40 protein-coding genes and 1 riboswitch are annotated in these 50429 nt (G+C 45.6%); of the genes, 10 read left to right on the forward strand and 30 right to left on the reverse strand.

The window, feature by feature from the left end; translation table 11 throughout:
* Window positions 1-740: 740 nt before the first annotated feature.
* From SIN01_RS00725 to SIN01_RS15505, 17 genes are all read right to left on the reverse strand, one after another.
* Complete coding sequence (locus tag SIN01_RS00725) at window positions 741-1031, reverse strand: sporulation YhaL family protein (RefSeq protein ID WP_010025629.1); 291 nt, start codon at window positions 1029-1031, stop codon at window positions 741-743.
* A gap of 92 nt (window positions 1032-1123) precedes the next feature.
* Window positions 1124-2104, reverse strand: coding sequence for a 3'-5' exoribonuclease YhaM (yhaM, locus tag SIN01_RS00730; RefSeq protein WP_029548214.1), 981 nt, complete (start codon window positions 2102-2104; stop codon window positions 1124-1126).
* A 93-nt stretch (window positions 2105-2197) separates the two neighbouring features.
* Window positions 2198-3568, reverse strand: coding sequence for a sensor histidine kinase (locus tag SIN01_RS00735; RefSeq protein ID WP_010025627.1), 1371 nt, complete (start codon window positions 3566-3568; stop codon window positions 2198-2200).
* Entirely contained in the window at window positions 3565-4242 is a 678-nt protein-coding gene (locus tag SIN01_RS00740; protein WP_010025626.1) for a response regulator transcription factor, read from the reverse strand. The genes SIN01_RS00735 and SIN01_RS00740 overlap by 4 nt, the downstream gene beginning before the upstream one ends.
* 117 nt (window positions 4243-4359) lie before the next feature.
* On the reverse strand, window positions 4360-7137 hold the full coding sequence (locus SIN01_RS00745; RefSeq protein WP_047035161.1) for an AAA family ATPase: 2778 nt from the start codon (window positions 7135-7137) through the stop codon (window positions 4360-4362).
* A 42-nt stretch (window positions 7138-7179) separates the two neighbouring features.
* The gene (locus SIN01_RS00750; protein WP_010026574.1) at window positions 7180-8433 is read right to left on the reverse strand and encodes a metallophosphoesterase family protein; all 1254 of its coding nucleotides are present in this window, start codon (window positions 8431-8433) and stop codon (window positions 7180-7182) included.
* A gap of 209 nt (window positions 8434-8642) precedes the next feature.
* Window positions 8643-9479, reverse strand: coding sequence for a Cof-type HAD-IIB family hydrolase (locus SIN01_RS00755; protein WP_010026576.1), 837 nt, complete (start codon window positions 9477-9479; stop codon window positions 8643-8645).
* A gap of 176 nt (window positions 9480-9655) precedes the next feature.
* Window positions 9656-9850, reverse strand: coding sequence for an alpha/beta-type small acid-soluble spore protein (locus tag SIN01_RS00760; RefSeq protein WP_010026577.1), 195 nt, complete (start codon window positions 9848-9850; stop codon window positions 9656-9658).
* A gap of 105 nt (window positions 9851-9955) precedes the next feature.
* The gene (locus SIN01_RS00765) at window positions 9956-10492 is read right to left on the reverse strand and encodes a beta-class carbonic anhydrase (protein ID WP_010026578.1); all 537 of its coding nucleotides are present in this window, start codon (window positions 10490-10492) and stop codon (window positions 9956-9958) included.
* A 151-nt stretch (window positions 10493-10643) separates the two neighbouring features.
* Complete coding sequence (locus tag SIN01_RS00770) at window positions 10644-10844, reverse strand: cold-shock protein (protein ID WP_010026579.1); 201 nt, start codon at window positions 10842-10844, stop codon at window positions 10644-10646.
* A 1399-nt stretch (window positions 10845-12243) separates the two neighbouring features.
* A complete protein-coding gene (locus tag SIN01_RS00775; RefSeq protein WP_010025755.1) occupies window positions 12244-12627 on the reverse strand; it encodes a DUF956 family protein in 384 nt (127 codons plus the stop codon).
* A 56-nt stretch (window positions 12628-12683) separates the two neighbouring features.
* On the reverse strand, window positions 12684-13595 hold the full coding sequence (locus tag SIN01_RS00780; RefSeq protein WP_010025754.1) for a PTS system mannose/fructose/sorbose family transporter subunit IID: 912 nt from the start codon (window positions 13593-13595) through the stop codon (window positions 12684-12686).
* A gap of 19 nt (window positions 13596-13614) precedes the next feature.
* On the reverse strand, window positions 13615-14424 hold the full coding sequence (locus SIN01_RS00785; protein WP_029548222.1) for a PTS mannose/fructose/sorbose transporter subunit IIC: 810 nt from the start codon (window positions 14422-14424) through the stop codon (window positions 13615-13617).
* A 30-nt stretch (window positions 14425-14454) separates the two neighbouring features.
* A complete protein-coding gene (locus tag SIN01_RS00790) occupies window positions 14455-15432 on the reverse strand; it encodes a mannose/fructose/sorbose PTS transporter subunit IIA (RefSeq protein WP_010025752.1) in 978 nt (325 codons plus the stop codon).
* 179 nt (window positions 15433-15611) lie between these two features.
* A complete protein-coding gene (locus tag SIN01_RS00795; RefSeq protein ID WP_010025751.1) occupies window positions 15612-16103 on the reverse strand; it encodes a PTS sugar transporter subunit IIB in 492 nt (163 codons plus the stop codon).
* Window positions 16104-16325: 222 nt separating this feature from the next.
* A complete protein-coding gene (locus tag SIN01_RS00800; RefSeq protein ID WP_174842564.1) occupies window positions 16326-18299 on the reverse strand; it encodes a PRD domain-containing protein in 1974 nt (657 codons plus the stop codon).
* A gap of 4 nt (window positions 18300-18303) precedes the next feature.
* Complete coding sequence (locus tag SIN01_RS15505) at window positions 18304-19176, reverse strand: sigma 54-interacting transcriptional regulator (protein ID WP_272947204.1); 873 nt, start codon at window positions 19174-19176, stop codon at window positions 18304-18306.
* A 382-nt stretch (window positions 19177-19558) separates the two neighbouring features.
* On the opposite strand from SIN01_RS15505, the gene SIN01_RS00805 reads away from it, so the two are divergent.
* Together SIN01_RS00805 and SIN01_RS00810 are read left to right on the forward strand one after the other, a co-directional pair.
* Window positions 19559-20296 (forward strand): DeoR/GlpR family DNA-binding transcription regulator, encoded by a 738-nt coding sequence (locus SIN01_RS00805; protein ID WP_272947205.1) that lies wholly within the window; start codon window positions 19559-19561, stop codon window positions 20294-20296.
* Window positions 20297-20325: 29 nt separating this feature from the next.
* A complete protein-coding gene (locus SIN01_RS00810) occupies window positions 20326-21153 on the forward strand; it encodes a Cof-type HAD-IIB family hydrolase (RefSeq protein ID WP_010025749.1) in 828 nt (275 codons plus the stop codon).
* Between the two features lie 205 nt (window positions 21154-21358).
* Here SIN01_RS00810 and SIN01_RS00815 read toward each other — a convergent pair whose 3' ends face one another.
* On the reverse strand, window positions 21359-21655 hold the full coding sequence (locus SIN01_RS00815) for a TFIIB-type zinc ribbon-containing protein (protein ID WP_373864391.1): 297 nt from the start codon (window positions 21653-21655) through the stop codon (window positions 21359-21361).
* Window positions 21656-21913: 258 nt separating this feature from the next.
* On the opposite strand from SIN01_RS00815, the gene pflB reads away from it, so the two are divergent.
* Window positions 21914-24169 carry a formate C-acetyltransferase gene (gene pflB, locus SIN01_RS00820; protein WP_010027252.1) on the forward strand — a complete coding sequence of 752 codons (2256 nt, stop codon included), beginning with the start codon at window positions 21914-21916 and terminating at the stop codon, window positions 24167-24169.
* Window positions 24170-24213: 44 nt separating this feature from the next.
* Window positions 24214-24975: a pyruvate formate-lyase-activating protein gene (pflA, locus tag SIN01_RS00825; RefSeq protein ID WP_010027251.1), complete on the forward strand. Its 762-nt coding sequence runs from the start codon at window positions 24214-24216 to the stop codon at window positions 24973-24975.
* 229 nt (window positions 24976-25204) lie between these two features.
* Here pflA and SIN01_RS00830 read toward each other — a convergent pair whose 3' ends face one another.
* A complete protein-coding gene (locus SIN01_RS00830) occupies window positions 25205-25774 on the reverse strand; it encodes an LOG family protein (protein ID WP_010027250.1) in 570 nt (189 codons plus the stop codon).
* Between the two features lie 180 nt (window positions 25775-25954).
* Between SIN01_RS00830 and SIN01_RS00835 the strand changes: the two genes are divergently transcribed.
* The 4 genes from SIN01_RS00835 to SIN01_RS00850 all read left to right on the forward strand — a co-directional run bounded on the left by SIN01_RS00835 (window position 25955) and on the right by SIN01_RS00850 (window position 30391).
* On the forward strand, window positions 25955-26803 hold the full coding sequence (locus SIN01_RS00835) for a MurR/RpiR family transcriptional regulator (protein WP_010027249.1): 849 nt from the start codon (window positions 25955-25957) through the stop codon (window positions 26801-26803).
* 135 nt (window positions 26804-26938) lie between these two features.
* On the forward strand, window positions 26939-27832 hold the full coding sequence (gene murQ / locus SIN01_RS00840) for an N-acetylmuramic acid 6-phosphate etherase (RefSeq protein ID WP_010027247.1): 894 nt from the start codon (window positions 26939-26941) through the stop codon (window positions 27830-27832).
* Between the two features lie 4 nt (window positions 27833-27836).
* The gene (locus tag SIN01_RS00845; protein ID WP_047035154.1) at window positions 27837-29216 is read left to right on the forward strand and encodes a PTS transporter subunit EIIC; all 1380 of its coding nucleotides are present in this window, start codon (window positions 27837-27839) and stop codon (window positions 29214-29216) included.
* Window positions 29217-29311: 95 nt separating this feature from the next.
* Entirely contained in the window at window positions 29312-30391 is a 1080-nt protein-coding gene (locus SIN01_RS00850; RefSeq protein WP_010026032.1) for a DUF871 domain-containing protein, read from the forward strand.
* Window positions 30392-30656: 265 nt separating this feature from the next.
* Here SIN01_RS00850 and SIN01_RS00855 read toward each other — a convergent pair whose 3' ends face one another.
* The 6 genes from SIN01_RS00855 to SIN01_RS00880 all read right to left on the reverse strand — a co-directional run bounded on the left by SIN01_RS00855 (window position 30657) and on the right by SIN01_RS00880 (window position 40323).
* Complete coding sequence (locus tag SIN01_RS00855) at window positions 30657-32075, reverse strand: SpoVR family protein (protein WP_010026033.1); 1419 nt, start codon at window positions 32073-32075, stop codon at window positions 30657-30659.
* A gap of 309 nt (window positions 32076-32384) precedes the next feature.
* Entirely contained in the window at window positions 32385-34739 is a 2355-nt protein-coding gene (locus tag SIN01_RS00860) for a transglutaminase TgpA family protein (protein ID WP_052766838.1), read from the reverse strand.
* Window positions 34723-35919, reverse strand: a complete 1197-nt coding sequence (locus SIN01_RS00865) for a DUF58 domain-containing protein (RefSeq protein WP_047035151.1) — start codon at window positions 35917-35919, stop codon at window positions 34723-34725. Before SIN01_RS00865 ends, SIN01_RS00860 begins: the two co-directional genes overlap by 17 nt.
* The gene (locus tag SIN01_RS00870; RefSeq protein ID WP_010024764.1) at window positions 35916-36881 is read right to left on the reverse strand and encodes an AAA family ATPase; all 966 of its coding nucleotides are present in this window, start codon (window positions 36879-36881) and stop codon (window positions 35916-35918) included. The genes SIN01_RS00865 and SIN01_RS00870 overlap by 4 nt, the downstream gene beginning before the upstream one ends.
* A 159-nt stretch (window positions 36882-37040) precedes the next feature.
* Window positions 37041-38330 carry a globin-coupled sensor protein gene (locus tag SIN01_RS00875; RefSeq protein WP_010024766.1) on the reverse strand — a complete coding sequence of 430 codons (1290 nt, stop codon included), beginning with the start codon at window positions 38328-38330 and terminating at the stop codon, window positions 37041-37043.
* Window positions 38331-38472: 142 nt separating this feature from the next.
* Window positions 38473-40323: a putative bifunctional diguanylate cyclase/phosphodiesterase gene (locus tag SIN01_RS00880; RefSeq protein WP_010024767.1), complete on the reverse strand. Its 1851-nt coding sequence runs from the start codon at window positions 40321-40323 to the stop codon at window positions 38473-38475.
* A gap of 312 nt (window positions 40324-40635) precedes the next feature.
* A riboswitch (SAM riboswitch) is annotated at window positions 40636-40750 on the forward strand.
* Between the two features lie 87 nt (window positions 40751-40837).
* On the opposite strand from SIN01_RS00880, the gene metE reads away from it, so the two are divergent.
* A complete protein-coding gene (metE, locus tag SIN01_RS00885; RefSeq protein WP_010025207.1) occupies window positions 40838-43144 on the forward strand; it encodes a 5-methyltetrahydropteroyltriglutamate--homocysteine S-methyltransferase in 2307 nt (768 codons plus the stop codon).
* 230 nt (window positions 43145-43374) lie between these two features.
* On the opposite strand, the gene SIN01_RS00890 is transcribed toward metE, so the two are convergent.
* The 3 genes from SIN01_RS00890 to SIN01_RS00900 form a co-directional block, all read right to left on the reverse strand.
* The gene (locus tag SIN01_RS00890) at window positions 43375-44952 is read right to left on the reverse strand and encodes a peptide chain release factor 3 (protein ID WP_047035148.1); all 1578 of its coding nucleotides are present in this window, start codon (window positions 44950-44952) and stop codon (window positions 43375-43377) included.
* Window positions 44953-45118: 166 nt separating this feature from the next.
* Complete coding sequence (locus SIN01_RS00895) at window positions 45119-46861, reverse strand: phospho-sugar mutase (RefSeq protein WP_010025842.1); 1743 nt, start codon at window positions 46859-46861, stop codon at window positions 45119-45121.
* Window positions 46862-47137: 276 nt separating this feature from the next.
* The gene (locus SIN01_RS00900; protein WP_010024410.1) at window positions 47138-47812 is read right to left on the reverse strand and encodes an HAD family hydrolase; all 675 of its coding nucleotides are present in this window, start codon (window positions 47810-47812) and stop codon (window positions 47138-47140) included.
* Between the two features lie 274 nt (window positions 47813-48086).
* On the opposite strand from SIN01_RS00900, the gene yhbH reads away from it, so the two are divergent.
* A complete protein-coding gene (gene yhbH, locus SIN01_RS00905) occupies window positions 48087-49247 on the forward strand; it encodes a sporulation protein YhbH (RefSeq protein ID WP_010024409.1) in 1161 nt (386 codons plus the stop codon).
* 250 nt (window positions 49248-49497) lie between these two features.
* On the opposite strand, the gene lepB is transcribed toward yhbH, so the two are convergent.
* Both lepB and SIN01_RS00915 read right to left on the reverse strand, forming a co-directional pair.
* Complete coding sequence (gene lepB, locus SIN01_RS00910; protein WP_244935246.1) at window positions 49498-50073, reverse strand: signal peptidase I; 576 nt, start codon at window positions 50071-50073, stop codon at window positions 49498-49500.
* A gap of 121 nt (window positions 50074-50194) precedes the next feature.
* Window positions 50195-50410: a hypothetical protein gene (locus tag SIN01_RS00915; RefSeq protein ID WP_047035145.1), complete on the reverse strand. Its 216-nt coding sequence runs from the start codon at window positions 50408-50410 to the stop codon at window positions 50195-50197.
* Window positions 50411-50429: the final 19 nt, after the last annotated feature.

Below are 50429 nucleotides of genomic sequence, written 5' to 3' on the forward strand. Positions count from 1 at the left end.
CCAAGACACTGGGCTATTGGTTTGAAGACGGGGCAAATTTGTCGAGTAGGACAGTGATTCACATCCTCTGCACCCTCGCAGAACCGTGCGTGCGCTATTTACGCACACGGCTCATCTTGTTCATGGTTCACAGAATAATAAATAATAACTCAGATCTGTTCGAAGCTCATAGATTCCACTAAGTGTACCTATAACGTGACTATCAATTCTCTTCGAATTTTCTTCGCTAATTCCGCTATTCTTATCCGTTTTTTGTTCATCTTTACTGCACCCCTGTGTGTGCCGATGTGTCCCGGATAAGATTCATGAACAAGAGAAACACCTTTCCTCGACTGGCATTACCCAGCGTCATTAGTACTATGTGCTTCCTCCGACTTTCCAGTAGACATTTAGCGTCCTCACATTTGATTGCTTGGTTCGCTATACTTTCATTCGAAAGATCCAATGGGATCTCCCGAGTTGCCGTCCCTTATCAATGCTCAGCGTGCCATGGCCCTCTGACCCCGGGGAACCACCAGTCCTCTTGCCTTAACGATGACTGGTGTGTTGCCTTCTGGAAGTATAACGCCATCAGCATTCCCATTTTCATAAGTTTTCGAGGCTCAATCCCTTCAACAAGACTCGCTACGGATGAGTGGCTAATGCTTTCCGACGGGATTCCCACCCTCTATAAGGCAAGACCTTGCTCGGTCGCTCTATACTTTCTTGTTCTGAAAACAAAAAAATCCGGAAACCATTGGTTACATGGCTTTCGGATTCTTCCGATTGCGGCGTCGTTCTTTTTCAGCATTCATCCGCTTAATATAGACATTGCCTTGCTCCTGAACCCATTCTTCATCGACCTCTTTTTCCTGCCTTGACAAGCTGAACGCTTGATAGCCGCTGAAAATGATTCCGGCAAGCACTAAGTAAACCCACCAAGCAATATTTTCCAGCTTTTCAATCATCGGATCAATCAAGCCGAATTGTTGCAGCAAAAACAGAATAAAAAGACTGCCAACGACAATCAGTGAACGTTTGGTCTGTTTCAAATTACCGCCTCCCAATATAGAGCGTGTCCCATATTTTGTTTGCATTGTAATCTATGCAAGAAAGCGATGGAATAGACCTTCAGTCCAAAACATTAGGTAAACGACTCGGGACCTTCTTCCGATTGGTGTTCATCAAAGGACGGTCGGTATAAGGTGCGGTTGTTCATCGCAAAGATTCGCTCGGAAAATTCTCCTGGACGCGTTTTGCGAATTGCCCGTGTCATCACATTAATTTTTGCATCCATGTCATCCAGGATATGCAGAATCTCCGCTTCTTTGAACATTGGCGGTTTCGGGCTGCCCCATTCCGGATTTTCATGATGACTAAGCACCATGTGCTTCAGCAAGAGCACTTCTTCTTTATCAGCGATTCCCAGTTCCTCAGCGATCTTACCGATGTTGGTCACCATGATCGAGATATGGCCAATCAAATTACCCGAAAGTGTGTAGCTGGTTGCGGTTACCCCGGACAATTCTTCAAGTTTCCCCATATCATGAATGATAATGCCCGCATAGAGCAGATCCTTGTCAATCTCGGGATACAAATCAACCACAGACTTTGCCATGTCGAGCATGCAGCAAACGTGGTAGGCGAGTCCCGAGAGAAAATTGTGATGAATGCTCACTGCTGCCGGATACTCGAAGAACGCGCGATGATTTTTCTTTAATAAAGCCCGCGTAATACGCTGAATAACCGGATTCTTGATTTCAAAAAGGTAGCGTGTAATCTTCTCATTCAATTCATCGACGGACAGCGGCGCAGCCATGACCAAATCGGCTTTATTGACTGCATCACGTTCCGTTGCTGGGCGAATCGTGCGAATTTTAAATTGATTCCGCCCTCGGAACGTTGTAATATCGCCTTCTGCAAGGACAACCGCCCCGGGAACATAATTCGCCTCATCATCGGTCGTGCATCCCCACAGTTTCGACTCAATATCACCCGTCTTATCCTGTAAATAAATGGTCAGAAAGGGTTTGCCATTACTAGCCAGTCCCTTCGTCACACTCTTTATTAACAGGTATTCATGTACATGTTCGCCTTCTTTATAAAATGCGATTCCTTTCACCATGAATCCCTTCCCTTCATTAAAATCCGGAAGACGGTTATGCTTCATTCCGTGTCTGCTCGTTTTCCGTCTTGTTAAGCACTCATGCTGCACCGCTTATTTACCCTTGTCTTCCAAGGGTAAAGCAGGCAGGGTCATCTCAAAAGCAACGCCGTCTTCACGATTCGTCGCATGAATCACTCCATGATGATTATGAACGATTCGCTTCACAATTGCCAGACCTAAGCCAAATTGGCCCTTTTCTCCCTTTTCAAACGGTTTGAACATTGCGTTACGTTCATGGTCAGGAATCTGAGGGCCATCGTTTCGTACCGTCACAACCGTCCGAACGTTGCTCTTGCCGGCTGCTTCAAGCCAGATTCCGCTTTTTGCGTAGCGCAATCCATTTTCAACTAAATTCTCCAAGACCGTCAGCATTTGTTCCTTATCAACATAAAGTTCCGTTTCCTCACCGGAAATATGAATGTCCAGATCCGTTCTCTGCGTCATAAACCGCTCACGAATTGGCTCAGCAAGTTCGCCAAACCGCAGCTTCGAGAAACGCATTTGTTTATCGCCAATCGAGTCAAACCGCGTAAAGTAAAGTAATTTACGCACGCGCTTTTCCATTTGCTGCGCTTCCTCAATGATAATATCCATGGAATCATCGAGGCCGCCTTTGGGATAGATCCCATCCTTTACGGACTGCGCATAGCTCTGTACGATCATGATCGGCGTTTTTAACTCATGTGAAGCTTGCTGGAGAAATACTTTCTGAGACTGATCGTATTTGATCAGGTTCAAACGCATCTCTTCAAACTGGGCGGAAAGCCGTTCATATTCCATATCGCCTTTCCATTCAAAAGGCTTCTCCCAATTCAAACGCGAAATTTCCTTAAAGCGCCGTCCCAGAAGATCCAATGGCCGTTTCAAGTAGCGCGCCAACCAAAAAGCGAGAAAAAGGCTGAGGATACTGACCATCACAAAAATAAAAATCAAGCGATTCCACAAATTGTTTTTTAATTCATTATCATAAGTATCCCACATATAGGAAATGAGGTAACCATTATCCACCACATTGATTTTAACGCGTCTGGCTACAAAATAGAGGGTTGAACCGTTTTGTTTCAGCTCATAGCGCGCCAAAATCGAATACTGGTGTTTGATTTGATTTCTCATCTGATTAAATACATCGTTCGTTAAATCGGTTTGGCTGGTTATCGGTTTGAGGTGCTGATCAACAATAATCGTTCTTGTCAAACCACCGCTTTTATTGTCGATTCCAGGATTATCAATTGCAAAACTCTCATCATGGCGCTGAAAACTGAGCAGCTGTTGCGCTTCGATGGTTCGAAATGTATTTTCTTTCAGCGTGTTCTGAATGGAATAGGGGTAAACGATGATAATGATCAAACCAATAAAACATTCAAGGAGAACAAAACATAACCAAATCCGCTTTGTCAATGTCATTTGAAACGGCTTGTTCATGAGACAATCCTGTACCCGGATCCGTAGACGGTCTCCAATGAGAGACGCTCCATCTTCCTGCGTATCCGTCGAACGACATCGTCAACAGCGCGATCGGAACCGACATAATCTTCGCCCCAAACCTCATTCAAAATATCCTGACGCGATTTTGCTATATTTACATTTTCCACCAAATAGAGCAAGACATCAAATTCTTTTGTGGTCAGCTCAATCAATTGATTCTCTTCATCAAATACCTTTCGGCGTACAACGTCAAGCTGGTATTTAGAAATCACTAATCGATTTTCATGAATTCCTGCACCATACACGCGATGCAGCAATTTCTTAACACGAATCACAAGTTCTTTGGGTAAAAAAGGTTTCGCTAAGTAATCATCACTGCCGAGTTCAAGACCAAGAATCTTATCCAAATCTTGATCGCGTGCCGAGATGAAAATAACCGGCTGCTCGGAGTGATTTTCTTTGATCTTCTTTATTAAGTCGTATCCGGACATGCCGGGAAGCATGATATCCAAAATCCAGAGATGAACGCCGTTATGCAGATAGTGCATGGCCTCTTCCCCGGTAGAAAAGACAGATACTGACCAGCCTTCCTTCTCCAAATATGCTTTAAGAATGGACGCTAAACTTTCTTCATCTTCGACAAGATTAATTTTATAGCTTGTTTTATTCATTGGAATTCATCCTTATTCGGTTCGTAGTCATTGTGCATCTCTTAAATTATAGCATGCACGCTCAGCTATTTAGCGATATGAAACAAATTTGACACGTACCGTTTAATTCGATACCGTTTAGTTGCGTTGCTTCGACAGATTCAAAACGGTTTCCGCATGCTCCTTGAGGTAAGCGGTCTTGTGGCAAGTAAAAATAATGACTTGTCGCTGCGCCGCAATTTTCTCAAGCAGTGCATAGACTTTTTTCGTACGCAAAGCATCAAAGTTGACAAAACTGTCATCAACGATCATCGGCATGGTTTCATAACCGTGAAAGGCGTCCATTAATGCCAGGCGAAGACATAGATAAAGCTGTTCGGCAGTTCCTCTGCTTAGGTTTGCCGCAGGAACGTGCACCCCATCCGCCTGTTCAGCCATAAAACCGGAATCATTCAACGTCAGGCGCACGTAGCGATGATCGGTGACACAGCTAAAGTATTCCGCCGCTTTCGTCAACACGTGAGGAAGCCGCTGTTCGCGATAGTTTTCCTTAGCCTTTCTAATCGCCCAGAGTGCTGTTTGCAAGACCGCCCAATCCTTTGCTTTAATCCCAGCATCAGTCACTAAGGTGTGATAGCGGTCCAGTGTGTCGCGATAGGAATCATTCGCTTCCATCGCCCGACTGCTCGCTCGATCTGCAGCAAGTTGATCGCGAACGGATTTCAGCTCTGACTCGCAGGCGGACAATTGTACTTGATAGGTCTGTTCCGACTCTGCTTCCCAGTTCCCGTTTTTGAGATAATCTTCATAAGCTCTGATCCGTTCCTCTGAACCGGTCAGATCAAGCAGCTGATTTCTTGCGGTTTCGGACTTGTTTTCTAACTCGCAACGGCGCGCATCGCGTTCGGCAAGCGCATAAAAGTGCGCTTCACTGTCTGCATCAGCTTCCTTCAGCAGTTGTGCTTGTTGCTGCGTTAATGCGTGAATCGCGTGAAGCTGACGTTCCTTATGTGTTTCATAATAGGCACACTGTTTTTCGAGGTCTTCCAGATTTCGAAGCTGCGCTAATTCCCTTTGACTGCGTTCCTTGAGGTAGTCTGCATCCCCGCCGGGAACACCCAGCTGCTCTGCCAACGTCCTTGTTTCGTCTAGAAACGCTTGATGCATTGCTGAAAGCTGCTTCCGCTGATCCTTCAATTGATCCATCTTACGGCATATTTCTTGACCGTTCTCAACCAACCGAACCTTTTCCTCAGCATCATGTAAACGTTCAATCGCGTAGCCCTGTCTGCTGAGCCAAGATTTAATCTCTTGTTCAAGCGTTTGTATCATCTGCTGGTTTTCACTGACGCGTTGATTCAGTCTGGCTAATTCGTCGCGCGCCTCAACCAACTGCTGATGAATCATCATCCGTTGACTGTCCAGACGCTCTTCCTCATCGCTGGCAGCGTATGTGCGGTTTCCGGGGGACGAGAAAAAATACAAACCAACGAGAATGCCTGCACCTAAAAAGAGTACGGGTACGGCTGCCAGCGGGGTAATGAGAAGCGCGGAACTCAGTGCCAAAAGCGCAGTTGCGCCAATAAGAACCCCCATTGGTGCTTGATTATGGCGAAAGCGCGTCTTTTCCGACCGGCGTTGCGCAATCTGCTCCTGTGCAGCTTTTTTCGTCTCGGTGTTCTTCAGCTGGGCATTCAATTTATCGCTATGTTCGGACGCTGCCGACTGGTCATGCATGAGATCGCGCTGTTCATTCTGTTTCTCGTTCCAATTGCCAATTTTAACCTTCAGCTGTTTCGGAAGGGATAAATCTGAGGATGCTTGACGAATAGCGGTCTCCGACCAATGGCCGCCTAAATAATCACAGATCCTTTGACAGGCGGTTTTTTGCTCGCGAATCTCGGCTTCAACGCGCCGCAGCTCGTTTTCATTTTGTTCATCCTCGATTGCTGATTTGAACAGATGTTGGAGCGCTGCTTCATACCGCTGCCAGCGAAGATCGACCTTAATTTCTTGTTGCGCGGCTTGCAGCTGACTGATTTGTTCATCGATTTGCGCCAATTCCTCACGTTTTGTATTGATCTGTTTCCTTAAATCATCGTAATGCTGCTTACCTTGTTGAGGAAACGGAGGATCCTCCTGTAATTGTCGCAGTTCTTGCTCGAGCAGCTGCCGCGACTGAATCAGTGGACGCGCTGCGGAGAATGCGGTCCACCATTGAAACGCTTGCTGGAGCTTTCGCTTCGTCGCTTCTAATGCTTCCAGTCGCTTACTGCCTTCTTGAATGCGCTGCTGCAGTTCTTGATAATCGTCCATCTTCTTTTCCCACGCTCTCAATTCGGCGGAGCATGCGTTCAGCTGCGTAAATCGTTGATTAATGGCCGGTTTCTTTCCCTTTTTTTTAAAAAGTTCGGCACATTGTTTCTCTAAGGTCTGTTCTAGCTTTCCCAGTGTTCCACTGCCGATCATTCCCGCGCCAAGCAAAAGATCGTTCAGGTCCGCTGGGCTTTTTTTATCGATATCTCTCAGTCCGTCCAAGTCGAAACAGAACACACTCTGAAAAAGCATTCGGTTCATCCCGTGCAAAAGCGTATCCAAATGCACCGGTGTCCCATTACTCAAATGAAAATCAAGCTGCTCTTGTCCATTGAAGTGCCGTTCCAAATGATAAACGTTTCCGTCGTCTCCTGTAAAAGTGATTGATCCGCCAATCGTTTGTGAATCGCCGTGCCCTTGCCATTGCTCAACGGTTTTTTTTCCAGAGAAACCGAACAACTGGTGCACGATAAACGCCATCATGGTTGATTTTCCGCTCTCGTTTTCGCCGTAGATCATGACGAGCGGAGTATCCGGCAAGGTGATCTGCTTCCGTTCAAAACGACCGAAGCGGCGTATCGTCAGTGCATTGAGTTTCATTGTTTTCCGGCGCTCCCCGTGAGAAACGCGCCGCACCTCCCCTTACGCTTCATTGTCAATTGATCCATTTTGCGTTTCTTTCAGCAAAACATCAGCAAGCAACTGCTCGCTCGCATGGCGGATCTGCTGTTGGTCCTCTGAAGACAAAGGAGGAAGAAAACGCCGGCCTAAGTGGTGCGAATACAGCATTGCCGCCGCTTCATCAACGCTGTCTGGCTGTTCGATCAAGCGAAACAGATCGCCGGCAAAATGAGGACTGTTCATGATTTCCTCTATATTCCAGTCCCCATGAACATCAAACGTTCCCAGTTCCAGCCAGACGAAATCGCTGTGCTGTTCTTCATCTTCATTGAGCGTTTCAATGACTTCCCGAAACAGTTTCTCAAGTGTCTGCTGCGGCAATCCGTTCTGTTCAAATGTGCTGTTCAATCGCACGAACACGCCGTGATGCTTCTCGCGTTCGTCTTCCTTAAATGCGCGCAACGACTCCGTCAGTTGATCGGCCGTTTCGATCTGCCCAAAGCATCGATCGGCATGGATCCATTCAATATCGGAAGTGGGCAGAAAACGGACTTCAGCATGATGCTCTGTCAAATGAACAACGGATGCGCCTTTTAATCCAAGCTCAGAATCCTTGAAGGACAGCCCCTGAAGATCGCCCGGATACCAGGCAGGTACTGAAACCGGCAGCTGCTGTCTTTTATGTATATGTCCCAGTGCCCAATAGTCAAATCCTGCCGTCTCCAAGTCGGTCAGCGTAAATGGGGCGTAATGTCCGTCATCAATCCCACTTTTTTCTTCCCCATGCAGAAGGGCAATGTGAAAATCCGCAGTTCCGCTTTTGCGGTACTGTGCGGCCATATTTTCTTTGACCCATTTCTGGTGATAGCTGAATCCGTACACATGCACAACCTGACCATTTGCGCAAGTCAAGGTGAAACATCCGGGCGTTTCCGGAAAGACGTGGACATTGTCGGGCAGCCCGAGCTGATTCCATGTTTCATTGACAAAATCGTGGTTCCCGTATACAAGATAAACAGGAATCAATGCAGACTGCAAGCGCCGCATTTCCTTAACAAAGGCGTGCTGCGCTTTAATACTTCGATGACTGTTGTCGAAAAGATCTCCGGATATGAGGAGAAAGTCGGCCCTCTCATGAAGCGCCGCGTCAACAAGGCGGTGTAAAGCAATAAATGTGCTGCGCGCCGCTCGTTCGTGAAGCGACTCTGGCAGCCGTGTCAATCCTTCAAACGGTCGATCCAAGTGCAGATCGGCAGCATGCAGAAAGCGAATCAAAGCACGATCTCCTCCCCGTATTATCCATTTGTTTCATTTTATCACAGACGATCACATGTTCGCAATTTATTACACAGGTTTCACGATCTTCCAAAAATCGCTTTCGGACGCTGTACCGACGATTCATATGCGTCTTTTTCTATGAAAAAAACTTCTTTACCTGCAAAAAAAAGCAGCCTGTGGCAGGCTACAAGTTGTTCGTCTTCATTTCAGTGCACCCGGATCTGTTTCCGGAACACTTCGCGTACCATATAGGCAACACCATCCATATCGTTCGAGCGCGTCACCCACTCTGCTTTCGCTTTGACTTCTTTTGAGGCATTGCGCATGGCCACACCAAGTCCGCACTTTTCAATCATCTCTATGTCGTCGAAACCATCACCAACCGCAACAATCTCATGAAGCGGAATGCCAAGCTGTCCGGCAAAGAAAAGCAAACCGTTAAACTTCGATGTCCCTTGACGAACAATTGTCAGATGATCCGAACCGCCTCTCGATGTTTCCAGCGATGGAAAATAATCACTGATCGCTTTTTCCAGATCATCCGCTGTCTTTTTATCATCCATTTTCACCTTAACATCAGTCGCTGCCTCATAATTTTCAAGCAGATATTGACTGAGCGAGTCAACATAGGTGACGGGATAGAAGAGCGGTTCATTCATTCCGATCGTCATTTTTGCAATCAGGTTTTTCGAATGCGGGCGATTACTGACGGACAGACGTTCATGAGACATTTGAATTTGACATGGATAGGTTTCAAGAAATTCGGCTAATTGAATCAAGACACTGTGATCAATTTTGCTTGTGTAGACGGGATCATCCATTGACGATGAAACAAATGCTCCGTTATGGGTGATAATCGGCTGTGTCAAACGCAGTGCCCGCGCAACCTTTGCCGCAGAGTGAAAATGCCGTTCAGAGACTAGAGTGACAATGACGCCTTTTTTTTGAGCATACTGAATGGCATCCTTTGTCTGCCGATCAAGGCGATTGTTGCTGCTCAGCAGGGTTCCATCGATGTCCAATGCAAGTAAGCGATATACCAAGGTTCTCCCCCTCTTCGGAATCCATATCAGTATTTCATTCCTGTGTAGAGCCTATGAGCAACGATACAAAAATAGAACAAGGTATCCGCTGTCCGAAAGAGACATTGGACCAAAATGAAAAAGGAACAGCATCAGCCGTTCCTTTTATAAACGCTATTCCTTTTTCGTGATTATAATTATTTTGTTGTTCCGCCGAATTGCGACTGGGCTTGTGCCACCAGACGTTTGGTAATTTCCCCACCAACAGAACCGTTAGATCTTGATGTTGAATCCGGTCCAAGATTAACACCGAATTCGTGAGCAATTTCTTCTTTCATCTGATTGATTGCTTGTTGTACACCTGGCACGACTAAATTATTTGAATTTGCCATGTGTTTCACCTCCCTTACAGCATCTATTTTGCGCCGTAAGAGAGATCTATATGCGGGAAGTTCATTGGCATATACAGGAAAAGGAACTTGAAAAGATGCAAAGGTTCAGACCTGTTTCAATTCACCGGTTTTCGGATCAATCACCAAGCCAATGACCGGTGTACCTTGAGGAAGTAGCGGATGACTTTTTACAATCGATACGCTCTTTTGCACTTCGTTTTCGACCGTTTGAAACCCATTCAGCCATTCTCGCACATCAATCCCTACCTCAGCAAACTTCTCATCCGTAACACCGCGGTCTTTAATGTCTTGAATCATTTTATCTGACGTAAGTCCATGCATGCCGCAATCGGTATGACCAATAATATAAACGGCTTCAGATCCTAACTCATAGAGCGAAATAAGAATGCTTTTCATGGTATTGCTACAGGATGATTCAACCATGCCGCCAGCCGTCTTCAGCATGATAGCGTCACCATTTTTCACATTCAATGCTTTTGGCAGCAGTTCAATCAAACGGCAGTCCATGCAGGAGACAATCGTCATCTTTTTTGTTGGCCGACTCGGTGCTTCATAAGAACGATAAGCGTGTTCGGCAACGAATTTTTGGTTAAATGAAAGCAGATCTTCCAACTGTGACATAGTTACTTCCTCCAAGTAAGTGATAAACGTCACTGTTATCATAAAATAATTTAATTACGGAATCCACTCATACGACTTAACCGCAGACTTGCTTAACGCGCAAAAAAGCCGCCTCCTGATTAGGAGACGACTTTTTTAATTCTTCAATCAATCACAGCTTAACAACGTTAGCTGCTTGTGGTCCACGGTTGCCATCAACAACTTCAAATTCAACTTGTTGACCTTCGTCAAGCGTTTTGAAACCATCAGTTTGGATCGCGCTGAAGTGAACGAATACATCGTTTTCACCTGGAACTTCGATGAAACCGAAGCCTTTTTCGCTGTTAAACCATTTAACTGTACCTGTTTTCAAAATGAAAACCTCCTAAAAATTGGATATCCAATCACTTGAACATCGAAAAAATTTGATATATGCGTATGTTTTATCCGGCGTACCTTAACCTTGACACTCAGATCCGCAGACCTTTTGCATCGAGGGTCTTCCCGCAAAAATAAAAAATTCACATATTATAAAAAGTATCAATAAATAACATGCACATTGATAATCCTTTTATAACACGTGAATTATAAATGTTGCCTCTTTTTATCATACATACATAATCATAAAATTAAACCTAAGTCAAGCATAACCATTACATCATTAGATTTTCGGGCGCCAAAACAACGAAAGCCCTACCTCTCTTCCATCCTTACGGTTCCTCTGACCGAGCCAGTATGATCCAACGCAACAATAAAATCAGCTTTTCATACAACCTGCTGCCAGTATTGCCAAAAACATCATAATATCTACATAAAAACCATTAAAATAAGGTCGTTTTCATTAGGTCTACTCTAGTATAAGTTGTCTTGTCGATAAAGTCAAATCAAAAAAATCTTTTCATTAGAAATGCCTGCGCATGGCGAATACTTTCGTACGTGAAGAAGGGTCCTTACTTCCGCAGGACGCGGACGCGGTGATTTTCACGGTGCAGTAAAATAAGCGGAGGTTTTTCGGTTATATGCAAAATGGAACGCGTTTCGGAGGTAATAAGGGGAATTTTTCCGTTTATTCAAAGCAAAATCCCCCACTTTCACGTTTTTCACATTGATAAGCGAAATCTCTCCGTCTATTTACTTCCGCAGAATGCGGTTTTGAACCATCAATCTTGGCTTGGATGACATTCCAGCTGCTCGCATCAACAGGGGCAACCGCGTGCATTCAGGAGCCTCCTCAGACATGCTGAGATTGCGGGGTCTCCTTTGGGCCTGCGATCAACAGAGACGCTTCGCAGGCGTCTCCCCGACTCCGCTTTTGATGTCAGACAAGACACTATGTAATGGCGAATGTTTGAAAATCAGGATTTCGCTTTAACTTTTCGGGATTTCGCTTTAACTTTCGAGGTATTCGCTTTAACTTCGGGATTTCGCTTTAGCGAAGGTTCCTTTTATATAATTAGCAGAAGTTCCTACTTCCACATGACGCGAATCGTCGTACCAGCAAGGCATAATCACAAAATTTTCTTCACCTATAAAGAAAAGGTATCACAGTTACAAACCCAGTAATACTTTTATTTTAATACCTTTGTACTTAAATACAAGTTTGACGCTTTATCTCAAAGGTATTTTCATTCAAGCGGTGTCCCGAGCCCCTCAAGCGGGTCATAGATGTTTCTTTACCTGCTAAAAAAACAGCCGTTTATAAAAACGACTGTTCGTTCGGGTGGGGCGCAGCAAGCGAAACATGTGCTTCTAACCCTTTAAAAGTAGTGTGATTATTGACTTCTCTTTCGGACAAACATGGCTTTTAGGCCGCGTTTGACAACTTGGAAGAATGTCAGTGACTTGACCATGCGTTCCGGTTCCACGTAGTTGCGTATCGCACGCAGAACGACTTTCGGATGCTTGGAAGAAAAAGTGTACGTTCCATTTTTCTTCGTTCGTAGTGCATAGCGCGGGATCCATTTTCCTTTGAACATCACTGAAGCAATGACATAATCGACTTCATTCCAAGGGATTCGAATGTATTTTTGAGCGTTTCGGGCATTATAAAATTCAAATGCCTTGTCGCCGATCATAACTTTGCCGTAATCAGTCAGTCCCATATAAGAAGTTGCATCCGCGACAAAATCGACTTTTGTGTTCACTGATTGAACCATTTTTTTGCTCCACTTCCTTTCATTTCGCTTGCTCAGGCTTCACCAAAAACTTCGGCTTACATTAAGTGGAGTACGTGGAAGACAATACCAATCACGAACAACCCAAGAATAATCACAATTGGCGAAACTTTCTTCTTAAGCAGCCACATGCAAAAAAGTGTTAATACTAAGGCAGCTAAACCAGGGATTAAACTGTCCAAGTTATTTTGTAACGTCGTCACTTTATGCGCATCTAGTGAAAGACCAGCAGCCTGCTGTTCCAAGGCCTCTTTGATCCCTTGCGCCCCGGAAGGTAATTTATCCCAGTCAATATAAGCACCGTTGTCAAGTTTCACTGACGATACAATTGGCGTGAATTTCACCGATACCCAACGGTTCACTAATGCACCAAGGATGAACATACCAAGGATCGATGCACCTTTAGTAATATCTTGAAGTAATCCACCGGATAAGTCGTCAGTAATTTTAGAACCGGCTTTGTAACCAAATTCTTGTGTATACCACATGAATGCCATGCGAATAATATTCCAGCCAATAAAATAAAGAATCGGGCCAAGGATGTTTCCGCCCATCGCAAGGGAAGCTGCTAATGCGCCAAGGATTGGTTTGACTGTGAACCAGAAAACAGGATCACCGATACCTGCTAAAGGCCCCATCATACCGACCTTAACCCGTTGAATGGCTACGTCGTCAACCGGCGCACCATTCGCGCGTTCTTCTTCAAGCGCTAAAGTGACACCAATAATTGGTGAAGCGACATACGGGTGCGTATTAAAGAACTCCAAGTGACGTTTTAGTGCGGCAGCGCGATCTTCCTTAGACGTGTATAATTTTTTAATTGCGGGAATCATTGAATATGCCCAACCACCGTTTTGCATCCGTTCATAGTTCCAAGAACCTTGAAGGAACGTTGAGCGCCACCAAACCGAAATACGATCTTTTTTTGATAGTTTCAATTCTTGTGCCATTGCGATGTCCCCCTCCTTCTTAGTAATGATCAATAATATCGCCTAATGGATCACCGGTGTTTGCATTTCCGCCCTTACCTGAGCCGCCGCCTTGTTTCGAAAGCGCTAAATAGATCAGTGCAAGCGCCACACCAATCGCACCGAGACCGATCAATGTGATTTGTGTCACCGTCGCGAGTACAAAGCCAATCGCGAAGAATGGCCATACTTCTTTTGTCGCCATCATGTTAATCACCATTGCATAACCTACGGCGACGACCATGCCCCCGCCAATTGCTAAACCGTCTGTCAACCAAATCGGCATTGATGCAAGCAACCCTCGAACCGGACCGGCACCAATCGCCAAAATTAATGCGGCAGGGATTGCAATACGTACCCCTTGCATGCAGATCGCAATGATGTGCCAAAATTCAATTTTTCTAAAATTCCCTTCTCTAGCTGCAGCATCCATCAGGTGTACAAAGCCTGTTGCAATCGTGCGGCAGATGATCGTTAATAATAAACCTGCAACAGCGAGCGGAACGGCAATCGCGATTGCCGAAGATACGCCGGCATTTCCTTGTCCGCCGAGGACTAAAATAATTGCAGATGCGACGGATGCGAGCGCCGCATCAGGTGCTACTGCCGCGCCTATATTGGCCCAACCGAGCGCAATCATTTGCAGCGTACCACCGAGGATCAGACATGGGATCAAGTCCCCCGTAACTAAGCCGATTAACGTACAAGCAATGACGGGTTGGTGGAAGTGAAATTCATCCAAGACTCCTTCCATACCAGCCAGAAATGCGATGATAACGACTAATATCATTTGAATAATGTTCAAATCCATGATGATTAAGCCCCCTTTTCTCCTGAATCATTAAGATTTTCTTAATCGGTTTAACTCGCCTTGAGCTTTCTTGATAATTTCGTCCATGTTACCTTTTGAATCGTTTGGAACTTTGCGTACATCGAAGTCCAAGCCAGCTTCTTTCAGCTTAATGAACGTATCAATGTCCTCTTGGCCAAAAGCCAGCACCTTGTTCGGCTGAACTTTACCTGGTGAGTGTGCCAGAGAACCAACGTTAATCGTCTTCAAGGGCACGCCGCCTTCAACCGCTCTAAGCGCGTCTTGCGGGTTTTCGAAAAGAAGGAGTGCGCGTTGACCGCCGAAGTGTTGATCGTCTTTCGCAAGTTTGATCATTTGCTCGACAGGAACCACATGTGCTTTAACGCCCGGCGGAGCTGCTTGCTGGATCAATTTCTTACGCAATTCATCCTTAGCGACCGCATCAGAGACAACGATGATCCGTGTCGGCCGTGTTGTCTTTGTCCAAGCAGTTGCGACTTGACCGTGAAGCAGGCGAGAATCGATGCGTGCTAACACGTATTTAAATGTACCGGGCGCCCCCGCATTGGATTGTTGCGCAGGAGCTGCTGCCGTTGCTTTTACTGACTCTATTTCCTCGGGTCTTACCTTGACCCCTTCCTTAGCTGTGCGCAAGATATGCTTCGCAATTTCACGCGCCGTGTTCATTGATAAGCGTGAAGCATACGCTTCGATCAACATCGGCAAATTCATACCCGCAACGATTACCCATTTGTCTTTGTGCGCTTCAAACAAGCTGTTGACTTGATTAAACGGTGTACCACCCCAAAGATCGACTAAGAACAGCACTTCTTCTTGATCGTCTAAAGATGCAATGGCTTCTTTCATCTTTGCCTTTACATCATCGGGGCCTTCGCTTGGCATTAAGGTAACCGTTTTAACATTCTCCTGCTCGCCAAAAATCATTGAGCCGGACTGGAAAATGCCTTCAGCAAAATTGCCGTGGCTTGCCAGGATAATACCCACCATTGCTCCCTACCTCCTATTTATGAATTTTCTCACATGAGCAGATGACTAAAACATCCTACTATGTTATCGCTTTCAAAAAGGATCAAAACAACATAGCCGATCGACTTGCCGTGTAGTAGCCTCACTCCTTCATGGTGAAAGGGTACACTGCATGGTAGGCAGGATCGAATTCATTGACGCTAAACCAAACCCTTTTCGGAAAGCGACTTCCAAAGATTCTTAGAACTGTCATTTGAGACCTTTCGGACATCAAGCTTAATCCCCTGATCATGAAGCCACTTGAAAGCGGCCACATCGGCTGCATTGACAGCGATCGCATCGGTAACCATGACACGCGTCGCGTCAAAACTGATCGCACCAATATTAACCGAATCGATCGTTATGCCGCCTTCGACAATACGTCTTGCATCAACGGCATCCTCTACCAGAATCATAGGTTTTAAAATGTCGAAACGCGGATCGTGATACATTCTGATCATTTTCTCAACGGTGACGACATTCGTTTTGATCCCGGGAGGCGCAGCTTGTATGATCAATGTCTTGCGTGTCCGATCACCGGCCACACGGTCAGATACAATTAAGATCCGGTTAACCTTGATCACTTTTGCCCAATTCGTCGTCACTTGCCCATGTAACAAGCGGCTGTCAATACGTAAGAAACGAACATCCATTGTCAAGACCAACCACCAACATTACTCATGCAAGCCAAGCACCTCATACGATCACGCGCCACCTTTTCCAAGTCAATCACGAAAAAGCCAAAAGATCTCAAAGAATACAGACATCACAAGATAAGCAAATTGTATGCCACTTTTTGTGTATCGCATCGCGAAGCTGAGCTAATAGCCTTTCTCCACTAATAAAAAAAATAATTGACACAGTTCAAATGTGTATCAATTCTTTTGTGTATCGCTTTTTTCTTTTTCTGTACGCAGCAATTCAACGATATAGAACACTTCTGACTCTGAAAGAGTGATATTAAGCGTTTCAAGCAGAATTTCATTTGCCTGGGTCACGATCGGATACAGTTTCTCCGTTCTGACCTGCGCGAGCCTTTGCTCGTCAGCACTCATTTCTGAGCGTGTCAGATTACGCTCGAGTGCCCCTGCCATATGCATGATCAAGCTAATCTTGAAAGCATTGGACATTTTAGACTTACTGCGCTGCTGAATAAAAGCGCAATAACCCCACAGTACTTTTACAATTTTTACGGGATTTATAAATGTAAAATACTGTCCCAAATAGTTCTCAGCCATTTCTTTCGTTAAGAGCTCCGAATGTTCTAAGGCCTCAGCCTCATGTACCGCATGATTGTCTATTTCTTCGATCAGACTGACAAAGCGCTCGCCTCCACCCTGCAATAAGTCTTCTAATGAAACAAACGGAACAGCAACTTGGGGTTTCACAACACCGGTTGCGGCGACGATTTGATAGTCTTGCTGAATCTTGACAATTTGTTCGTTCATCGTCACAAGCGAAACGGTAATCACGGTGATATCATCGATCAGATGATCAACTAAGATCTTATCTAACAGGTCTTTGATTCGCTTAGCCGTTCCTTCACCAGTCGAACAAATCGCAATAATCGCCTTCGCTCTTTGATCGGATCGTTTCTGGACATCCTTCTTCTTTTGCTGAACCTTTTCGATCGTTCGTGAGTAGCCATCAAATTCACGCAATTCCCGATATACGGTTTCAAGATCACTATCGATTAATGCGGTTTTACGTGCTGCTTCAAGCACCATCGCTGTCGTCACCATATCGATCGTTTTGACATGAATATGCGTTTTCTCGATCAGTTTATTGCTAAATGTGCTCAGTGACCCCATATCCACCAATAGTAAAACGCCGTTGCCTTGATCGATCTTCTTAACTTGCGCGGCAATGCCGGCCAATGCGATTTTTGGGCTCATTTCCAGCGGCATATCGTAGGCAGCAATGTTATCGACAGACAGCAGTTGCGAAACAACGTGCACCATTGAGGAGGCGGTGCTGTCACCATGGGCCGCTACAACGATGCCAACTTTCCCGGTTTTAGGTTCAGATTTTAACGACACTAAAAGGATCGCCATGTAATAAACTTCAGATTCTGGAATAGGAAAACGATAATGATCTCTGATCAATTCTTTCACGCGTTCTGCAATCTTGAGCTCTACCGGATAATCATGGACCATTGAAATCAGATCAGCCGAAATATTACGCAACGGTTTGCCTGACTGGATCCGTTTGATAAAAGAGCTGATATGCAGGCTCATCGCATAAATGAAATGATCCCTGACCGGATAATTTTCTCTTTCCTGAAGCAATCGCTGCATCTGCTTTGTTAAATCAATAATTTCTTGATCAACGATCTCACTCAGACCATCGATTGTCTTTTCCAACTTTCCCTGACGATAAAAGGATTTTAAATGCAAATTGATATCGGTCATAATGAAGTGATTAATCGCAGCTTGATCCAACCCATCTTCTTTCAGCAGAGCAGCTTTATCACCAATGATTTCATACAAATTATACGGCAACTCATAACTGTCAATGTCGGGCGTTCCACGCTGAGCATCAGGCTTAATCACCATCGTTGCCTCGAGCAAACGGCTTAAATTCCCCAGTTCTCGGCGATCGCTTGCCAAGTTGGAAAGTCCGTCTTTGATATTAGGCGGCAACTGGCTAAAAAGCAGCGTAATTTCATTTTTATTATGCATGCTATTCAAGAAACCTTGAGCGCACACTAATTGAATATTCGATTTCAATTGCCCAATATTACCGTAGGTGACGCTTCCTAGCAAAGCTTGCACGACATCTTCGCCTAAGCGAATATTTTTATGAATTCGATTCGCTTCAAGCGTTAATAATTGTTCTAGTAATTGCAATTTTTCACGTGCATTTCTTTGGTAAAAATCCGGCAGCTGAATGATAATCGGAATACGACGGACAAAAGTTTGCAGTAATGAACTTTTCGGGTCCTCGGTGGTTGCGTAAACAAGTCTGACATCCGCATGATGCGCTTGCAGTCTCGCCTAAACGGCTGTAGGTTCCATGATCCATAAAATAAAAGATCATTTCTTGCCCCTCAGGCGGCAGACGATGAACTTCATCAAGAAAAAGCATTCCGCCGTCAGCTTCCTGAATCAGGCCAGCTTTATCCGCATTGGCACCAGTAAAAGCTCCCTTGACATAGCCAAACAGATGCGACATCAATAACTGTGGATTGTGTGCGTAATCCGCACAATTGAATGTGGTAAATCCCTTTTTGGAAATGATCTTTCGACCCAATGCAAAATGGTACATTTTATGAGCAAAATAGGTCTTCCCAGATCCTGTCGGCCCAATAATCAGTGTATTCAGTCCGTGCGGCGGATACAGCAGCGCTGCTTTGGCCTGTTCGACCTGATTCTTCAGGCTGTCACGGCTGCCAATCATGCTCTTAAAAACATCCACTTCGTGCTTCTTTGCTGCAACTTCCCCTTTCGTGCTTGGATCACGAATCCGTGCATATCCTGCAAATCCGATGTTCGGCTTCTGCTGCATCTTCATTTCATCTTTTCCGGCTGCATGATTCACGAAATAGTGAACGGGTCGGCCATTGGTTTTCTTTACCCTGCCCTCTCTGACAAGCTGATTGAGCACCTTGCTCACATTCGGGCGTAGTACACCGATCGCTTCGGATAGTTCGCTTGTTGTAACACCTTGATCCATACTGCGTGCGTACGTTTCCAAATAGGTTAAAACTTTTTCACGCCGTGTCACTCGATGCCCCCCTTTTTATATATTGTGTATCGCTAATGTATCACACATCGCACATGTAAGCGAATTCATTGTTTTGAATGCAGAAATTAAAAAAGGAATCCGATTTTTGTTTCCATCATGTTAATCGCATAAACGCGCATATTACTTATAATTACTTGACAAATTATATTTTTCACTTATACTTACTTATATAATATACATGTTTAACTGTGATCTGTGGCTTTCTCTCACCACTCGGCTTCATTAAAAGTGTAAACCTAACAACCGGCGTGAAACACCTGGATGGTGCACAAATGAATCGATTAAAAGAGCAAGTTAACAAAACAAATCCATCGAAAAAAAGAGGCGGAGTGTCATTTACCAAGAAGAACGGCTTGCAGCAATACTTGATAACCTGCAAAAGGCACGTAGCCTATCCGTGGCGGATATTTGCCGGCTTTACGGCGTCTCTCGTGACACAGCTCGTCGTGATATTGTCAAACTCACCGAGCAAGGGGCAGCAATCCGAACACACGGAGGCATCGCACTTCCTGATATAAAGAACCAGATTCTTGCTTACCGTGAACGGCTGCAAGCTTATTCGGAAGAAAAAATACAAATTGGTGCGAAAGCGCTGTCTTTGATAAAAGACAACGGCTGTTATTTTTTCAATGCATCAACAACGATCTCATGCATGGTAAGACAAATGAAGGTTTCAGCAAACATTTTCACTCAATCACTTGATGTCGCAGAGCTATTGTCCGGAGACGCGCAGAGCAGTGTCCATTTATTCGGTGGCACCTTTCATCAGCGAAATCGCTTTTTCTTTTCCGTCGACAGCATCAAACAAATCGAACGGATACACTTTGATGCCGCTTTTCTTGGTGCTGCCGCACTAACCGATGACGGTATTTATTATGAGGACGAAGAGGATGCTTTGCTGAGCAGAATTGTCTCAGATCGTTCTGACAGCACCATCATTCTGGCCGATCATAAAAAATATGAGCAGATGAGCAGATTTAAGGCATTCGACTGGAAAGCTGCCGATATCCTGATCACCGACCGCCAGCCGCCTGAGAAAGTTGATACAGCTCGTGAAATGCAAGGAACCAATTTGCTTCTCGCCGAATCTGATTCATGATCAAAATTTCTGTTAAGGGAGCGGATTTCATGGCAATTCATTTGATTTTCAGCGATATTGACGGTACCCTGATCAACTCGCATCATGAACTTACTGAGCGAACAATCCGTGCTGTACAAGGATGCACAAGCAGAGGCATTCCTTTTGTCCTCGTTTCAGCACGCATGCCAAGCGGCATTAGCCCTTTGCAGAGGCAACTCGGGTTATCCTGTCCGATCATTTGTTACAGTGGTGCTTTGATTGTCGATGCGCTGCTGCAGTCCTCAGCCCCGCTGCACTCAGAGACAATGAATGCGCAGACCGCATTTACGGTATATCAGCACGTGAGCGATCAATTTCCATCGGTAAGTTTTTCTGCATACAGCTTTAATCGCTGGCTGGTTTCGGATCTAGATGATCCTTGGGTCGTTCAGGAGCAGGCAATTGCCGGGACAACAGCATATCCATTTGCTTTTCGCAAGACACAAGTGGATGATTTACCACCGATTCATAAAATCCTCTGTATGGGCGACCCGGCTGAAATTGATAAACTGCAACTGTGCTTGACAGATATGTCGCTCGATGCAGTCTGCTATAAGTCGAAGCCAACCTATTTGGAAATCATGGCGAACCAAGCGAGCAAAGCATCAGCAATGCAGAAGATTATGGATCGTTTTCAGATCCCCCAGGAACAAACACTTGCGTTCGGAGACAATTTTAACGATGTACCGATGCTCCGCTTTGCCGGAGTCGGTGTGGCGATGGCAAATGCGCCAATGCAAGTAAAGGGCTCTGCCGATTATGTCACCTTATCCAACGATCAAGACGGAATTGCGGCTGCACTTGAACGACTTGGCATACTTCCCGCTGTATCATAATCCCAATCTTTGAGAAAAACTTCTTTTGAAAAAAAGCAGGTTAAGTCTAAACACAAACGCTCCGTAGCAACTGCCCACAGACGGTAACGGAATTCACCTGAGCTCTTGCTTAACATCTCGTTACCTTGCCTCAGGTTATCTATCGTCATATTTAGAAAAAAGAAGGATCCGGAATTGAGCGTTTTTTCTCAATTCCGGATCCTTTTCAATCAAAAATATCGCCAAGCATATCCATCACCGATTTTTTCTTTTTTCTTCTTGGATATTTGCCTTTTTCGTAATAATCGCGGTCATATCTCTGATCGCGGTACTTACTGTCACGATCTTTATGATGGCGGTCTTTATAGTCGCGATCATCGTCATCATCATACCAGTCATTAAACGGACGGCGGACTTCCTGTACACGCTGGGACAGCTTGTCAAGCTCGCCACGGTCCAACCAAATCCCTTTGCAGTTCGGACACACATCGATCAAGACACCATCTTTTTCAACTTCTTTCATACGAACATCATCACAGATTGGGCAAAACATCCGATCACTTCCTCTCTTTTCAAAAATCATTATGAATGCGCTTTATTACTGTATAGTCATACGCACCCAAATACACGTTTACGTCTGTATACGCGACAAAATGTTAACAAAAAAGACACAGATGAGGTGTAAGCGTTTACATAAGTTATTATATACTAAGTGTGTACGAAAAAACATCATGTGTTTCATCAAATGATGTAGAAATGAAGAAATGAGGAGATGAACGACATGGAAGCAGTTGTAAAAGAAAACAAGTATGATTCCTCTTGGGATGGTTTTGCTGACGGAATCTGGAAACATGAGATTGACGTTCGCGACTTTATCATAAGGAATATTCATACGTACACAGGCGACGAATCCTTTCTCTCCGGACCGACAAAGAACACGACACTTCTTTGGAAACAAGTGATGCAGCTGTCTGAACAAGAACGAAAAAACGGCGGAGTTCTGGATATGGACACCGAAATCGTCTCAACCATTACATCCCATAAGCCCGGCTATTTAAATAAAAACATGGAAAAAATTGTTGGTTTTCAAACCGATAAGCCGTTTAAGCGTGCGCTAATGCCGTTTGGCGGAATTCGCATGGCTGATCAAGCTGCAGCATCCTATGGCTTTAAAATCGACAAAGAGGTCGACCACATTTTCACTGAATACCGTAAAACACATAACCAAGGCGTCTTTGATGCGTACACCGACGAAATGCGACTGGCGCGCCACGTTGGGATCATTACCGGCCTTCCTGATGCGTACGGACGTGGCCGTATTATCGGCGACTATCGGCGTGTCGCACTATACGGCATCGATTTTCTCATTGAACAGAAACAAATCGATAAAAAGAATACAGGAAGCAAGATGAGTGAAGATGTGATCCGCCTGCGCGAAGAACTGACCGAACAAATCCGTGCACTGCAGGACATTAAGAAAATGGCTGCGAGCTACGGATTTGATATTTCTAAACCGGCATCCAATGCTCAAGAAGCCTTCCAATGGCTCTACTTCGGCTATTTGGCTGCAGTTAAGGAACAGAACGGGGCAGCGATGAGTCTTGGCAGAACGTCAAGCTTCCTCGACATTTTCATTGAACGCGATTTGAAAAACCACGTACTGACTGAAGAAGAAGCTCAGGAACTGGTCGATCATTTCGTTATGAAACTACGCCTTGTTAAGTTCGCACGTACACCGGACTATAATGAACTGTTCAGCGGCGATCCGACTTGGGTGACCGAATCGATCGGCGGTATCTCTGTAGACGGTCAGCCGCTTGTGACCAAGAACTCATTCCGCTTTCTTCATACATTGGAAAATCTCGGACCGGCACCGGAACCGAACCTGACAGTTCTTTGGTCAAAGCAATTGCCAAAAGCATTCAAAGAATATTGTGCCCAGATCTCCATCAAGACCAGCGCAATTCAATATGAAAACGATGACTTGATGCGCCTTCAATATGGCGACGATTACGGCATTGCCTGCTGCGTCTCCGCAATGCGGATTGGCAAGCAAATGCAGTTCTTCGGTGCACGCGCAAACTTGGCGAAAACACTACTGTACGCGATTAACGGCGGCGTTGATGAAATTAAAAAGGTTCAAGTCGCTCCTCCGCTTTCGCCGATTACAAGTGATGTGCTGGATTACGATGAAGTCATGCAGAAATTCGACATTATGATGGATTGGCTGGCTGATCTTTATATCAACACCCTGAACGTGATCCACTATATGCACGACAAGTACTCCTATGAACGCAGTGAAATGGCACTTCACGATACGCATATTCTGCGCACGATGGCAACCGGTATTGCCGGACTCAGCGTCGCAGCAGACTCGCTTAGTGCGATCAAATATGCCAAGGTTCACGTACAGCGTGACGAAGATGGGATTACAACCGGATTCACCATCGACGGTGATTTCCCGAAATACGGAAATAACGATGACCGTGTCGATGCCATTGCTGTTGATCTTGTGGAGCGCTTTATGAAGAAGCTGAAAAAGACAGAAACCTATCGTGAATCGGTTCATACACTATCGATTTTGACGATTACGTCGAACGTTGTCTACGGCAAGAAGACCGGCAGCACACCGGATGGCCGCCTGCGCGGCGAAGCATTTGCGCCGGGCGCAAACCCAATGCACGGACGCGACAGCAAAGGCGCGCTCGCTTCACTGTCGTCAGTAGCGAAATTACCATACCGCGATGCACTAGACGGTATCTCGAATACCTTCTCAATTGTGCCGCAAGCACTCGGCAAAGATGACGGCTCACGCACGTCCAATCTGGATGCGATGCTCGACGGCTATTCAGTTAAGGGAGGCCATCATATTAATATTAATGTGTTCAACCGCGAGACACTCATTGATGCCATGGATCACCCTGAAAAGTATCCTCAGTTGACCATCCGTGTCTCCGGATATGCCGTCAACTTCATTAAGCTGACCCGTGAACAGCAACTGGAAGTGCTGCACCGCACCTTCCACAAATCAATTTAACTACTGTTTCTGAGTCTTGTATGTAAAAGGAAGGAGGAGCTTCAATGGTTCTCGGTAACATTCATTCCATTGAATCGTTCGGCACAGTTGATGGACCCGGCATTCGCTTTGTCGTCTTTACCCAAGGCTGCCCGCTCCGATGCAAGTATTGCCATAATGTCGATACACGACCAATCGGAACAGGCAAGCAAGTCACCGTTGATGAGATCATTCGCGAGCTAAAGGACTACCTTCCGTTTATCCAGTCATCCGGAGGCGGAATTACGGTAAGCGGCGGCGAAGCACTGCTGCAAATCCCTTTTCTCATCGAATTGTTTCGAGCGTGCAAAGCGATCGGGGTGCACACCGCACTGGACACATCCGGATGCTGCTATGTCGATGCACCTTTCTTTCATCAGAAATTTGATCAACTGGCAGAAGTCACTGATCTGGTTTTGCTCGATATTAAAGAAATCAACTCAGAACGTCATAAGTGGCTGACCGGACAGCCAAATGAACGGATTCTCGCCTTTGCACGTCTTTTAGCAAAGAAACAGATTCCCGTCTGGATCCGCCATGTTCTGGTGCCGACAATTACCGATTCTGCAGATGATCTGACCGATCTTGGCGCATTCATCGACACGCTGGATAATGTCGAACGCGTGGAAATTCTACCCTATCATAAGATGGGTGTGTTCAAATGGAAGGCAAACGGTCTCGACTATCCCCTCGAAGGCATCGAACCGCCGACTAACGAGGAAGTCACCCGTGCTGCCGAATTAATCCAGCAAAAGCTGCATCGACCACTCGTCGCAGCGCCACAGTGATCGAACAGAATCTATCGCATGAATGAACAGGGAGAAGAACGCTTCTCTCTGTTTTTTTGTCTTCGATCCGGATGACGCAACACCCCGAAGAGAACTTTTCGATTGAGTATCGGAACGAAAGCCAGTCTTCCTGCGCTTTGGCATCTGAATCATGAGCACAGCAAAAAACGAGAGGGACAAATGGCCCTCTCGTTTTTCTCGTTACGCGGTACTCTTTAGATTGCTACAGTTATTTCGCATACTTGCGAACAATGGGCGGTTGATAACCGTTCATCACTTTTTCAATCGCATCAAGGGTATCGATAAAAAATATTTTGGCGCGATCCTCTTGGGTGAGAAAGCCTTCTGAAACCATCTGGTCAAAAAACTGAGCCGCCAAATCGTAGTAGCCGTTGACATTATAAAAGATACACGGACTGTCATTCTCACCAACGCGAGCCCAAGAGACAGCCTCAGAGATCTCTTCCAGTGTTCCCGGACCTCCAGGAAGCGCAATGCAACAATCAGACAGCTCCATCATTTTTTTCTTGCGAACATCCATATCCTCAGTCACGATTAATTGCTCGAGCCCAGGATGAGCGATTTCACGATCAACGAGAAATTGCGGGATAATCCCTGTAACGCGCCCACCATGATTCAGCACCGTATCGGCAACAACACCCATTAAGCCGATCTTCCCGCCTCCGTAAACCAATCCGTAACGATGAGAAGCAATCCATTCCGCCAGCATCCTTGCATGCGTCTCATAGATCGGATTCTTGCCCATGCTCGCCCCACAGTAAACCGCAATACGTTTCAAGTCGCTCCCTCATTTCTCTTTGATGATAGGTTTACTATAGCATACTTGGAAAACTCACAATCCTCCATTTCGCCCTAAATGAACCATGAATCGAACGCGCAATCCATTTATTCCTTTTCTTGCAAGCTTGAATGAACAATAATATTATTAAAGAACAAATTCAATGACGGAGGATGGCAGATGCCGACGTTAATCCAGCAAATTAAGAACCGCCTCAATCAACTCTCAGAAGCCGAGAAACGAGTTGGCCGCTATATTACACGCTATCCTGAACTCGTTCCAAATATGACGTCAAAAGATTTATCAAATAAGACTGATGTCAGCGAAGCAACGGTTGTTCGTTTCTGCAAATCCATTGGTGCGGCAAATTTTAAGACCTTTAAACTCACGCTTGCCAAGGAACTTCCCTTATCTAAAGAAGATTTGACTGACTTTTCAAGTTTAAAGAAAAACGACGCACCTTACGATCTTTTCTGCAAGGTTACTCAATTAAACAAGCAAGCAATTGAATCAACCTCACTTTCACTGGAACGCAAACAATTTGAAAAAGCAGTCCGCCATTTAAAAGAAGCAGATAAGATTATTTTTTTTGGCGTTGGTGGTTCCGCTATTGCCGCAATGGATGGAAGCTACAAATTTTCACGACTCGGCTATCATTCGATGATGATTCCCGACTTCCACCAAGCAGCTGCCACAACGCCGTTTCTGTCTCCCGCTTCCGTTTTTGTTGCCATCAGCATGTCGGGTAAAACAAAGGATGTGCTTCAGCTTGCCCAGCTCGTTAAAAATAAAGGCGCTCATGTGATCGCGATCACCAATGCCGCGCAGTCCCCTCTGTTAAAAATGGCCGATATCCAATTGTGTACACCAGCCGTAGAACAGGATTTCCGTATCGGAAGTATCGCCTCCACGATGACGCAACTCAATATTGTCGATGCTTTGTATCTCAGCGTCTTCCATTTATCCAGCGACCACTTAATTGAACAGTATCGAGAAGCTCGTGAAGCAGTCATTAAATTTAGGCGATAGTTGAATGATTGCTTTTTATTCTCCCATTTGTGAAATATAATTTCTTTATTTTCGTTAATTATATTGACTTTTTGTTTCAATTTTATAGAATATTATTAATAAAACAATAAAGAGAACAGAAAAGGTGTGTGTGCAGTGAAAAAAAATCTCGCAACTGAACGCCGGAATCAGAAGACAATGAACCTGGACACCATGTCGCTTCATGAATTATTGACGATGATGAATCATGAAGACCAGACCGTTCCCTACGCTATTGAGCAGGCTTTGCCATCCATTGAACAAGCGACCCAGCATGTGGTTTCTTCATTCAAAACAGGCGGACGATTAATCTATATGGGAGCCGGAACCAGTGGCAGGCTCGGTGTGCTCGATGCGTCGGAATGTCTTCCTACATTCAGTGTCTCTCCGGAAATGGTAAAAGGACTCATTGCCGGGGGCGAAAAAGCATTGACGACGGCGATTGAAGGTGCAGAAGACAGCAAAGAACTTGGAGGTGAAGATCTTAAACAGCAGTTAATCAGTTCAAAGGACACCGTGATCGGTATTGCAGCGAGCGGATGTACCCCCTATGTTATTGGCGGATTAACCTATGCAAAAAACCAAGGCGCCAAAACAGTTAGTCTTGCATGCAACACAGATGCTGCGATCAGCCGTTATGCAGATACTGCAATAGAAATTGAAACAGGACCCGAAGTATTGACGGGTTCAACTCGGCTTAAAGCAGGAACAGCTCAGAAAATGGTGCTTAACATGATCTCAACGGCTTCAATGGTTCAGATTGGAAAAGTATATGGAAACTTGATGGTGGACGTTCAGCCTTCCAACAGCAAGCTGATTGACCGTGCCAAACGAATCATAGAGGAAGCTACCGGTACCGACAGAAATACAGCCGAAGAAAAATTTGTTCAGGCAAATCACAATGTCAAAGCTGCAATCGTAATGATTTTGCTCAATTGCACATATGATGAAGCCATTGTACGACTGAATGCAGCTCACGGCTTTGTTCGCAAAACACTTAAGGAGGAATGATCAAATGACTAAGGAACAGCAAATGGCAGCATCTATCTTAAAGAATATCGGTGGACAAGAAAATTTGTATAAGATCATGCACTGTCAAACACGTCTGCGCCTTACGGTTAACACGAAAGCAAGAGTCGATATGGAACGCTTAAGATCAATTAACGGCGTCTTAGGCGTCGTTGATGATGACACGTTGCAAATTGTTGTCGGACCAGGAACGGTAAACCGGGTTGCAGAGGCTCTGAGTTCGTTGACTGGTCTGAAAATTGGGGAAGAAAATAACCCTGATGACCTAAGTCTAGAGGAACGCGCAGCAATAAAAAAACAAGAAATTAAAAATAAGTCAAAGAAAACACCAATCAAACAATTATTAAAAAAAATCGGTAATATTTTTATTCCTCTAATTCCTGGATTGGTCGCCTCAGGGTTGATCAACGGAATTGCTAATTTTGCGATCAATGCCGGTGCCAATCCAAAGTCGACACTACTTTCCATTATGGTCGTTATCGGCAGCAGTCTCTTTACCTTCTTAGCGATTTTAGTTGGATGGAATACAGCCAAAGAGTTTAATGGAACACCGGTGCTTGGAGCAATCATGGGTATGATTCTCTTTAATCCGGCACTCGCCAACCTGACTATTTACGGAGAAGCATTGACGCCCGGACGCGGTGGTTTATTTGGCGTCATTTTCGCTGCTTGGTTGATTACACTCATTGAGAAACAAGTGCGTAAAGGAGTACCAAACAGTCTAGACATTATTATTACTCCACTAATCTCTCTTTTGATCGTCGGACTTCTTTCACTTTACGCCATTCAGCCATTATTCGGTGTTTTCACAGATGCAATCACAAATGGTATTCAATCGATTTTAACTATTGGTGGCGTCGTTGCCGGTGCACTCCTTTCAGGTTTCTTCCTCCCACTCGTGATGGTTGGATTGCATCAAGGACTAACGCCGATTCATCTCGATTTGATTCATCAGTTTGGCTATACGAGCTTGCTTCCTGTCCTTGCTATGGCCGGCGCGGGGCAGGTTGGTGCAGCCATTGCAGTCTACGTGAAAACTAAGAACAAGAAATTGCGTAATAACATCAAGGGAGGATTGCCTGTTGGATTTCTAGGCATTGGCGAACCTTTACTTTATGGCGTGACACTCCCGCTTGGTCGGCCATTTATTACCGCTTGTATCGGCGCAGCATTCGGCGGTGCTTTTCAAGCAGTCATGCATACGGGCGCACTCGGTATCGGTGTCTCCGGTTTGTCTTTAATCCCCCTGATTGCCCAAAATAAATACGTTTATTATTTTATTGGACTCATTATTGCATACGCAGCAGGATTTATTCTCACCTATCTATTCGGCTATAATGAGAAAATGGCAGAGAATATTAAATGAGCGGATCGCGATAAATAAAGCCAAAAGAAATGAAGCGGTGATTCCCCGCTTCATTTCTTTTTTCAACAAAGAACCGATGAAAAGGAGTGTTTCTATTGCTTGGTTATTCAGTCTATTTAAATCAACCGATTGATGAGCAGTTGGAGCGAATGAATCGCTATCGGGATCACGGATTCAGAAGAATCTTCACTTCTTTACATATCCCAGAAGAAAATTCAGCGACTTATCGGGAACGATTGAACGAATTGGGATTATGGGCAAAGAAAAATAAGATGCACGTTACCGCGGATGTCGCTGCGGATTCCTTGGACGCACTGTGCTTAAGCTTAAATAATGTAAGTCAATTAAAGGACATGGGGATTAATGCACTTCGGCTCGATGACGGATTTGATGAAAAATCTGCCGTTGCTCTATCAAATCAAATAGCTATTGTACTTAATGCAAGCACGCTCACCCCTCAATCATTAGCGGTCATGCTGCGTGAAGGGATGGTTGCAAGTCAAGTGACCGCGTGTCACAACTTCTATCCGAGACCAGAAACCGGACTCTCGCGGCAAGCCTTTCGACGCGCTAATGCGTGGTTTAAGGAAGCCGGATTATCGGTTGCAGCTTTTTTCCCTGGAGATCAAAATTGTCGCGGACCTTTATATAAAGGGTTACCTACTCTCGAAGACCATCGTCATTATTCTCCATTTGCTGCTTTTGTCGATTTGCTCCATGAATCTGTCGATGATTTAATCCTTGGTGACCCAGACATGTCGGATCAGGTACTTGAACAGTTTATTGCTTGGGATAAAGGCGTCATACTTCTCCATGCCCACCCTGAAACTCAAGATAAAAAGCTACTTAAAACACTCAGTACGGTACAAACGAATCGACCAGACGAAGCTAGAGACTGCGTGCGCTCCTATGAATCACGAATGCTGCATCTCGTGGATACGCCAATTTTGCCAGACCATCATTATCGGCCACGTCCCACGGGTTCGATTACTATAGACAATGAATGTTATGGTCGCTACCAAGGCGAGATCCAAATCAGTAAACGCGATCTTGCAGCAGATGAAAAAGTGAATCGAGTAGGGAGAATCACTTCCAAGGATTTGCCACTTCTGCAGTATATAAGCGGCAGTACCAAATTCCAAATTGTCTGGGAAAGTAAGCGTACAAATATATGAACCTATAGTCCGCTAAAAGAGCAGCAAACCGGCATCCCCGATTTGCTGCTTTTGCTTCTCTATTTAATTAACGGCACGTCAACGAGCAATTTCCGATTGACTTTTTTCTGTTTTAGGTTGAAGCGTTTTGGGATGACTTATATTTACTTCCGTGAAATGCATTTGACCGTCTTTATTCAAAGTGCTTGGCACATCTAGGGATGCAAAAAAACAGCTCCTCCCAATATCTGGGAAGGAGCTGTTTGGCAGTCCTTTCTCGATTCCATTAACTGTCCAATCGCTTTCGTTTCATTTCTTTGCCTTCACTGCTGAACAAGGTTGGATGATCTTCGATTACAGTTTCCAAGTGTACCGGCCTCCCCCACAATTGAAACAAGTAGTTCAGGACACCTTCAAGATCGCGGAGATCCAGTTCGATCCCTTCGTATCGATGCTTCAGAAGCAATTCACCGTTATGATGATAATCGCCGTTTTCGACAACAATGTACGGAAATCCGCCATTGATGCGCATCGAGACGAGTTGATCGCGAACGTTCTTCCAATCCTTATCGGTAATGGTGTATTGATCGCCTTTCTTTTCGAACATGAATAGATCTTCACGCTGAACAAGTTGCTTGGTTAAGTAATTGCGGATAAAGGATTGATCCGATTCCAGCTCACGGACTTCAAAGATTTTCTCACGGCCGGTGCCTTCCTTGACGCCGACGCTAAGCATTTCTTGGCTGGGGTGATTGTAGCGTTCTTCGATATCCTCGAAAATCTTTAACCCAAGGTAGTATGGATTCAGACTTTGCTGTGACGGCTGAACAACCTGGGCATTCAGCTTGGCGAATTCAACCGCTTCATCAGAAGTCAGATCCAGTTCACGCAGGATTCGCTGATGCCAGTAGGAGGCCCAGCCTTCATTCATGATCTTCGTTTCCAGCTGCGGCCAGAAGTAAAGCATTTCTTCACGCAGCATTGTGAGAATGTCGCGCTGCCAATCTTCAAGTGCCCTACTGTACTCTTCAATAAAGAACAATAAATCCTTCTCCGGGCGATTCGGAAATCTGGTTTCCTCTTCATTTTGCCCATCAGCTTCATCTGTTTTATCCATGTCAATCAGGTCTTGATATTGCGAAATCGGCTTCTTCTTCTTTTTTACCGGTTTGCCCGGTTTACTGTCCAGCCAATCACCTTTGCGAATGATGCGCGGATCGACATGTTCTTGTATGGCAAGCACCGCATCCAGAAACTTTTCGACTTTTTTGCTCCCATACTGTTCTTCATAATTATGAATCCGCTCAGCGGTTGCACTCATGCTTTCAACCATGTCTCGGCGCGTGTTGGAAAAGCGGACATTGTTTTTGAAAAAGTCGCAATGGGCGAGCACATGGGCAGCGATCATTTTATTTTGGATAAGACTATTCGTATTTAATAAGAATGCATAGCACGGATCTGAGTTAATGACCAATTCGTAGATCTTACTAAGACCGAGATCATACTGAAGCTTCATTTTGTAAAACTGCTTTCCAAAACTCCAATGGGAAAAGCGCGTCGGCATTCCGTAGGCACCGAATGTATAAATGATTTCCGCAGGACAGATTTCGTAACGCATCGGGTAAAAGTCAAGGCCAAATCCTTCTGCAATCTCTGTTATTTCCTCAATTGATCGTTCGAGCTCCTTATGGTCCGTATCATTCATCGACGCAGCACCCTTTCCGATTCATGATCAGCAATCACTTTGACTTATTCTTCATCCTATGAGTCGAACCGGACAAAATATACCGGGCAAATCTCCAGAATTCTAAGTCTTTTATCTTTCATCCGATCTTTTGATACGAACAGGCTATTGCTCTTCGCAGATGCGCGCCATCCTGCTTTAATCATGAGTCGTTGATCGATGCCTTTTTATTGCATCATCGCTGCGGATGCTCGCCTCAACAGGGGCTCGCGGTACCCAAGACCTCACCGTTTTACTTTAACTTTTCTGGTGTGCCGTTGGTCTGTGTTTTCATGGTTTTGCATCGTCGCTGCGGCTGCTCGCCTCAACAGGTTCATTCTGCTTTTTGGTTGAGTCCTTTTCCGCTGGCGTTACTTTGGAGCGGTGTTCAATCGTTTGATTCAGCAAAGTACGGATCTGATCCGGATTCAGCTGATGGCCACGGCTATGGCTCCGGTAAATCATTTGCTCATACTGTTCGATTAACGGATAAAGCGCGCTGCCGTCATTTTGTTCATCAAAGCGACGTGCAAACTCGCGCAACGTTTCTGAATCCGAACGTTTCCACCCATCAAGCGCAAGCACGCGAAGCAGCCGCTGGTATACGTACACGAAGTCTTGCTCACGCGCAATTGATTTTTTATGCAGCTGGTGAACATAGACTGCGCGAAGCCATTTTTTGCGGGTCAGAAACGCAGCAATCGCAGCAGCGAGAAGGATGCCTGCGGCTGTCCAACCAATTGACTTCCAATGAACAGCTGACGTTTCTGCACCAGCGTTGTTCGTTTGGGCTTTCTTCTGGGGATCCGTATTGTTTGGATTTGCCGTTTTCTGCTGTTGGTCCTTTTGCTGCTTTTGCTCCTGTTGGTTGTTACTTGGTTGATTTTGATCAGATTCAGAGCTGTTGTCCGATTGCTGTGTATCTGAATGTTCAGAAGCCTTCGTCGAATTCTCAGAGGCAAACTCGCTCGGGTTGCTGAAGGAAGGCGTTGCTTCAAAGTTCACCCAGCCGCTGCCCTGAAAATAAACTTCTCCCCAGGAATGTGCGTCTGCGTTGGTAATCCGATATTCGTTTAAGTCGATTGTTTTTCCCTTGACTTTTTCCTGAACGTTTCCGACATATTCGCCCGAAGTAAACCCTTTAACCCAGCGTGCTGGAATCCCCGCTGAACGCAAAAGCACCACGAATGATGTTGAGAAATTGTCGCAATAGCCGACTTTTGACGCAAACAGAAATTGATCAACATAGTCTTGATCGTTTGACGGAACCGGAACGCGATCGGTCGAATAGGTAAATCGTGACGATCGCAGATAGTTTACAACTGCATTCACTTGATCATAGCGGTTCGCCTTTCCGTCGGTCAGCCGTTTTGCGAGCGTTTGTACACGCTTGGGCAATTTCTGAGGCAATTGCAAATAAGTGTCACGTATGATTTGCGGATCATTTGCTGAAGCAGGTGCGCGCAGTGCCGATGTGTGATAACTTGGAGCCTCGTAGCGAATGGTCGCCTGATCCGCCTTCCGTTCATCAACAGTCAGTAATTGTCCATTGAGCTGATCGAGCTTCACTTGTTTTCCTGGAACCGTAATCTGCTGCGGCTCGCCCGCATAAGGCAAAATCGCCGGACTGCTGCCGGAAAAATGCAGGACCGCCGTCTGCTCATTTTTCTTGGTCTTCGCCCCATAGAGCGTGAGCATTTCGGACAATGAGCGCGAACCGGATACGGGCATGAAATAGCGGTCGCCGTTACTCCAGCCATGCCCGGTGTAATGATCCTTGTACGCGACGCGCCAATATTGCGGTGATCCGCTGATTGCAGCGGTAAACAGTGGGGTTTGATCCATCGCAAGGGAGCCGCCTAAACGCGAATCATCATCATCGTAACCAATCCTTTGGTTTCCTGAGAAAAACGAATCATTAGTAAAGAAACTCAACCCGAGTCCGTTTAAATAGTTTGCCGGACCTTTCCACAAACTGTCCGGCTTTGGCAGCATCAGTGCAAACAAAAGGAAGGCAGCAATGACCATCCCTGTTACAGCAAACCAGCTCCTTGTCATTCTCAGCGAATGGGTCTTGTCACCTTTTTGAACAAAATTTTGCCATTGATGAAAACTCAACAGAGCAAGTGCAACCGCTGCCTGAACAACGATGGTTTGCCGCCCATCGAAATACGTCAGCGTGTCGATCGCCAGACTGCTCAACATGGCAAGCGCAACAAAGAGTATAATCCGTCCCTTCTCCAGCCAATGATTCACCGTGAATAGTACAAATCCAAAGACAAGGTAAAACATGAACGCACTAAATACGTCCGGGATCTCGGCAGCCTCGCCTTGCCAAAGCAACTGGAAACTGTCGCTTGTTTGTCCTAAAAACAGCAGAAACCACTCGGGCTGCAGTAAAGGATAGGCTTTGAAGAAATAAAAATGTACGGCATGCAGAATTAAACCCGCACAAATCGTCACGCAAAGCCATTTCGGCAGCTTCAAATAAAACATCACCAGCATCCCCCCGATAAACAGGAGCAAGAGCAGCTTGGCATTTAAGATTGTTAGAACGAGAAGCGGTTGAAAGCAGAACCATAAGAGCAGCCCGGACAGGCCGTAGATGATGGTTCTTGCGACCAATGCGTTACGGCTGTCGCCCATAGTCGTCACCTGTCTTTCCCTTTGGTATTGCCTGCTTTTTCGTGACATAGAGCATTGAAAACCACGAAGACGGTTGCTGCGGATGTACCTGGGGCGTTTGCTTCCCAACGATGTAGAACAATTTTTGCGGACGTCTGTAGGTGTCTGCAAAACGGCTCATCACGGCAGCCAGACCTTCATCGGTACTTACGGCATAACCGATATTTTTTGCACATGTCGTTATCTGAACCTCGTCTAATTCAAGCACCTGTTCTTTAGTCAATTCAGCTAATGCTTGATAAGCAGTCACAAGCGTACGCTCTGAATGATCATGAAGAAGAAGCGGCTGAGTCCCGGAACGATAGCTCAGGGACACGGTAAATCCGCAGTTTAGCAACGTTTTGAGCAGAGAAGCGGTATAGGAAATGGCAAGCTCGAATCGTTCATTCTCTTCTGTTTTTGTTGCAACAAGAATCACTGAGGCGAGGCGCTCCTGTTCCGGCTCGAAAAGCTTTGTAACGAGTGTGCGCGTTCGCGCGGCAGATTTCCAGTCCAGCCATGAAGGTCGGTCATTCGGACGGTAGTCTCGAACGCCGGCAAAATTGGCCCGATCCGCTTCCTCAGAAGACGCATAGGCGCCATGACGGGTCAGATTTAAATCGTCGACCGAGAGCTGAACGGGCTTTGGATAAACAAAGACAGTAGTCGCATCGGATAGAAAAACCGTTCGTTTAAAAAATCCAAACGGATCGCCAACTGTAAGTTCCAGTTGATTCAAGGAAAACGTTCCTCTCGGCATATTGGGTAAGCGGATCGTGGTCGTTAGTTCTGAAGTAAGCCAGATGAGCATTTGCGTTTTCATTGTTGCATGCGCAAGCCTCTGATCATCGGGCCGCTCAATCAACGTCAGCAGAAAGAAGGGGACTGCCCATCTCCGCTTTAAACGTACCGTAAGATTAAGCGTGTCGCCAGCAAAGATCCTTTGATTCACCTTTGTACGTTCAACTGTCATTGTGCGAAAGGGGTACACGAAAAGAAGCAGCAGATACATGTCTACAGGAATAAAGACATAAAAGAGGAACCAAGCCAGAAAACCGCCTTGAGCAAGTGCGAATAGAAACAAAACGACCGTAACAGTAAGCGCAGGAAGCGTGCGCATAAAACTGCGTAATAAACGCCTCAGCAAACGTTTCACTGTCATTGCAGCGGTTCCTTTAGCGATACGGGAATTTTAATGCTCGCAAGGATCTCCTGAATGAGCATGTACGCATCCTTTTGCTCATAAGCTGCCTCCGGCTTAAGCAAAAGGCGATGAGCAAGAACATAAGGAGCAACCGCCTTCACATCATCCGGGATTGCATAGTCCCGCTCCGCTACAAATGCGTAAGCCTGGACCGCGCGAAGTAAACTAATCGTGCCGCGTGGACTGATCCCCAAGGCAATCGACGGATGAGTTCGGGTCGCTTCAACCAGATCCATTAAATAATTTTTGATCGCATCAGAAACAAAAACCGCTGCGCTTAAATGACGGAGATAGAGCAGATGATCTATGGAAAGCATCGGCTTCAATTTGCTAAGCGGGTTTTGTTCCGGATCCCGATCAAGCAACGACAGCTCATGTTTTCGATCTGGATAGCCCATCGACAATTTCATCAGAAAACGATCAAGCTGTGCTTCAGGAAGTGCATAGGTTCCCTCGTACTCAATCGGATTCTGCGTGGCCATGACAAAGAACAATTCGGGAAGCGTCCGAGTGACCCCGTCAACAGTCACATGACCTTCAGCCATTCCTTCAAGCAATGCAGACTGTGTCTTCGGCGAGGTACGGTTGATTTCATCGGCAAGAATAATATTGCCCATAATTGGGCCCGGTCTAAATTCAAATCGGGATTCCTTTTGATTATAGATGGACAGTCCGGTGATATCGGAAGGAAGAAGATCCGGTGTAAACTGAATGCGTTTGAAATCCGCGCCAATTAATTTGGCGATCGTTTGCACCATGATCGTTTTGCCAACCCCGGGAATATCTTCAATAAGCACATGCCCGCCGGCAAGCAGGGCTACTGTGATGAGTTTCACAACTTTTCGTTTGCCAACAACAACGTGTTCAACATGATCTAATAATTCAGAAATCGTCTGATGCGCTTCAACGCTTGGATTCATAAGTGACCTCGCTTCTCACAGATTTCTTTTTTCGATGATCTTTTATAATTTCATCTTTTATTGTACAAAAAAAGAGCCGTCCTTTCCAAAGATCGGCCTAAAAGCTTCTTTTTCCGCCGGATTCGCCGGCTTTTGCTAAAAATAATGGTTCATCGGGGATCAAAGCTGACGTTTGAGCTGATCGGCCGAGCCGACTAATGTTTCGACACCGCCGCTCAGCTGGTCGATGATCGCAGCAAGTTCCCGAATGGTTTGATCGGTTTGCTGCGACAAACTGCTGTTTTGTTCGGCGGTTTTAATGATTCCGTCGAATTTTTCCCCGGTATGTGCCGACTCTTGCATCCCTTTCTGAATAATTGCCGTGGTCTGATCCAGTGAAACGGCAACTTCATGCGAGACGTTCGTTGAATTTCCGATCAGTTCAGCGATTTGAGCCATGGCTTTGCTCGTCTGATCGGCAAGCTTCTGAATCTCCTTGGCAACAACAGCAAACCCTTTGCCGAATTCGCCGGCGCGCGCGGCTTCAATCGCCGAATTAATCGCTAAGATATGGGTTTGCTCTGAAATCTCTTTAACTAATTGAATGACCTGACCAATTTTACTTGATGATTGCTCAAGCTGGCTGACCATGCCGGCCATCTCATGTACGGAATGAAAAGCCGCCTCGACCTGCACAAGCAGTCGATCCAACTGGCCTTGTCCTGCAGCTGCATGCGCCTTTACATGCTGTGACAGTTCGTTTCGCTTGACCGCAGTCTCACGGACACGTTCAAACTGATGCATTTGATTGCTCATCAATCGCCTGTTCTCTTCCGACAGATGGACCAGTTGATGGCTGACGTCTCGAATTGCTGCGCGCAAATCTTCGCGTCCGATTGCATACTCTTTTTTTAAAGATCTTTCGTATTCTGCGTCGTACGCTTCCAGGACAACCTGCTGCTCAAAACTGATCATTTTATTGATTGCCTGAATCGTGCGTTCCGCATCCGTTCTGTCCGCGATCTGAGTCAATACAAGGGTCACTAAGCTCGAGGTTAAGTTCTGGAATGCCCCCATATAAACCGGAGGCTTCAGCCCAATCCTGTAATGGATCATTCCCACTCGATTTCTACGTTCAAGAAACGCTTCATCCAGTACGCCTGAAAAAAGCTCAAGAACATGCCGTGCAAGCGTCTTGCTCAACTTTTCAACCGTACTGTTCTGTTCAATGATCTTCTTCAGTGAATCAATTCTATAAAATTCAGCATAAAACTCATGCGCGATCCGTGCCATTTCTTCCTCAACGAATGGACGCATCATTTTTAAGATTTGCAGGTCTTCCTCATTTAAGCCTAGCATCTCTATTTTTTCCAATACATCCGGGTTTTGAATGTTCAGATTGACCTTTTCCGATTTTGCGCGAACCAGCAATGATTGCTGCTTCTTGACTTTCCGCTTCAACACGTGCATCGTCCAACCCCTTCTGCAGCCCTTTGTCATCGGGTGACGGCGTGCGGCTTATCAAAAACAAATGCTCAAATAAGACGGTCGTCTCTCGATCTCCTAAGTTTATCCGTTCTCTGCTCTGATTTGCAACCATTCACCCTTTTGCTTATGCCAGATACTTTTCGGTAAAATCACTTTCCGCGAGTGGTTGACTGTAATAATAACCTTGAATCGCGCGACAGCGGCATGCCTCAATGGCTCTGAGCTGCTCTTCCGTCTCAATTCCTTCAACGATCACGTCTACCCAAAGCTGCTTCGCCATCGTCACAATAGCCGCGACAATTGCTTGATCTCGGCGATTCCGAACAATATCGATCACAAAGGAACGATCGATTTTCAACTGGTTAATCGGCAAATTTTTTAAATAGCTGAGCGAACTGTACCCTGTTCCAAAATCATCGAGACTGACACCGACGCCAAGCGCACGAATCTCATTCAAAATACGAACGGAGCGCTCAAGATCTTCAGCCATCATCGATTCAGTGATTTCCAAGTTAAGTCTGCTCGGAGCAAGCCCGCTCGTTTTCAGTGCATACGCGACTTGTTTGACAACCGTCTCGTCACGAAACTGATTAAACGACAGATTAACTGAGATCGGAACGTTCAGCGCACCGGTCTCCTGCCATTTTTTCATTTGTCTGCATGCCTCATTCAGAACCCACCAGCCGATTTCCCTAATGATGCCCGTTTCCTCGGCCACCGCAATAAAGCCGCTGGGTGGCAATATGCCGTGAATCGGGTGCTTCCATCGCAGCAGCGCCTCTACACCGACGAGTGTGCTGCTTCCGGCATCGACTTGCGGCTGATAATACAACACAAATTGTTGCTTGGACAATGCCTTTTGCAGCTCATTCTCAATACATATCTTTTTCATCAATTGCTGATGAAGCATCGTATTATAGAAAAAATAGCTTACTCTTGTGTCCTTCTTTGCTTCGCGCAATGCGGCATCGGCACATCCAAGAAGTTGCACACTACTTGCGCCATCTTGAGGAAAGCGTGAGATACCGATACTGTATGTCGCATAGATCTCTTTGCCATCAACGAGGAACGGCAGCTCAGAAGTATGGGTCACCCGTTCGGCAGCATCAATAAGTTCGCTCCTGATCAAACGATTCTTGAACAGAATCATGAATTCATCACTGCTGATCCGGTAGAGTTCTGCCGCAAACGGTTCAAGTGCTGCATTGATACGCCTGGAGAGCATGATCAGCAATTTATTTCCAATCGCCCGCCCATACATTTCATTAATCATCTTCAGCCGATCGACATTGATCTTAAACACGGAAAAGGAATGGTCTTTGCGCTGATCGATCATCGCTTCAATGACTTCTTCAGCAACCAGCTGGTTCGGCAAGCCTGTAAGCGGATCATGAAACGCCTTAAATCGGATCGCCTCTTCCTTTTTTTGATCATTGTTATCTTTTAATTGCTGATAGTTTTCCATAATCAGCTGCAAGTTCAAGTTAACGATTTTTTCCAACGCTTTAGAAATGATGAGCGCCTGTTCGCGACGACTCACTTGTCGATTGATCGCCTCAACGATGCAATTAATGAAACCATGCGACAAAGCAATCTGGTTGGACAAATCCAGCTGATAGCGGAAGCACAAAAGCGCCTGTTCACGACAGGAATGGATAAAGCGTTGATCAAGAACTCCGCTTAATAACATTTGCGTAATTTCAATGTTTTTGTCGCGAATCGTTGCGCTTAATGATCTTGGTAAGAGCGTACTCTGAAATTTAAAAAGATCAAAAACAAACTCGGTTGTCGCCTCAGCAATATCACCACTTAAGCGAATCAGAAATGGCCGAACCCAGCGCAAGAGTTGCAGATCAAACAGGTGAATATTCAGCAGTTGAATGCGCCGGCGAATGCGATGATCGCTGATCGACAGCTCTGCAGGCTGTTCTTTTACTTTTTTCAACCAGTTTGCTTTGTTCCATTGGTCACTCATTATTTGGCGTGCTCCCTCGTCAGTTCATAATCTAGAGTTGCATGTTCATTGTTTATATCGTCAGATACGAATGAAACGTGAAGACAAATGGGTTTCATGCTTATTCGTATCATTAAGTGTTACAAGCAGCTGACTGATGCTGCTTTTCTTTTACGTATTCATCGCTTTCTTTTATGTATAGCATTGTAAGCTTTTCTTCCTGAATGTGCATGATGCTACAAGACTATTTATTGCGAAAAACGAATCATTTTGTGAAATTTATGCATTGACGGTCTATGGAATCCATGATAGTATTCAAGTTAACTTAATAAACTCTTATTAAGAGCGGCGGAGGGACTGGCCCTATGAAGCCCGGCAACCTTTCAGATTTATGAAAAGGTGCTAATTCCAGCAAGATTTTCCAATGCGGAGTCTTGAAAAATAAGAGGGTGCGGATTGTCACAAAAGCCTCTCTAACTAGAGAGGCTTTTTATTTGCCCCACTTAACCAAGCGGATAAACAGGAGGATGAAAGAATGGGTAAAGTATTGAGCGCGAATCTCGGCTATCCAAGAATTGGGAAAAAAAGAGAATGGAAGCGAGCTCTCGAAGCTTTTTGGGCAGGCAAATCGTCAAAAGAAACTTTTTTAGAAACCATTAAGGCGTTACGACTCAGCTACTTAAAAAAACAAAAGGATCTCGGTGTTGATCTGATTCCAATCGGCGATTTCAGTCTTTATGACCATGTTCTCGACACAGCGGTTCTCTTCGGCTTGATTCCTGATCGTTTTCAAACGGATGAAAGCGAAGTATCTTTAGAAACCTATTTCTCCATCGCACGAGGAAATAAGGATGCCGAAGCTTCGGAAATGACCAAATGGTTTGACACAAACTATCACTATATCGTTCCTGAGATCAGCAATGACACGAAACCGCATCTGACGAAAAATCGTCTTCTTGATCTCTTCAATGAAGCCAAAGCCGAACTTGGCATTGTTGGGAAACCGGTGATTGTCGGACCGATCACTTTATTAAAATTGGCAAAAGGCTATGATTCCGATCACTTCGACACATTGCTTGACGCGCTGCTTCCTCTCTATGTTCACGTACTTGCTGAACTGCAGGAGGCCGGAGCAGAGTGGGTACAAATTGACGAACCGATTCTTGTTAAAGCACAAAGTGAGGAAGATCTTGCCGCATTCAGCAAAGCTTACGCCTACATCAAGAAAAATGTTCCTGATCTGAAGTTGCTGCTGCAAACGTATTTCGAGGCGGTGGATCACTATCAAGAGGTGACTGCTCTCCCGGTTGACGGATTCGGACTTGATTTTGTTGCCGGTAAAGAGGCAAATCTTGCAGCCATTAAGGCGTACGGATTTCCAAAAGATAAAGTACTTGCAGCAGGAGTCGTCGACGGACGTAACATTTGGAAAACCGATCTTTCCGCAACTTTTACGGAATTACAAACCTTGCTTTCTGCGGTAAAAGAGCATAAGAATCTATGGGTAACGCCATCTTCAAGCCTTCTTCATGTTCCGGTAACGGTTGCCAATGAAACGGAGCTCGATCCTGTTTTGAAGAATGCTCTCGCATTTGCTGATGAAAAACTAGGCGAAAGTGTCATTCTTGCCCGGGGATTGAATGAAAGCGAAGCAGCAATTTACGGGGCTGTTGAGCAGAACCGGGCTGATCTAAACGCCCTGCAGCAGTCGGTTCACCGCAATAACGCGGCGGTTCAAAAAGAACTGGATCAATTGAGCGAGGAACTTCCAACGCGCCCTGCTTCCTTCGAACTGCGCCAACACGTGCAGGCGGATGCGTTCCAACTGCCGCCGCTTCCGACCACAACAATCGGCAGCTTCCCGCAAACAAAGGAAGTTCGCCAAGCACGCCGCAATTGGCGCAAGGGCGAATGGTCGGACAGCCAATACGATCAATTTATTAAGGAAGAAACGAAAAAGTGGATTGACATCCAAGAGGAAATTGGTCTGGATGTACTGGTACACGGCGAATTCGAACGCAACGATATGGTTGAGTATTTCGGTGAAAAACTCGACGGCTTTGCCTTCACGCGCTTCGGCTGGGTCCAATCGTACGGCTCCCGTTGCGTGAAGCCGCCGCTGATCTTCGGTGATGTTTCATGGAAAGAACCGATGACCGTAAAGGAAAGCGCCTATGCACAATCCTTAACCAATAAACCGGTTAAAGGGATGCTCACCGGTCCGGTCACCATTTACAACTGGTCGTTCGTTCGAAACGACATTAGCCAAGCCAGCGTCTTTAACCAGATTGCGCTTGCACTAAAAAAAGAAGTCCAGGCACTTGAAGAAGCCGATATCCGTATGATTCAGGTCGACGAACCGGCGCTTCGCGAAGGGCTTCCACTTAAGGAAGAGAAGAAAGCAGGCTACCTGCACGATGCTGTTTATTCGTTTAGGCTTGCGACCACCTTCGTTAAAAACGACACACAGATTCATACGCATATGTGTTATTCCGAATTCGATGAAATCATCGATACCATCGACGCTTTGGATACGGACGTGATCTCAATTGAAGCGGCACGCAGCCATGGCGAAATCATTGCAACCTTCGAGGACTTCCATTACAAGAAGGGGATTGGCCTCGGTGTCTATGATATTCACAGTCCACGGATTCCTAGTGTCGCTGAAATGAAATCATATGCCGAACGCGCATTGAACGTTCTTGATCCAAAAGTTGTTTGGATCAACCCGGACTGCGGATTAAAAACACGCCGTACGGAAGAAACCGTTCCTGCACTTAAAAATATGGTTGAAGCGGCGCAGCAAGTGCGCGCAGAACTCAGCAATACCGTTTCTCGATAAATCAAAGCGTACAAACAAGCCGCGACACGAAGTCGCGGCTTGTTCGGTTTCATCACACGTTTATCCCCTTATCGCGTCTAATATCAACGCTTCGATTGTCTTCGCCGCGGGCGTCTTGTTTCGTTGACGGAGACCGCTGCTTATCTTAGTAGGATGAGTAGCAGCAAATTCATATCGATGCTTCACTTACAAAAAAAGAGCCTTCGCAAGGCTCTTTTTTTCTGTACCACTCACATGTTATGGGACGAATCGCGCAGTACAACATCCGGATGCTTTTGCTGAAACCAGCGCAGTGAGAAATCATTTTCGAAAATGATCACCGGACGGTCTTTATAATCGGTTACAACCAGATTGTTGGAATTGCGGCGAAGTGCTTCTGCGTCCTCACGACTTGCAATCCATTTTGCTACCTGATGCGGCATCCGTTCAATGTCTAGCGCAACACCGTACTCGGCTTGCATGCGGTAGACAAAGACATCGAACTGCAACGTTCCGACAACGCCGAGAATGGTCTCTTCATAAGGCGTTTTATAGACCTGAATCGCACCTTCTTGTGCCAGCTGACTGACCCCTTTGAGAAAGTGCTTTTGCTTCATTGCGTTTTTGGCGCGCACTTTGGCAAAATGCTCCGGAGCAAACTGCGGCAATGCACCATAGTTAAACGTATCTTTCGCTTGGCATACCGTGTCGCCAATCTGATAGAAGCCTGTATCATAGAGCCCAACAATATCTCCTGGAAATGCATCATCGATCATTTCACGGCTGTCGGCAAAGAATTGCTGCGGCTGTGCGAGTTTCAACGGTTTACCGGTTCGATCGAGATACACGCTCATGCCTTTTTCAAATTTACCGGAACAGATCCGCAGAAAGGCAATTCGATCGCGGTGCGCCGGGTTCATGTTTGCTTGAATCTTGAAAATAAACCCTGAAAAGCTCGGGTCATCCGGTTGAACGATGCCTTCACTCGAGTGCCGTGGCTGCGGCTGCGGGGCAAGTTTCAAATAGTGTTCCAAAAATGTTGGCACACCGAAACTTGAGACTGCACTTCCGAAAAAGACCGGTGTCTGCTTGCCGGCTTTCACCGCTTCAAGATCAAAGCTGTTTCCCGCTTCATCCAGAAGCATCAGGTTTTCTTCCAGCTGACTTAAGGTATAATCGTCAACCTGATCCTTTAAGATATCCGTCAGTTCTTCAACCTCGCCCAAATTCTGAACCTGGCGCTCTCTTTTTTCGTTGTACCATTCGATTTTATGCTCCTGCCGGTCGTAAACACCACGGAAGGACTGACCCATCCCGATTGGATAGTTGATCGGATAGGATTCAATACCGAGCACATTTTCAATTTCCTCAAAAAGTTCCAATGGATCCTTGCCTTGACGATCCAGTTTATTGATAAATGTAAAAATTGGAATCCCGCGGTCACGACATACCTTAAATAGTTTTATTGTCTGCGGTTCAACGCCTTTAGCGGCATCAATAATCATGACAACGCTGTCGACCGCCACTAACGTTCGGTACGTATCTTCACTGAAGTCCTGGTGCCCCGGGGTATCCAAAATGTTAATCTTATACCCATCATACTCAAACTGCATCACACTGGACGTTACGGAGATCCCTCTCTTTTTCTCCAGTTCCATCCAGTCTGAAGTCGCAAATTTTTCAGCCTTTCGTGATTTGACCGCGCCAGCCGTTCGAATAGCGCCGCCAAGCACCAGCAGCTTTTCAGTCAGCGTCGTTTTACCGGCATCCGGGTGAGAAATGATGGCGAATGTACGGCGCCTTTTTAATTCCTGCTGTAACTGATTCATGGTTTCCTCCTACTAAGATCAGATCCGACGCAGTCTGTCCCAAGACCGCATTCAAGAAAAAGGCACTCGCCCTGTCGAATTCAGTCGACAATTCCGTGCGAATGCTTTTTCAATCATTCTTACTTAATTATATACCTAATTTATGTGAATCATAAATGCCTGTGACTTATTGGCTGACTAATCCGTGAACACGATCCATAACCGCTCTTTTCAAAGCGTTGAATTTCTTATCACGATCCGCTGCATCGGCGCCTTTAACGCCAAAGTAGAACTTAATCTTCGGTTCCGTGCCGGATGGACGCAGGCAGAACCATGACCCGTCTTTTAGTTTATATTTCAGTACGTTCGACTTCGGAAGCGTAATCGCCGAAGTGCTGCCTGAATCCGTTTCAACTGCCTCAGACGTTTGATAGTCTTCGATGACAGCAACCGCAACACCAGCGACTTCATGCGGCGGCTGCGTGCGGAAATTATTCATAATCGCAGCAATTTCTTCTTTACCGGTGATCCCTTTCAATGTCAGCGATTCCAGACCTTCTTCAAAGTAACCGTACGTCTTGAAGACATCCTGAAGCGCGTCATAGAAAGACTTGCCTTGCGATTTAAAGTAAGCGGCCGCTTCGCAAGCAAATAGCGCGGCTTGAACAGCATCTTTGTCTCGGACAAAGGAGCCGATCAAATAGCCGTAGCTCTCTTCGTACCCGAACAGGAAGCTGTATTTGCCGCTTAATTCATAGTCATGAATCTTCTCACCAATGAACTTAAATCCGGTCAAGGTGTCGATGGTAGGAATGCCAAAAGCTGCGGCAATCGTTCGACCAATTTCAGAGGTGACAATTGTTTTCACAACGACGCCGTTATCGGGCAGCAATCCTTTTTCTTTCTTTTGCGTGAGCAAGTAATCGAGCAGCACGGCGCCCGTTTGATTCCCCGTCAGAACGACATAGTCGCCTTGATCATTCTTTACGGCAACGCCGAGACGGTCAGAGTCGGGATCCGTTCCAATCAAGAGATCCGCATTAAGCTTTTTGCCGTATTCCATCGCAATTTTAAACGCCGCATGTTCTTCCGGATTTGGTGATTTTACCGTTGAAAATTCCGGATCCGGCTCTTCCTGTTCTTTGACAACCGTCACATTTGTGAAGCCCCATCTTTTCAAGCCGTTAATAATCGGGTAGCGGCTCGTCCCGTGCAGCGGTGTATAGACGATTTTCAAATCAGACCCAACACGCCTAATCAGTTCAGGATTCAACGAAAGCGTCTGTACCTTTTCTTGATAAGCTTCATCCACTTGATCGCCAACAACTTCTAAGTCGCCGCTTGCCTTCAGCTGATCCACATCGCCGACTTTTACGGCAAGTTCGTCTTCAACCGATGCTACGAAGCGGATCACTTCATCTGCTTCTTTTGGCGGAAGCTGGCCGCCGAATTCATTGTAGACCTTATATCCGTTATACTGCGGTGGATTGTGGCTCGCCGTGATGACAATCCCGGAAAAAGCATGTAAATCGCGCACGGCAAAAGAAAGAACCGGTGTTGGCCGCAGTGAATCAAAAATATAGGTCTTAATCCCGTGAGCGCCTAATGTCTTCGCTGCTTCCAATGTGAATTCAGCAGAGAAATGTCGCGGGTCATGCGCAATGACGACCCCTCGTTTCTTCGCTTCCTCACCGGCATTTTCGATGTATCTTGCTAAGCCTTCTGAAGCTTTGCGAATCGTGTACAGATTCAGGCGGTTGGTGCCAGGACCAATTTCACCGCGCATCCCACCGGTACCGAATTCCAAATTAGTATAAAAGCAGTCTTCAAGTTTTTCAGGATCATCGGCCATCGCGTCCAGCTGTTTTTTCAGCGCAGGATCAAGCTGCGGGTCTGCAATCCATTTTTTATATACGGTCTCCCAACTCATGTGCTCACCCCATCAGATAGTTAAAAACCTTGATTCCAGTACATTTAAAATGTCTTTTTCTATTATATACCAAATGAACGCTGCCAGCACTAAGGGAGCGAACCTTTGTCGTTTAAATTTGCCGTTTGTTAGGCGCCAGAGCATCTCCGCTTTGATTCTTGTCCAAGACACTGGTCTATTGGTTTGAAGACGGGGCAAAATCTTTTACTTTCTTATTCTGTAAAAAAAAGGTTGTCCCCTTATGATTCATTCAGGGACAGCTTTTCTTCGAACCCTTTATCGCTTGCTTCTCAGTTCAGGGGAAAAATACTTCACAAGCTTCTCCAAAGAAATACCTTTAAGCGAATTAAAACAGCCGTCCACATGACCGAACGGCATCTGATTGGTGACGGCATTCGGTACAACGATGCAGTACATACCCGCTTTTTTTGCAGCCAGCGAGCCGTTGAACGAATCCTCAATCGCAATCGCTTCTTTCGGACCGACCCCAAGCGCATCCAGCGATTTCGTGTACAAGGCAGGATCCGGCTTTACCTTGAGCACATCGTCCCAGGATTTAATGCTTTCAAAATAATCAATTAATCCAAAGCGCTTCAAGTGTTTGCGCGGCCATTCACCCTTGGAACTGGTCGCAAGCCCGATTTTCAAACCGAGTTCTTTTGCCTGAACTAAGATCGATTTCACACCGGGCAGCACTTCTTCTTCATCAACAAGTTTATTGAAAAGTGCATCGCGCTCACTCTTGAACGCTGCCCTGTCTATTTTCACCTGTGCGTGTTCTTCAAGATAATCAAGGGAATTGAAGCCGTTTTGTGTTCCAATGGCCTGGCTCCAAATACTGAGCGGCAAATCGACATGATAGCGGTGGAACATCTTCTGCATGACCAGATACATAATGCGTTCGCTATCCAAAATAACGCCATCAAAATCAAAGACAATTGCTTTAATCATCAAATACAACCCTTCTGAGTGATCTCAGTCTTCATTTTACCATGTGTCGCATTTATTTCTAGCCTTGCTTCCTGACAACTTTGTGGAAAGTCACCAGCCAGCAGCTGAATCCTTGGAACAGATCCGTTCATTATAACCTCTCAAGCAACCCAAAATTCACTCTTTTCGTAAAATCAGTCAAAGTTCATCATTGAAAGCATACATTAAATTAATCAACCATCGCTGTAGTCCCGATTGTCCGATTTTATCGTACACATTAAAGGAGGGATTTTACATGAGCAATTTCTTAATATCAGAAGAGGATTGGGATCTTCATCACAAAGGCGAAGAGGATCAGCGCCGCCACAAGGAAAAAGTCAAGGATGCGATCAAAAACAACCTCCCTGATCTGATCAGCAGCGAAAATATCATTCTTTCCGATGGTAAAAAAATGACACGGATTCCAATCCGATCTCTGGATGAATACAAATTGCGCTATAACTTTGATAAAACAAAACATGTCGGTCAAGGTAATGGCAAAAGCAAGGTGGGCGATGTCATTGCGAAAGCGCCCGGAAAGCAGCAGGCGCAAGGGGGCGGCAAAGGGAAAGGAGCCGGCGACCGCCCAGGCATCGATTACTATGAAGCCAACATTTCAATTATGGAAATTGAAAAGCTCTTTTTCAAGGAATTGGAACTCCCTCATCTTAAAAGAAAACAGGAGCCGGATATTACCGTCCAGAGCATTGATTACCGAGATATTCGCCGTAAAGGACTTATGGGAAATATTGATAAACGGCGAACGATTCTGTCGGCGATCAAACGAAATGCACGTTCCGGAAAAACCTCGATTCATCCGATTATTGAGGATGATTTACGCTTTAAAACTTGGGAAACGATCGTAAAACCAGAAAGCCGCGCGGTCGTCCTCGCACTCATGGATACAAGCGGTTCCATGGGCATTTGGGAAAAATACATTGCTCGCAGTTTCTTCTTTTGGATGACTCGTTTCCTGCGTACCAAGTATGAAAAAGTATCGATTCAATTTGTTGCCCACCATACTGAGGCAAGTGTCGTCAGCCAGGAAGACTTCTTCACAAAAGGCGAAAGCGGCGGGACGATTTGCTCATCTGCATATCTCAAAGCTTTGGAATTGATTCATGCTTCCTATCCACCGGCCAAATACAATATTTATCCGTTCCACTTCTCCGACGGCGATAATTTATCATCGGATAATCCGAAATGTGTTCGTCTGGTCAAAGAAATTATGGACATCACGGATTTCTTCGGTTATGGCGAAATCAATCCCTACCATCGGTCAAGCACATTAATGAGCGCTTATCGAAGTATCAAGAATGATGCCTTTCATTCGTTTATCTTAAAACAAAAAAGCGATGTCTATCACGCCATGAAGTATTTCTTTCAAAAGGAACAGGAAGATACGGTCGCGCGATAAAGAAGACTGGGCATTTTTAATTAGCGGAAGTTCCTTTTGCTCTGAATGCGGCTTTCATTCATCACCAATATGCTTGAACGACACTTCAGCTGCTCGCATCAACAGAGCACCTCCGCTTTGATGCTCAGCCATGGACCTGTTTTATTGGTTTGAATACACGGCAAATTCTATACGTTCTTTACCTGTAAAAAAAACAACCGGTAGTAGAAGATACACGACGCACCGGTTGTTTTTTTTATTTTTCCCTTATTTATTCACGATGGATGATCCCGAAGCGATTAATCGGCCAATAGCGCAGGTCAACTTTTCCAACGACCTTTTTTTCGCTGATAAAACCGATCTCCGGAACGCGGCTGTCGGTACTGTTCTGACGGTTGTCGCCCATCACCCAGAGCTTGCCTTCAGGGACACGGGACTTGCCGGTCAGCTCTTTCAGCGAGAAGTCCCAAGTCAACTGACCAACCAGCATGCTGCGTTTCTCTTCATCGAGGAAAGGCTCTGCGACTGCTTTTCCATTCACATATAACTGATCATTCTTATACTGAATGGTATCTCCCGGAAGACCAATGACACGTTTGACGTAGTCATCCGTTTTCGTTGCATGGAAAATCACCACATCAAATCGTTTCGGGTGCGTGAACTCGTAGTTAAGTTTATTGACAATGAGGCGATCTCCGTTATACAAAGTCGGGTTCATTGACGGACCGTCAACAATATAATTGCCCAAGATAAAGGTCCGAACTAAAATCACAATGAGCACAGACAATGTGAGTGCCCGTATCCAGGCAAAGGCTTCACTTCTCTTTTTTTCTGACTCATGAAACACCGACTCCCTGAAAAACATCATTCGCTCGTAAAAATGAATGGTAACATCCAAATTAAGGAAGCTCTAAATATAATACACGATTCGTATACGGATCACAAGAGATGGTGGTGCCGTCCGTTATTTAAGCAAAATCGGTTTTCTTGCTGGATGGGATAAGAAAAACCGGGCTACGTTTGGTTCTTACTTCCGCAGGATGCGGTTTTGAACCATCTTGTGCCTGATGAGCATTCCAGCCGCTTTGATGTGCTGGTTCAGCATCTCGCAACGAAATGAGGGGTCCTTGGGTATTTTTGAGATAGTAAAAAAATGATCCCCATCCCTCCCACTTCTTTTTCATTAAGCATTCTGGTCCTTAA

Origin of the sequence: Sporolactobacillus inulinus (genome assembly GCF_006539285.1) — a bacterium.
In the GTDB taxonomy this organism is placed as follows: domain Bacteria; phylum Bacillota; class Bacilli; order Bacillales; family Sporolactobacillaceae; genus Sporolactobacillus; species Sporolactobacillus inulinus.

Bases quoted from the DNA above. Each gene is read 5' to 3' on its own strand.
- SIN01_RS00880 (WP_010024767.1), bottom strand. From the start codon at position 40,323: ATGAGTGACCAATGGAACAAAGCAAACTGGTTGAAAAAAGTAAAAGAA.
- SIN01_RS00785 (WP_029548222.1), bottom strand. From the start codon at position 14,424: ATGGATTTGAACATTATTCAAATGATATTAGTCGTTATCATCGCATTT.
- SIN01_RS00765 (WP_010026578.1), bottom strand. From the start codon at position 10,492: ATGTCACAGTTGGAAGATCTGCTTTCATTTAACCAAAAATTCGTTGCC.
- SIN01_RS00760 (WP_010026577.1), bottom strand. From the start codon at position 9,850: ATGGCAAATTCAAATAATTTAGTCGTGCCAGGTGTACAACAAGCAATC.
- SIN01_RS00865 (WP_047035151.1), bottom strand. From the start codon at position 35,919: ATGACAGTGAAACGTTTGCTGAGGCGTTTATTACGCAGTTTTATGCGC.
- SIN01_RS00775 (WP_010025755.1), bottom strand. From the start codon at position 12,627: ATGGTTCAATCAGTGAACACAAAAGTCGATTTTGTCGCGGATGCAACT.
- pflB (WP_010027252.1), top strand. From the start codon at position 21,914: ATGGAAGCAGTTGTAAAAGAAAACAAGTATGATTCCTCTTGGGATGGT.
- SIN01_RS00815 (WP_373864391.1), bottom strand. From the start codon at position 21,655: ATGAAAGAAGTTGAAAAAGATGGTGTCTTGATCGATGTGTGTCCGAAC.
- SIN01_RS00900 (WP_010024410.1), bottom strand. From the start codon at position 47,812: ATGATTAAAGCAATTGTCTTTGATTTTGATGGCGTTATTTTGGATAGC.
- SIN01_RS00890 (WP_047035148.1), bottom strand. From the start codon at position 44,952: ATGAATCAGTTACAGCAGGAATTAAAAAGGCGCCGTACATTCGCCATC.
- SIN01_RS00780 (WP_010025754.1), bottom strand. From the start codon at position 13,595: ATGGCACAAGAATTGAAACTATCAAAAAAAGATCGTATTTCGGTTTGG.
- pflA (WP_010027251.1), top strand. From the start codon at position 24,214: ATGGTTCTCGGTAACATTCATTCCATTGAATCGTTCGGCACAGTTGAT.
- SIN01_RS00870 (WP_010024764.1), bottom strand. From the start codon at position 36,881: ATGAATCCAAGCGTTGAAGCGCATCAGACGATTTCTGAATTATTAGAT.
- SIN01_RS00855 (WP_010026033.1), bottom strand. From the start codon at position 32,075: ATGAATGATACGGACCATAAGGAGCTCGAACGATCAATTGAGGAAATA.
- SIN01_RS00835 (WP_010027249.1), top strand. From the start codon at position 25,955: ATGCCGACGTTAATCCAGCAAATTAAGAACCGCCTCAATCAACTCTCA.
- SIN01_RS00810 (WP_010025749.1), top strand. From the start codon at position 20,326: ATGGCAATTCATTTGATTTTCAGCGATATTGACGGTACCCTGATCAAC.
- SIN01_RS00875 (WP_010024766.1), bottom strand. From the start codon at position 38,330: ATGCACGTGTTGAAGCGGAAAGTCAAGAAGCAGCAATCATTGCTGGTT.
- SIN01_RS00915 (WP_047035145.1), bottom strand. From the start codon at position 50,410: ATGAAAAAGAAGTGGGAGGGATGGGGATCATTTTTTTACTATCTCAAA.
- SIN01_RS00895 (WP_010025842.1), bottom strand. From the start codon at position 46,861: ATGAGTTGGGAGACCGTATATAAAAAATGGATTGCAGACCCGCAGCTT.
- SIN01_RS00745 (WP_047035161.1), bottom strand. From the start codon at position 7,137: ATGAAACTCAATGCACTGACGATACGCCGCTTCGGTCGTTTTGAACGG.
- SIN01_RS00790 (WP_010025752.1), bottom strand. From the start codon at position 15,432: ATGGTGGGTATTATCCTGGCAAGCCACGGCAATTTTGCTGAAGGCATT.
- yhbH (WP_010024409.1), top strand. From the start codon at position 48,087: ATGAGCAATTTCTTAATATCAGAAGAGGATTGGGATCTTCATCACAAA.
- SIN01_RS00795 (WP_010025751.1), bottom strand. From the start codon at position 16,103: ATGGATGTTCGTTTCTTACGTATTGACAGCCGCTTGTTACATGGGCAA.
- metE (WP_010025207.1), top strand. From the start codon at position 40,838: ATGGGTAAAGTATTGAGCGCGAATCTCGGCTATCCAAGAATTGGGAAA.
- yhaM (WP_029548214.1), bottom strand. From the start codon at position 2,104: ATGGTGAAAGGAATCGCATTTTATAAAGAAGGCGAACATGTACATGAA.
- SIN01_RS00845 (WP_047035154.1), top strand. From the start codon at position 27,837: ATGACTAAGGAACAGCAAATGGCAGCATCTATCTTAAAGAATATCGGT.
- SIN01_RS00860 (WP_052766838.1), bottom strand. From the start codon at position 34,739: ATGGGCGACAGCCGTAACGCATTGGTCGCAAGAACCATCATCTACGGC.
- SIN01_RS00735 (WP_010025627.1), bottom strand. From the start codon at position 3,568: ATGAACAAGCCGTTTCAAATGACATTGACAAAGCGGATTTGGTTATGT.
- SIN01_RS00740 (WP_010025626.1), bottom strand. From the start codon at position 4,242: ATGAATAAAACAAGCTATAAAATTAATCTTGTCGAAGATGAAGAAAGT.